The organism is Anaerococcus faecalis, assembly GCF_013371425.1.
GTDB classification, from domain to species: domain Bacteria; phylum Bacillota; class Clostridia; order Tissierellales; family Peptoniphilaceae; genus Anaerococcus; species Anaerococcus porci.
In genome coordinates, this window is sequence record NZ_JABVBA010000002.1 from 170,556 (window position 1) to 228,226 (window position 57,671).

A 57,671-nucleotide genomic window follows, 5' to 3' on the forward strand; every position below is an offset into this window, starting at 1 on the left:
AAAAACCAAGAATGTTGATAAGAAGATAATTCTTGAAGCATTAGAAAAGGCCTTGGTTAAGTCTTACCAAAAAAACTATGATAACAATGAGAATGTTGATGTAAATATAGATGAAGAAACTGGTGAGATTGAAGTATATTCTCTAAGAGATGTAGTTGAAGAAGTAAGTAACCCTTATGCAGAAATCACTTCGACAAAGGCTAAAGAGATTGACTCAAAGCTTAAAGTTGGAGATGTATGTAGGGTTAAAATTGCACCTAAAAATTTTGGAAGGGTTGCAGCACAAACAGCTAGAAATATTGTTATACAAAAAATTAGAGATGCCCAAAGAGATTCTGTTTACAGTGAATATCTAGATAGGGCCAATGATATTATAACAGGAATAGTTCAAAGACAAGATAAGTATAATGTATATATAAATCTTGATAAAATTGAAGGAATTATCCCTACAAAAGAGCAAGTTGATAGTGAAGTATATACACCTAATCAAAGAATCAAGGTTTTAATTAAGGATGTTAAAAATACAACAAAAGAACCTCAAATAATTCTCTCAAGAAGAGATAAAAACTTGGTTGAAAGATTATTTGAATTGGAAGTTCCGGAAATAACCAATGGTATAATTGAAATTTATGCCATAGATAGGGAAGCTGGTTCTCGTACAAAGATTGCTGTATATTCAAATGATCCTGAAATAGACTCTATTGGAGCATGTATAGGGTATAAGGGAAGTCGTGTAAATTCTATAGTAGAAGAATTACAAGGTGAGAAGATAGATATAATAAATTATGACAAGGATATAAAAGTTTATATAAAAAATGCCCTATCTCCAGCAGAAATTATAGATGTCCATATAAATGAGAAGAAAAAACAATCTTTAGTCATAGTAAGAGAAGATCAACTTTCATTAGCCATAGGTAAAGAAGGTCAAAATGCAAGACTTGCTGCAAGGCTTACAGGTTGGAAGATAGATATAAAAAGTGAAGCAGAATATAAGTCATTAAGCCAAGCAGAAATAGATGACATACTTGGCCTAAATGAAGAAGAAGTAGAAGAAAATGAGTCTGAAATAGTAGAAGATAGTAGTAAAAATCTTGACGATGAAACTGCTACAAAAGATATATTAGAAAATGATTCAAACTTAAAAGAATTAGAAGAGATTTCTAAAGATAATAAATTAGAAGATTTTGAAGTGTCTGATAAGGATGATCCAGATGATGATTTACTTAATATAGAAAAAGAAGATTTAGAATCCTTATCAGATGATCTAGATTCACTATTGGATGATTCAAACGATTATTTATAGATTTATTAAACTAATATGGTGAGATAATGAAACAAAGAAAAATACCACAAAGAAAATGCATAATTTGTGGAGAAAACAAAGATAAAAATGAACTTATAAGAATAGTTAAAAACAAAGAAGAAGGAATAATACTTGATCCTACTGGAAAGAAAAATGGTAGGGGTGCCTATATATGTAAGGATGAAAATTGTATAAATGAGGCAAAAAAGAAGAGAAAATTAGAAAAAGTTTTTAAAACTGAAATTAGTGATAATCTTTATGAGGAGATAATTGCTATGAAATAAAAGAGGTGATTATATGGCTAAGAAGCTTAGAATATATGAATTAGCAAAAAAATACGATGTAACTACTAAGAAAATGTTAAGTTTGTTAAATGATGAATTTGGACTTGATATAAAATCACACATGTCTATGTTATCAGGGGATGACTTAGCAATAGTTGAGGAATATTTTAAGGAAGAAGAAGATGAAGAGGAAGAAGTTATAGAAAATACAAAAGAAGAAAAAAAGAAAAAAGATAAGTCTCAAAACAAAGACAAGACATTTAATAAAAACAAAAAGAAAAAGAAAAATAAAAAGCAAAATAAAAGGTCAAAAAAGTCAACAAAAAGACAGGCAAAAGAAGACAATAATAATGATGATGGAATAATTCAAATACCAGAGTCAATATCAGTAAAGGCTTTTGCTGATAAAATAAATGAAAATGCTAACCAAGTAATAATGAAACTTATGGGACTTGGTGTAATGGCAGGTCTTAATGACCAAATAGAATTTGACCAAGCAGAACTTATTGCACTTGAATTTAACAAAGAAATCTCAAAAGAAGAAAAATTAGATGAAATTGAGATGCAAGAAAAAGATCTTGACTTTGAAGATAATGAAGAAGACTTAGTAACTCGTCCTCCAGTAGTTTCAGTAATGGGTCACGTAGACCATGGTAAAACATCAATCCTTGATGCTATAAGAAATACACAATTTGCATCAGGAGAAGCAGGTGGAATAACCCAACATATAGGTGCATCAACTGTAAATATCAATGATAAGGAAATTGTATTTTTAGATACACCAGGCCACGAAGCCTTTACTCAAATGAGAATGAGAGGGGCTCAATCAACAGATATAGCAATCCTTGTTGTAGCTGGTGATGATGGGGTAATGCCACAAACAATAGAGGCTATAAACCATGCTAAAGCTGCTGAAATTCCAATAATAGTTGCAATTAATAAAATGGATAAGGAAGAATCAGATTCTAATAGAGTAAAACAAGAGCTTACAGAATATGGTCTTATTTCAGAAGATTGGGGTGGAGATACTATTATGGTAGAAGTATCTGCAAAAACAGGTGATGGAATAAAAGACTTACTTGAGATGGTACTTCTTGTTGCTGAAATGAGAGAGCTTAAGGCAAATCCAAATAGGGATGCTGTAGGTATAATAATAGAAGCCCAACTTGATAAGGCAAGAGGAGCTATAGCAACAGTCCTTGTACAAAAAGGAACACTCCATGATAAAGACTACGTAGTAACAGGATCTTCATCAGGAAGAATAAGAGCTATGTTTAACTCAAAAGGAGAGACTATATCTGAAGCAGGTCCATCAACACCAGTTCAAATCTTAGGTTTATCTGATGTTGCTGAAGCAGGAGATAAGATATTTGCTGTAGAAGATGAAAAAACAGCAAGAGCCTATGCTGATCGTGCTAAAGAGCAAAAAAGAGAAGAAAGACTTATCCAAAAATCAAACACTAATCTTGAAGATATGTATGAAGGTATTGAAGAAGGTGAGCTAAAAGAACTTAATATCATAGTTAAAACAGATGTTAAGGGTACTGTAGACGCAGTAAGTTCTTCATTCGCTAAGCTATCAAATGAAGAAGTATTTGTAAATGTAATTGCAGGAGCAGTAGGTGGTATTACAGAGTCAGATGTCCTACTAGCTCAAGCTTCAAACGCTATAATCATAGGATTTAATGTACGTCCAACCCAAGGTGCTTTACAAATGGCTGAAGAAAATAATATTGAAATAAGAACATATTCAATAATCTATGAAGCTATAGAAGATGTAGAAAAGGCCCTTAAGGGTATGCTTGATCCTGAATTTGAAGAAAAAGTTCTGGGACGTGCCAAAGTTCAACAAACATTTAAAGTTCCAAATGCAGGAACCATAGCAGGTGTTCTAGTAACAAATGGTTCTATACCAAGAAGAGCAAAGATAAGATTATTAAGAGATAATGTAGTAATCTTTGACGGAAATATAGAATCTATGAAAAGATTCAAAGATGATGCAAAAGAGCTCAATAATGGCTATGAGGGTGGTATAGGTCTTGAAAAGTTCAATGACGTTAAAGAAGGCGATGAATTAGAAGCCTATGAAATGATAGAAAAAGAAAGAGATTTATAATGGATAAGAGAAGAAGTTTGAAAATATCTTCACAAATGCAAAAGGAATTATCAAAAATACTTGCAGAAGATATAAATGACCCTAGGCTATCAGAAAATGTCATAGTATCCATTACTGAAGTTGAAGTTACAAATGACCTTTCATTTGCTGATATTTATGTATCAGTATTAGGAGATGAGAGTAAAAAAGAATCAGTAATAGAGGCATTCGAAGATGCAAAAGGATTTATCAAAAGACTTATAGGTGAAAGAATGAGACTTAGGTCTATGCCTGAATTTAGGTTTAAATATGACAATTCTATAGAGCGTGGTGTCTATATGGATAAACTAATTGCAGAAACAATTGCAAAGGATGAGAAAAATGCCGGAAATAGAGAAGATTAGCAAAAGTCAACTTGATAAATTTAAAAAATTAATTGATGAGGCTAAGACTATTGCAATATCTGCCCATATAAATCCAGATGGGGATGCGCTAGGTGCATCCCTTTCTCTTAGGAAATCTTTAGAAAAATATGGGAAATTTGCTGAAGTTATACAAATCAGTGAAGTAGATAATTACCTAAAATTTTTTCCTGATTTAAGTCAATATAAAAAACCAAGCTTAGACGAATATGATTTATTTATAATAGTAGATTGTTCAGAATTTGATAGGATAGATAAGGCAATAGAAATATGCGAAAAATCAAAGAACACTATAGTAATTGACCATCATAAAGGTGGAAAGATAGATACAGACTTAAATATAATTTACTCAGATTCTCCAGCCACATGTGAGTTAGTTTATGAAATAATTAAAAGACTCAAACTTCCTATAGATAATGAAATAGCAACACTTCTCTATATAGGTCTGGTAACAGATACTGGAAGATTTTTATACTCAAATATAAGCGAATTAACTTTTCTTACAGCAGCTGAACTTATAAATGAAGGTGCAGACTATGAGTATGTTTATAAAAATCTCTATCAAAATAAGGAAATTTCTAAATTAAGATTTGAAAATCATATCCTTTCTAAAGTTGAATTCAACAAACCATATGCCCTAGTTGGGGTAAGTAAGAAAATGTGTGAAGACTTTTCGATGCAAATGGGAGATAGTGAATCAGTTGTAAATATGCTTAGAGATTTAAAAGGAATTGAAGTGGCCTGTCTTATAAAAGAGTATGATGATGGTGAATATAAGATTTCTTTAAGAAGCAAAGAATGGCTAGATGTATCCAAAATTGCAAGAGATAATAATGGAGGAGGACACATTAGAGCGGCTGGCTTTTCACTTTATGAAAAAAATATGGAAGATTCCTTAGATACTATGAGAAAAATCTTAAAAGAGGCCATAGATGACTAATGGAATTCTTTTAATAGATAAGGAAAGTGGGATATCATCTGCAAAGTGTGTCTATATGTTAAGAAAAAAATTATCTATAAAAAAAATAGGTCATGCAGGCACACTTGATCCCCTAGCAACAGGACTATTACCTCTTCTAATAGGTAAAGCGACAAGAGTTTCAAACTTTTTGATGGATGAAGTAAAAGTTTATGAGACTCTTGCCTTTTTTGGCGAAAAAACAGATAGCCAAGATAAAACTGGTAAAATAATTGCTAAATCATCTAATTTATTTAGCAAAAAAGACTTAGAAATGACAATTCAAGGCAAATTTATAGGAGATATTGAACAAATACCTCCCATGTATTCTGCCCTAAAATATAATGGTCGCAAATTATATGAGCTTGCACGAGAAGGAAAGAATGTAGAAAGGAAAAAAAGAAATATAAAAATCTATGATTTTGAAATCCTTTCATTTGACTTTCCTTTTGCAAGATTTAAGATTACTTGTTCAAAAGGCACTTATATAAGAACACTTGTAAATGATTTGGGAGAGGAATTAAAAACTTTTGCCAATGTACATGAGTTAAGACGAATAAAAGTGGGAGATTTTCACATAAAAGATTCTATAAAAAGCGAAAATTTAGAAAATATTCCTATGGTTAAGATAAAAGAAAAAATAATTCCAATAGATAAGGCCTTATTAAATATGGACAAAATAATTCTAGATAAATCAAATTTAAAAAAATCTATAAATGGTATGACAATAAAACTAGCCAATAAAAATGATATAGAAAATATCAGGGTATATGTGGAAGATGAATTTATAGGAATAGGAAAGATTTCAAATAATGCATTGAAACTAAAGAGGGTATTTTATGAAGGATAATATTAAAGTATTTGACCTAGACAATAATCAAATTGAACTTAGTCCTAAGGCTGTAAGTTTGGGAAATTTTGATGGAGTTCATAGAGGACACCAAAAACTTATGAAAGAAAATATAAAAATATCCAGAAATTTCGGACTTACTCCGTCTGTCCTATTGTTTAAAGAAAATACCAAGAATATATTAAATGGAGAAAAAGAATATCTGACAAGCCTTGACGACAAAATAGAAATATTAAATGATATGGGAATAGAATGTTTCTGTTTTTTAGAATTTTCAGAAGAATTTAAAAATTTAAGTCCCAGAGAATTTATCAAAGAAATCTTATATGAAAAACTAAATACCAAGTATGTCATAGTTGGGGATAATTATCGCTTTGGGAAAATGGCCAAAGGAAATATAAATACATTAAAATCATATGAAGAGGACTTTGGCTATAAGACAAAGGTGGTAGATTTTGAGCTTGATAATGGAAGAATTATAAACTCAACAGATATAAGAAAAATGGTAAAAGATGGGGAAATAAAAAAAGCAAACTTTGATTTGGGACATCCATTTAAGATAAAGGGAAAAGTTGTAAAGGGAGCCCAAAGAGGAAGATTATTGAATTTTCCTACAGCAAATCTTATGCTAAACTTCAACTATATAAAAGCTAAATCTGGAGTATACTTTACAAGAGTAAGAATAGATAAGGAAAGCTACTTTGCCCTAACAGATATAGGAACCAATCCAACCTTTGGTCCAAATGATATAAAAATTGAAACCTATATATTGGATTTTTCCAAAGATATATATGGTAAAAATATGACCGTAGAATTTCTAGAATACTTTAGGCCTGACTATAAATTTAAAAATGCAGAAGAGCTAATCGAACAAATGAAAAAAGATAAAACTAGAGGATACAATTTAATAGATAAATATAGAAAAGGGTAGTTTATAACTGCTCTTTTTTATTTAATTTAGAAACATTTTTAGTTTGACAATATATATAATGTATACATAATTAAGTTTGTGAAAGGAGAAAACTTATGAAAATTCTAAGAAAATAGCTGTGGCATCTTTATCATTTATATTGGTTTTACCTACATTTACTAGTTTAGCAAATAGTTCAAATGTAGCGGTAACTGGATCTAATACTATAAAATTAGATGAAAAAACCGAAAATGAAGAATTAAAATCAGATATAAATCATATAGAATACAAATCAGAAAAAAATTCAGACCATAAGATTAATAAGAAAGAAGAAAAATCTCAAGAAAATAAAAATGCTCAATCATCTCGTGAAATTGATGATATTTATCAAAAAGCAATAAAAGACTACACAAAATCTAACTTAATTCCTGTTGTTTTAAATATGCATAAAAGTTTTGTAGAAGATAGATCTGAGTATTATATATCAAAAGAATTTGACGATAAGCTAACCAAAAAAGCTAACAAATTGAAAAAATTAATTAAAGAAAATAATATTGATATAAATGATAAAGAATCATTAGTTATGGCTAGTGATGATATAATAAAGGTTGCTAGAGAACTAAATTATATGTTTAGAACTGGAAAAGAAGACTTTCCTTCAAAAATATTTCACGGCTTGAGCCTAAGTGGTAATGGTAAGAATAATAATTTAGATGGTAGCAAAAAAGACACAGGTAAAGAAGAAACAGGAAAAGAAAATTTAGGCTAGAAACCGGGAACAGAAGAACCAGGTGAGAAACCAGAAAATAAAACAAGCAAAGAAATAAAATCTATAAGAAAATTAAATAATAATGAAGTATCAAATCCAAAAACTGGTGTTTCTAGTCTTTCAAGTATTCTTGGACTAATTGCAACATCAAGTATTGTCTTATTTAAATCTAAGAGAAATAGATAAGTTTTAAAATAATCTATAAATAAAAATGCACTAAACTGAAAAACAGTAGGTGCATTTTTATTGTAGATAAAAACTAGAAAGAATTTATTCTAGTTTGTTATGAAATTATAATAGTATATACTCATGTAGATATTAGGATTAACCTATTGATTTTCCAGCTTTAGGACCAGAGTCTAGAGTATAGATTTTTTCTATATTTATTATTATAGTTGCAGCCTTTGGTTTTACACCAACAGTTTTTTCTGCAAGAGCTATATGTTCATCATCTGTATAAGATTCGGCTCTTCCTTCAAATCTATATCCATGATTATTGTCTCTATCAACATAACAGATAATAATTTTACCATTATCCTTGATATTAGCATGATGTCTACCACCAGTATTTTCACAGTAGATAAATTTGCCATCTTCAAGTATTCTCATGGTTCTTTTAGGTCCAATGTTAGGAAGTCCATTATTATCAACCGTTGCTATATAGGCAAGTTGTTTTGAGATTAATTCTTTCATATCATCAGTAAATTTCATTACATACTCCTTACTCGTTATTTGATAATTAAATTCATTATCAATTCTATTTTATAATAATTTCAAAAAAATTACTAGTATTTTTTTAAAAAAGTTGAATTTTTTAAGTTAAAAACATCTTTGCAAAATAAAATATATTTGGTATAATATCAAAGATACCTTAACTATGGATTAAGTTTCCTCGAACTGTTTCATGGTTTGGGCGTATTGAAATTTAGGAGGATAGATATATGTTAAACAAAGAAGAAAAAACACAAATAATAAAAGATTTCCAAAAAGATGAAAAAGACACAGGTTCACCAGAGGTACAAATTGCTATTCTTACAAAAAGAATCAAAGATCTTACAGAACACTTAAAGGCTAATAAGAAAGACCACTCTTCAAGAAGAGGACTTTTCAAAATGATTAGACGTAGAAAAGGTCTTTTAACATATCTTATGAATAATGATATTGATAGATATCGTCAAATCATTGAAAAACTTGGATTAAGAAAATAGTTAAATATGGCGGGATTTTCCCGCTTTTTTTGTAGTTAGGAGAAAATATGGAAAAAACTTATGAATATAAGTCACAATATGGATCAGATTTTTCTATAAAAATCGGAAAGCTTGCTGAGCAAACTAATGGAGAATGTATAATAAGACGTGGTGATACAATCCTCTTAGTTACTGCTGTTGCAAGTGATAAGCCAAGGGAGGGAATTGACTTTTTCCCATTAATTTGTGACTATCAAGAAAAACTTTATGCTGTAGGAAAGATACCAGGTGGATTTATTAAAAGAGAAGGCAAGGCTACTGATGATGCGGTTTTGATTTCTCGTCAAATGGATAGACCTCTTAGGCCACTATTTCCTGAAAACTTCTATAACGATGTACAAGTTATAGCAACACCATTTTCAGTTGATGAAGATAACGAACCAGATTGTATGACTACAATTGGTGCCTCAATTGCTTTGGGAATATCTGATATCCCATTCTTTGGGCCAGTTGCTGCAGTTAATGTTGGATATGTAGATGGTGAATTTGTTGTAAACCCAAATATGGATCAAAGAGAAAAAACTTCTTTAAATCTTACAGTAGCAGGTACCGCAGATGCTATCAACATGGTAGAAGCTGGAGCAAATGAACTTTCAGAAGAAGAAATGCTCGAAGCTATGATGATAGCTCACGAAGAAATAAAATCAATGTGTGCCTTTATCCAAACTATTATAGATGATATTGGTAAAGAAAAGATGGAAGTTGAAAAAGAAGTTGAAACTGAACTTCAAAGAAAAATTAAAGATAAATATACAGAAGAAATCAAAAACTCTATAAGAACAACTGATAAGGTTAAAAGAGAAGATGATATATTTAAAATAGAAGAAGCTTGCAAAGAAGACTTCTTAGAAGAATATCCAGAAAGTGAAGATGAGATTCACAAGACTGTAGATTCTATCATGAAAAAAGAAGTTAGAAGAATGATTTCTATTGATAAGATTAGGCCCGATGGACGCAAGATGACAGAAATCAGACCACTTTCTGCAGAAGTAGGTCTTCTACCTCGTGCCCATGGTTCAGGTTTATTTAAACGTGGACAAACTCAAGTATTATCAGTTCTTACTCTTGGTTCGCCTGGAGAAGAACAAGTTATTGACTCTATGAATAGACAAGAGGTAACAAAAAGATATATACACCAATATAATTTTCCACCATTTTGTGTAGGAGATATAAGACCTCTAAGAGGTCCAGGAAGACGTGAAATAGGTCATGGACGTTTAGCAGAAAGAGCTTTAATACCTGTCTTGCCGGATCAAAGTGATTTTCCTTATACTATTAGGGTTGTAAGTGAAGTGCTCTCATCAAATGGTTCATCATCACAAGCTTCAATTTGTGGTTCAACACTTGCCTTAATGGATGCAGGTGTACCAATTAAGAAACCTGTGGCAGGTATTGCTATGGGACTTATAAAAGAAGATGATTCTATATCAATTCTAACAGATATACAGGGATTGGAAGATCATCTAGGCGATATGGACTTTAAGGTAGCAGGGACTAAAGATGGTATAACAGCTCTTCAAATGGATATGAAGATTGCAGGAATCAATAGAGAAGTTTTAAAAGATGCTTTATATGATGCCAAACAAGCAAGATTTAAAATCCTTGATGTTATTACAGGAGCAATAGAAAAGCCAAGAGATGATCTTTCAAAGTATGCACCAAGAATTTTTTCCATAGACATAGATCCAGAAAAAGTTAGGGATGTAATTGGTTCTGGTGGAAAGACTATCAACAAAATAATTGATGCAACAGGAGTTAAGATAGAAACTGAAGATGATGGTCATATAACCGTTGCATCAAATGATGGTGATAGTGGAAAAAAAGCTATAGAGATGATTAAGTCAATAGTAACAAATCCTAAAGCAGGAGATATTTATGAAGGTGAGGTTAAAAGAATTATGAACTTCGGTGCCTTTGTAGAAATTGCTATAGGTAAAGAAGGACTTTTACACATATCTCAAATCGATACAAAGAGGACTGATAAGGTTGAAGATGTTTTATCAGTTGGAGATAAGATAAGAGTTAAGGTTACAGATATTGATAGACAAGGTAGGATTAATCTTTCAAGAAAGGCCCTACTAATAGAAGAAAAAGAAAAATCTAATAAAGAAGATTAATAAATATACTAACTACAAAGATATTAAAGGAAGGCCCTTTGTGGCCTTGTCTTAAATATTTGTAGAGAACTTGAAGCTGCCTAATGGCAGTTTATTTATTTTTCTTGTTGTTATATAATCTAAAGAGAGGTATATATGGCAAATACTAATAGCAATAGGAAAAGAAAAAAAACTAAATATAATAATGGTAAAAAAGAAAAGAATTTTAATAAGAAATCATTTTCAGTTTTTATGATGTTCTTATCTTTTGTTTGCTTCATTTTCCTACTTCTACCAAATACAGGAAGTTTAGGAGATTTTATTACATATAATAGTTTTATGGCCTTTGGACTTATTTCATACTTGGTTCCTATTTCAATATTTGTAAGTTTCTTATATGCTTTTTTGGACAAATATATTAAAAATATTAAGATGTTTTTAATATCCTATATTCTTATGCTTTTTACTGGTATAATTTTATCTTTAAAATATCTATCAAGCTCTTTGGATATTTCACTTAGAAATACAGAAAAAATGATAAAAACTAGTGGAGGTTTAATAGGTACAAGGATAGGTTATCACTTAGAAAGTTTTATAGGTGTAGTTGGAATAATCTTATTTTATTTAATTCTTTGGCTTATATTATTAAAAAATATTAGTGGACTATCTTATAAGGATTATTTTATCAAGATAAAAGATAAGATTATTATAATTATAAGTTTTACAAGTAATAAATTTAAGAAAGTATACAATAAAATCAAAACAATTATAAGAGAGAAAAAACTTCAGAAAATAAAAAATGTAAAATTTAAGCAAAATGTAAGAGATTTTGATAAAGATAAGCTTATAATTAATTCAAAAAAATCAAATAAAAAAGAAAATTCAGATGAGAATAAAAAAGACATAGAAAACAAAAAAAATGATGATTTTGACAAGGTTTTTGAAACCGCAAAGATAAATTCATATAAGTCGAAACAAGTTGATTTTTCGGATTTTGATGAAACTTATAAACAAGAATATAGCATAAATTATAAGTATCCTTCGATTGATCTTTTAGATGATAGGAATGATTCAAGTGAAGAAGATAGAGAAGATATAAAAGATAAGGCCCAAAGAATAGAGGAATGTCTTGATTCATTTGGTATAAAGAGTAAGATTGTTCAAATAAATATAGGACCTACTGTAACTTGTTTTGAATTAAAGCCACAAAGAGGGGTCAAAGTATCAAAGATATTAAATCTTTCTGATGACCTTTCCTTAGCTCTTGCAACAAGTGATATAAGAATAGAAGCGCCGATTCCTGGGAAAAGTCATGTTGGAATTGAAGTTCCAAACTCACAAAAAGAGGTTGTAGGCCTTAAGGAAATGATAGCAAGTGATGAGTTTATTAAAAATGATAGACAACTTCCATTTGTCTTGGGTAAATCTATATCAGGAAGACCAATGGTTTCTGCTATTGAAAAAATGCCTCATCTTTTAGTGTCAGGAGCAACAGGCTCTGGTAAGAGTGTTTGTATAAATACAATAATCATGTCAATTCTTTACAAGCATTCTCCAGACGAGGTAAAACTTTTACTTATAGATCCGAAGATAGTAGAGCTATCCATATATAACGGTATACCACACCTTATAATGCCAGTAATAACTGATCCTAAAAAGGCTTCATCATCTCTATTTTGGGCGATAAGGGAGATGGAGAGAAGATATAAATTATTTGAAGAAAATCATGTAAGAGATATATCATCATATAGAGCATATCAAGAAATGGATGAAAAAATCGAAAAACTTCCATATGTTGTGATAATAATAGATGAGTTATCTGACCTTATGATGACAGCGGCAGGTGAGGTTGAAGATTATATAACAAGACTTGCTCAAAAGTCTAGGGCATGTGGTATACATTTAATAATAGCTACACAAAGGCCTACTGTTGATGTAATAACAGGTACTATTAAGGCAAATATTCCATCAAGGATTGCCTTTGCTGTTACAAGTCAAATTGATTCAAGAACAATTCTTGATATGAGTGGAGCTGAAACTTTACTTGGTAAAGGAGATATGTTATTCTCCCCATCTGATGCAATGAAACCTATGAGAATTCAAGGTGCTTTTGTTTCAGATTCTGAGGTTTTAAGGGTGGTTAATTATATAAAAGAGTCCAGAGAAAATGAATATGATCAAAAGGCTATAGAAACAGTAGAGGAAAAGACCAAGGTAGTTGAAAATGAAGATGAAGATGAACTAATTGATGAAGCTATTGAGATAATTATTAGTGAAAATACTGCATCAGTTTCACTTTTACAAAGAAAGCTTAAGATAGGTTATGCTAGAGCTGGAAGAATAATTGACCAGCTTGAAAATAGAGGAGTTATAGGAGGCTATGAAGGAAGTAAACCTAGAAAAGTTTTGGTAGATGAATCTTATTTAAAAGGAGAATGATATGAATATAGCTAATAAAGTTACAACAGTAAGAATGTTTATGGTTCCAATATTTGTGGTATTATATTTAATTTTTGGTAAAATGTATAATATAGCTGCAATAATTTATGCTATAGCAGCTCTTACAGACGCTCTAGATGGACATCTTGCAAGAAGTAGAAATCTAGTTACGACATTTGGTAAGTTTATGGATCCACTTGTAGATAAAATTTTAACTATGGCAGGTTTTATTCTATTAACTTCATCAAATATAGTTCCTAACTGGGCAGTTATTTTAATTATATCAAGAGAGTTAATAATCACAGGGCTAAGAACACTTGCAGCAAGCAATAATATTACAATAGCAGCAAGTAAAGGTGGAAAGGTTAAAACTCTAAGTCAATGTATTTCTACTGTTTTACTTTTATTAAACAATAACACACTAAATTCTATTGGACTAGTAATATTTTATCTAGCTGTAATTCTTACAGTTTATTCAGGCATAGATTATTTAGTTAAAAATAAAAAAGTACTCAACTTAGATGATATGTAAAGGATGTGAAAAATATGGCTAACGATAAAGAGAAAGCTTTAAGTCAGGCATTTAAAAATATTGAGAAAAAATATGGTAAGGGTGCAATCATGAAAATGGGCGAAGCACCTAAGATTGATGTATCTGTAATACCAACTGGGGCAATAAACCTTGATATGGCTCTTGGGGTTGGAGGACTTCCAAGAGGAAGAGTTGTGGAAATATTTGGACCTGAATCATCAGGTAAGACAACTCTTACCCTTCATTGTATAGCAGAAGACCAAAAGCTAGGAAATACTTGCGCTTTTATAGACGCAGAGCATGCCCTAGATGCTGAATATGCAAAAAGATTAGGGGTTAATATAGACGAACTTATCCTATCTCAACCAGATACAGGAGAACAAGCTCTAGATATAACAGAATCTTTAGTAAGGTCTGCAGCAGTAGACTTAGTTGTAATAGATTCAGTTGCAGCCTTGGTTCCTAGGGCTGAAATTGAAGGAGAAATGGGAGATAGCCACATGGGTCTTCAAGCAAGACTTATGAGTCAGGCTTTAAGAAGACTTACTGGTGTCATTTCAAAATCTAACACAACTGTAATATTTATAAACCAACTTAGGGAAAAGATTGGTGTTATGTTTGGTAATCCAGAAACAACAACAGGTGGTAGAGCTCTTAAATTTTACTCATCAGTAAGACTTGATATAAGAAGAATAAAAACAATCCAACAAGGTGACCAAATGATTGGTAATAGAACCCGCGTTAAAGTTGTTAAAAATAAAGTGGCTCCTCCATTTAAGGTAGTAGAATTTGATATTATGTATGGAACTGGTATATCAAAATCTGGAGTTATTTTAGATGCTGCAGCAGATAAGGATATAGTAGAAAAGGCTGGTAGCTGGTATTCTTATAAGGGAGAGAAGCTTGGTCAAGGTAGGGAAAATGTTAAAGAACTACTAGAGAAAAATGAAGAGCTTTTATCTCAAATAGAACAAGAACTTAGAAATTCTATAAATCCTAGTAAAAAGGACAAAATAGAAGAAGATAAAAAAGAAGATACACAAGAAGAGCTAGACATAGAAGAATAAAAGAAAGCTGTTGCAATTAATATTTTGCGACAGCTTTTTTAGTCAAATAAGGAAAGTTGGGTATGGTTATTTTTTGAAAGATTTGACAAGGAAATACCAAGAAGCCTGAATTTTTCGTTTGAAATAAGTTTTTCTAACAAATCTTTAGAAATAGAAGCTATATCCTCTTTTTTATATATAGGAACTTCTTGAGTATGAGATCTGGTATGAGTTTTAAAATATTCTGTTTTAATTTTAAGATTTAAAGTATAAGCTTTAATATCCCTATCATTCATATCAGATTCAAGTATTTTAGCGATTTCATCTATATAAGAATGAAGAATTCTCAAATCCAGGGTATTTTCCTTGAAAGTGAACTCTCTTCCTATAGATTTTCTTTTAGATGATATTTCTACTTTCCTATTGTCTTCTCCTCTTATAACGTGGTATACATAAGAGCCTTGTTTTCCAAAAAGATTTTTTAAAAATTCTTCATCTAATGATAAAAGGTCTTCTATTTTGTGAATTCCTATATTTCTAAGCTTCTTAGTTGACTTTCTTCCAAGGCCATGAACTTTACTTATATCCAAATCTTTAAGTATATGAGGAATATCAGAGGAGTTAATTTCTTTAATGCCTAGGGGTTTATTCCAATCACTTGATATTTTAGCTAAAAATTTATTATAGGATATACCAATAGAAACACCTATTCCGGTTTTTTCCATTACCTCTTTTTGAATTCTTTTGGCTTTATTAATTCTGTTTTCTTTATCTTCAACTAAGAGATAAGCTTCATCTATAGAGACTTGTTCTTTTATTTTGGCATATTTTTCTATAATATCAAAAACCTCTATTGATTTTTCCTTATAATATTTTTTGTCGACACCAACTATTACTAGATTAGGGCAGAGTTTTTTGGCTATAAAAACTGGCATAGCAGAGTGAATACCATACTCTCTGGCCTTGTAATTTGCTGTAGTAATGATTGATTTATTAGAAAGTCCACCAACAGCCATAGGATGATTTTTAAGTTTGGGATATCTAAGTTCTTCACAAGAAGCATAGAAGGCATCGCAGTCTATATGTAATATATTATTCATTTTATCACCACAAACATTATACTCGTTTTTTAAACTTTTAAGATAAGTATTTCCTTTATGGACTAAAGCGGTATTTATTTGTTATAATTAAAAAAGGTGATATATATGAGAATTGATAAATTTTTAAAAAATTCTAGAATAATTAAGAGAAGACAAGTAGCAAAAGATGCATGTCTAAATGAAAGGGTTAAGCTAAATGGGGATTTGGCAAAACCGGGAAGTCTTGTAGAAGTGGGAGATATAATTGATATAAGCTTCGGTAAGAGCAATCTTAAAGTAAGGGTTCTTGAGATAATTGATGGTGCCAAAAAAAACAACGCAGAAGCTATGTATGAGGTTATAGATGAATAAGTATGAAAGATATATAAAAAATAGAAGAAAAAAAAATACACGCTTTTTACTTTTTGTAATATTAATATTTTTTATAGTATTTTTTATATCAAGGTCTTACAATCAAAGCCTACAAAGAAAATCAAGCGATTTAACTGAGCAGATAAAAACTACTGATAAGAATATAAAAAGTGTTAAAAATGACATAGAAAATATTAAAAAAGATTATGAGAATAGAAATACCGATGCCTTTAAAGAAAAAATAGCAAGAGAAAAATTAGGCATGGTAAAAAAGGATGAATATGTCTACAAAGACAATAATAAATAGGTTTTTGCAAACAATAAGAAGAGAAAATCTAATAAATAAAAATGATACTATAATAGTTGGAGCAAGTGGAGGACCTGATAGCCAGTTTTTAATCTATCTTTTAAATGAAATAAAAAAGGACTATGAACTTGAAATTATCCTTGCCCATCTGAATCATTTACATAGAAAAGATGCTTACAAGGACGAAGAGCTTGTAAAAAAAACAAGTGAAGATTTAGGGCTTAAATTTTATTCTGACCATAAGTCTATGGATGAATATGCTAAAGAAAAGTCACTTTCGTCTGAAGAAGCTGGAAGAGTTTTAAGGTATAAATTCTTTGAAAGAATTAGAAAAAAAGTAAGTGGAAATAAGATTGCCATAGCCCACAATATGGATGATCAAGCTGAAACTGTTCTTATGAGAATAATTAGAGGTACTGGTATTGAGGGACTTAGGGCAATGGATTATAAAAATGAATTCATAATAAGGCCTATAATGGATTTTTCAAAAAGTGAAATTGTAGGATATTTAAATGAAGAAAAAATCCCCTACCATATAGATTATACCAATCTTGAGATTGACTATACTAGAAATAAAATAAGACTTGATATAATCCCAGAGATAGAGAAAATAAATCCGAATTTTAAAAATTCTCTTATCTCACTTTCAAATCTTGCAAAAAGTGATGTAGATATATTAAGAGATATTGAAGATAAAAAGCTTAATGAAATAATAGTAAAAAAGGATAAAAATTTTATATCCTTTGATAAAAAGAGTTTTGAAAGCTTAGATAAAGGTCTAAGAAATAGAATTTTAAGAAGATCTATTTCACATATAAATGGAAATATTAATAATTTTTCCAAAAAAAATCTAGATGACTTTTCACAAATTACAAGACTAGATTTAGGAAAGAAAATTATTAAGAACGACTTAATAATTTATAAAAATTATAAAACTTATGATTTATATAAAAATACTTACTATAATAAAGAAGAAGGACTTATATTTTTAAATATAGGTGATATTAAAGAGTTCTCATCTTATAAAATAAGCTTACATTTAGTTAATAAAGAAGATTTTAAAAGCATAAATAAAAAAGGATCAGTTTTTTTTGATTATGAATTAGTGAATTTGCCTATTAAGATAAGAAGCCGAAGGTCTGGTGATAGCTTTAATTTTTATAATAACAAGAAAAAAAAGTTAAAGGATTTCTTTATAGATGAAAAAATAGATAAGAATATGAGGGATAAAATACCCTTAGTTTTTATAAATGATAAATTGGTTTGGATAGTTGGTCTTAGAAGGTCTGATGATTATAAAATCACTCATAAGACAAAGAAAATTTTGATGATATGTGCGGAGGAAGTATGAGAGAAGAATTAGAAGAAAAAATAGAAAAAGTCCTAATAGATGAAGAAAGTTTGACTAAGAGAATAAAACAACTTGCAAGTCAAATTAATGAGTATTATAAAGATAAGAATGAACTTGTAATTGTTGGGATTTTGAAAGGTTCAATTATGTTTATGGCTGAGCTTTCTAAAAATATCAATATTAATTGTACTTTAGAATTTATGGACGTTTCAAGCTATGGGGCATCTACAGAATCATCAGGAAATGTTAAGATTATGAAAGATCTTGATACAGATATTACTAATAAGGAAGTTTTATTGGTAGAAGATATTATAGACACAGGTAGGACTTTAGAAGCACTTAGGAGATCCCTTGAAAAAAGAGGGGCAAATTCAGTAAAAATTGTAGCACTTCTAGACAAGCCTGAAAGAAGACTTATAGAAATTAAAGCAGATTGGGTAGGATTTAAGATACCAAATGAATTTGTAGTAGGCTTCGGTCTTGACTATAATCAACTTTATAGAAATCTTCCTTTTATAGGGGTTTTAAAAAGAGAAGTTTACGAGTAAAGTAATAAGGAAAATATACTTATAAATTTGGCTTGTTTCATTAATGAAAAAAGCCTTATTTTTTAAGTTTAAATAAAAGGAAAGGAAATATCATATGAATAATCAATTTGATAAGTTTATTATAATAATTTATCTAGGACTTATAGCTTGGCTTATCTATAAGTTATATAAGTCAAAAAAATCGAAAAGAGAACTTGAGGGTGATGTAAGAGGATTTGGTAAAAGATCAAGTACAATGGAGTATATCCTATTTGCGTTATTAATCTTTACAGGTGTATTTAACTTGTATACAGGATTTAAGACAAAAAATCAAACAGCCCTAATTACAGCTACTGTAATGATAGTAATGGGTATAGTGTTTTTTCTAAATACAAAATCAAAACTTTATGTAGCAAAAAATGGTCTACTTTTAAATGATTCTTTTTATACCTACAAGGAACTTAAGAAATGGGGATTTGATAAGGAAAAAGGAGATCTTGTAATAATTACAAAAAAAGATCATCAAGAAGGAAGAGAACAAGCCCAAGTTAAAGTTGAAGATATAGAAGAGATAAATACACTTATTAGAAAATATAAGCTAGGTAAATAGCTTGAAAAATTACTTTAAGTGATGTATTATATTAGAGTTAATATAATAACGATATGAAAATTAGGAGAATGTATGCTACTTGTAGTAGATGTTGGAAATACAAATACTGTTATCGGTGTTTACAACAAAAATAAATTAAAAACAAGATTTAGAATAACAACGAATCTGATTGCAACAAGTGATGAGTTAGTGCAAACAATCTATAATATACTTGTAATACATAATATTGATAAGAATAATATAGAAGCTACTATTATTTCATCAGTTGCTCCAGATGTCCTTTATTCATGGCAATCAGCCAATAGAAAGTTTTTCGAAAGAGAGGCTATGATTGTAGGTATTGGAACAAAAACTGGCATTGATATAAAATATGATAATCCAAGGGAAGTTGGTACTGATAGAATAGTAGATGCTGTTGCTGCATATGAACTTTATGGTGGACCTACTATAGTTGTAGACTTAGGAACTGCATCAACTTTTGATGTAGTAAATCAAAAAGGCCAATATTTAGGTGGCTCAATTGCTCCAGGATTTAAGACAAGTCTTGATGCACTAATATCAAGAACAGCACAGCTTCCAAGAATAGAACTCCATGATCCAAAGACTGCCATTGCTAAAAATACAATAGAATCAATAAATTCAGGAATGGTTTATGGTTATATAGGTCTTATAGATGGAATTATAGGAGAGCTTATAAAAGAAGTAATTGAACTCGAAAATGTCAGTGAAGAAGATATTAAAATTGTATCAACGGGTGGTTATTCTGAGCTTCTAGCATCTGAAAGTAGGTATATTGAAATAATAGAAAATGATCTTACTTTAGAAGGCTTAAGATTAATATATGAGAGAACAATTAAAAAATAAACAGATTATGCTAGCTCCATTAGCTGGTGTATCAGATGTAGGATTTAGGTTAATCTGTGAAAAATATGGGGCAGACAAGACTTTCACTGAGATGGTTTCTTGTAATGCCCTTTATTATGATAATAAAAAAACAGATGATCTTCTTTTTATCTCTGAAAGGGAAAAAAATTGCAATGTTCAAGTATTTGGTAGAAAGCTTGATGTAATAGAAAAAGTTATAAAAGATAAAATTGAAATAATGGATAATATTTCTGAAATATCATTTAATATGGGTTGTCCTGTTGCAAAAATCACAAAAAATGGTGAAGGATGTCAACTTATGGCTGAACCAAAAAGAGTTGAAGAAATATGTAAAATACTGAGAAAATCTTCTAAGAAAAAACTAAATATAAAGTTTAGACTTGGTATAGATGAAAATAATAAAAACTATTTAGAAATTGGAAAAATTGCCCAAGATTGTGGAATAGACTATGTAATTTTACATGCAAGAACAAAAGAGCAATTTTATTCTGGGAAAGCTTCTTGGGAGGATATAAAAAAACTTAAAGAAAATTTATCCATACCAGTTATTGCAAATGGGGATATATTTTCTGTAGAAGACTTTATAAATATAATGGAGGAGACCTTGGCTGATGGGGTAATGCTTGCCAGAGGGGCTATGGGTAATCCATTCTTATTTAGAGAAATTAAAGAATATATAAAAAATGGCAATTATAAAAAACCAAGTCCCAAAGAGCTTATAGATCAAATTATAGAACAATATGAATTAGAGCTTTTATACAAAGATGAAAAGCTTGTAATAACTCAAATGAGAAAACATGTATCAGCTTATTTAAAAGGGCTTGAAAATTCTAGTAAAATACGTGATAAAATAAATAAATTAAAAAATATAGATGAAGTTATGGATGTACTTAACAATTATAAATCTATGTTGAAAGGATGATAAAATGTCAGAACAAAAAGAAGTAATACTATCAAAAGAATATTTACAAAAATTGCAAGATGAACTTGAATATTTAAAAACTAAAAGAAGACCAGAAATAGCTGAAAAAATTAAAGTAGCTAGATCTTTTGGTGACCTTTCAGAAAATGCTGATTATGATGAGGCAAAAAATGAACAAGGTGAAGTAGAATCAAGAATTGCAAAAGTTGAAGATATGATAAGACATGCTAAAACTTTTGAAGAAAACTTAAACTCAGAAGAGGTAAATGTTGGTAATGAAGTTTTAATCTATGATGAAGAATTTGATGAAGAGTTAACTTATAAGATTGTAGGTACTGCTGAATCTAACCCCTTAGAAGGATTGATATCAAACGAGTCGCCTGTAGGTGAAGCTTTATTAGGTAGAAAAAAGGGTGATAAAGTAGAAGTAAATACACCAAATGGTAAATGTTACTATGTAATAAAAGAAATAAGATAGGAGACTTTATGGCTAAGAATATGAATCAAGATCCTAATGAAATGCTTCAAATTAGAAGAGAAAAGCTTGAAAAACTCAAAGAAGATGGAAAAAATCCATATGAAATTGTAAACTTTAGAAATAGAACTTTATCAAAGAATATTAGAGATAACTTTGAAGAATTTGAAGGTAAAAACGTAAGAATTGCTGGAAGAATAATGGCAAGACGTGGTCATGGTAATATGAGCTTTATGGATATCCAAGATTCAAAAGGACAAATCCAAATAGTAAATAGGAAAAATATCATGGGAGATGACTTCAGAGAAACCAAAGCTTATGATATAGGGGATTTAGTAGGGGTAGAAGGTAAAGTATTTAAAACAAATCAAGGAGAAATTTCCATAGAATCAGAAAAAAGTGAACTTTTATCAAAATCACTTCAAATCCTACCAGAAAAATGGCATGGTCTTAAAGATCCTGATATTAGATATAGGCAAAGATATGTTGACCTAATAGTAAATCCAGAAGTTAAGGAAGTATTTATTCTAAGAAGTAAAATAATTTCAGAAATAAGAAAGTTCTTAGATAATAGGGGATATCTTGAAGTAGAAACTCCAATCTTAAATACTATAGCAGGTGGAGCTAGTGCACGACCATTTATTACTCACCACAATACCTTAGATATAGATATGTATTTAAGAATTGCAAATGAACTATACTTAAAAAGACTTATAGTAGGTGGCTTTGACAAGGTATATGAAATGGGTAGGATGTTTAGAAATGAAGGAATGGATACAACACATAACCCTGAATATACCTCAATTGAGTTATATGAAGCATATTCTGACTATGAAGATATGATGAAAATTACAGAAGAAATGATTTCTCAAGTTGCTCAAAATGTTCTAGGAACTACAAAAGTTCAATATGGAGAACATGAAATAGAACTTAAAGCTCCTTGGAAGAGAATTACAATGATTGATTCTATAAAAGATGCATGCGGAGTAGATTTTAATGAGATTAAATCATATGAAGATGCAGTTTCCATTGCCAAAGAGAAAAATGTAGAAGTAAAGGATACATGGGGAGAAATAGTAGCAGAATTCTTTGATGAATTTGTAGAAGACACTTTAATTCAACCTACATTTATATATGATTACCCAGTAGACATATCTCCTCTTGCTAAAAGAAAAAATGATGATGAAAATCTAACTTATAGATTTGAAGCATTTATATCAGGAGCAGAGATCGGAAATGCTTTCTCTGAGCTTAATGATGCAGATGATCAAAGGGGTAGATTTGAAAAGCAAGTTGAAAAAAGACAAAAAGGTGATAGCGAAGCCCAAATGATGGATTATGACTTTGTAAATGCACTTGAAGTGGGACTTCCTCCAACAGGTGGATTAGGTCTAGGAATTGATAGAATAATAATGTTACTTACAAATCAAAAATCTATAAGAGATGTTTTACTATTCCCAACAATGAAGCCAATAGGCTTAGAAAAGGTAGAAAATAGGGATTCATCAAAAGAAACTTACGACAAACTTACGACAGAAAAAATCGACTTTTCAAAAGTAAAAGTAGAGCCATTATTTGAAGATATGGTTGATTTTGATACATTCTCAAAATCTGATTTTAGAGTTGTAAAAGTTAAAAATTGTGAAGAAGTTCCAAAGTCAAAAAAACTTTTAAAATTCACATTAGATGATGGTTCAGGAAAAGAGAGAACTATTTTATCAGGTATCAAAGATTATTATGACGCAGATTATCTAATTGGAAAAACTTTGCTTGCAATTTGTAACCTTCCTGCTCGTAAGATGATGGGAATTAACTCGGAAGGTATGATTATATCTGCTATTTGTGAGAATGATGGAAAAGAAAATCTTAACTTAATAATGTTGGATGATAATATTCCAGCTGGAGCAAAATTATATTAAAAAACATGATAAAACTAAATAATATATTATAAATTGGGTTATTGCAGAATGAATTAATCGTTACGAATCATTACAAGCTCCTTCAAGACAATTTCACCTCCTTAAGAGGCAGGCTATTCTCATTGTCTATGAGTAACTTGTAGTGATAAAACGTTAGAAATTCATAACTTTGCAATAGCCCTTTTTTGTTCTAATAAAGGAATTCATACATGAATTTTAATTGGAGAAAAGTTTTGTTTTCGTATAGGTTTAGTAAATAGATTTATATGTAAGAATTAGTGGATTAATGAAAAGATGTATTATCTTTATTTATTACACAAATTAAATTATTGATATATTAACTAACAAAGATGAGATCTATGAGAAGTATATGAATTAAGGAAAAAAATTAATTATAACCTAGAGCAAGAAATATAAATATAGGTATTCTTTGGTTTGGCTTTTTGCTAGAATACACAAAAGTTAGCTGTAATTGATAGAGTCCGTATAATTGTGTAAAAAGAAAAAGGTCATTTGAAACTCAAACTAGTACAATGTTTTTAACCACAAAAACCAACTAGGAGGAACAAATGATCCAATTACATTTTACAATTAATCAAGAAGAAATACAAAATTTAATTAATGAATCTGTAGATAATAAAATTGCCAAATCTATCTTAACAAAAGTTTTTAACGAGCTTATGGAAAAAGAAAGAGATGAATATTTAGAAAATACAGCCTATCAAAGAGATCCTAGTAGAACTACTTATCGTAATGGATACTATGAACGTGACTATACAACCAAAATAGGAACATTAACTTTAAGAGTACCTAGGACAAGAGATGGTAAATTCTCAACAGAAGTCTTTGAAAGATATCAAAGAAATGAAAAAGCACTACTAGTAAAAGCAATAAAAGAAACATTCGTAAATGTAATATGGCAAAGATGCCAGGTACATTATTATGGACTAGACTGGTGTTATTAAGTTTGATAAAATAAAATTAGATTTTACTAAATATGTGCTAAATAATGAGATGATTTTAGACATTAATGAAAAAATGTTTGATAATATCAAAAAAATGACAGTATATGAAAGACACTTACTGATTTAAAACCTTAGGATTATAACGATTATATGATGGTATTTTCTATTTTAAATGGAAATAATATTTTGACCTTTGAAGGAGAGTGATTTACATATGAATTTAGCGGATCCCAAAGATATTACTGTTAAAATAGTTTTATTGATACCGATTATTTTAATATTATTTTCTTCATATATGATAGATAAGACAAATGGAAATATTATAGCAGGATTTAATACTATGGAAGAAGACAAGAAAGAAGAGCTAATAAGAAAAGGATATATATCTAAAGTCAAAAAAATGACTTTTACAATGAGTATACCTTTAGTTATTGCCTTTTTGTCTAGTTTTTTTGTTAAGAATATTAAGCTTTATAATGATATTCTTATGGGAGCATGGGGGTTGTTTGGAATAATTACGATTTTAGGAATTGTAGTTATAAATTATTCTATGAGAAGTTAATATTTTTTATAAATTGCTAATAAATAAGCCAAAATAACGTATTAACCGTAGATAGAGAAATTTTCTATTTACGGTTTTTATTTGATGAAAAATCTAATCAAGTAATATGATTTAGCAACATTTTACGAATATATGGAATTTCATATAGGAATTAAAACTACATTAGAAGCTTATAAGCAGAATTTTTATTTTAGGGATTTTAAAGAATTCCCTTTGTAGAATGAGTATGGTAAAAGACTTGAGTTACTTATTTATGTTCCATCTATTAAAATTTGAAAACATTATAGAATTTTAGTGGATGTGGTCATTTGAAATATATTAAAAGATAATTAATTATTATTTTAAATATAATTATATTTTCATTGTATTATATTACGATATATTTATTAATTAAGTATTAATTGACACATACTAATAATGATGTATAATAAAAAAGTAAATGATTTCAATTTTTCTAAAGAGGAGTATATATGAATAAAAAAATAAAATTAACAGCTTTGGCTGTTGCCTTGTCATTAGCTTTTACAGCTTGTTCTAATAATAACAATAATACAGCAGAAACAAAATCAAATGCAGTTACTTCTGCAAAAAGTGATGAAGCTTCAAATAAAAAAATAGCATCTAATGAAGATAAGAGCAACGAAAAAAGCACATCTAATGAAGAAGATTCCAAAGCTAGTAAATTTTCGAGTGAAGATATAGTTTTAAGAAGATCTTTATCAGCTCCACATGGGGAGGGCTCATTTGCTAGAACTGTGGTGGTTACTCAAGCAGATAAGATAATAACAGCATCTTTAGATGAATTCCAATATTTTGATGAAAAAGAATTTAAAGCACTTCCAAATCAAGATGGAGAAAAAGAGTTCAAAAAAGGGGCTAAAGAAGGTAAAATCTTAGGTTCTAAGGTAGAAAATAGCGATGCTTACTCTAAACTAATGGAAGAGAAAGCTGGTTCAACTGTTACTATTAAAGATAATTTCAAAGCAATTGAAAACTTTGTTTCAGGAAAAACCATCTCTGAAATAGAAGAAGTTATAAATAATGCTGAAGATGGAAAAGCTATAGATGCAGTAAGTGGAGCAACTCTAGTAGATACAAAAGCATATCTTAAGTCTATAGTTGATACAGCAAAAAATGATAAATTTGCTGTAAAAGCCGATACACAAAGTGTTGACAATTTAACACTTAAATCAGCATTTGGAGGTAGAAATACAGATAATTCAGTATCAGATGTATTTGTTTTATTACAAAATGATAAGATTGTAGCAACATCAATTGATGAATATCAATATTTTGGTGAAAAAGGTGTTCCAAATTCAGATAAAAAGTTTGGCGAAAACTATGCTGATAAGAAAAATCAATTGGCTTCTAAACTTGAAAACGATAGGGAATATTCAGCTCTTATGAAAGAACATGCTAAAGCTAAAAATGACATATCTGAAAATTTCAAGGCTATAGAAGAGTATACAAAAGGAAAAACAGCTGAAGAAATCAAAAAGATAGCAGATGAAAAAGGAAAAGCTATAGATGAAATTAGTGGCGCAACTCTTACAGATGCAGTTGGTTATCTAGATGTAATCTATGATGCAGCAAGTAAATAGAAATTAGGGGCTGTTGCAAAATTATGAATTTATAACGTTTCATCATTACAAGTTACTCATAGACAATTTGAGAATAGTCTTCCAGCTCATGGAGACAAATTGTCGTTAAGAGCTTGTAATGATTTTGGAACGATTAATTCATTCTGCAACTGCCTCTTTTTTTGTGATAATTTAACTTTTATATTAAATGGTAAAATATTATAAAAGGAGTTAATATGATAAAAAATATAATATTTGACCTTGATGGGACTATTTCAAAATCAGGAGAAGGTATTATTAAGGCTTTTGAATATAGTCTAGATAAGATGGATATAATTTATAAAGTCGATGATTTAAAAAAATATATAGGCCCACCACTTAGAGAGTCTTTCGTAAAAGAAGTAGGAGAAGCCAAGGCAGATGAAGCAGTAGATTATTATAGATATTATTATTTTGAAAAAGGAATGTATGAGACAAGTATGTATGAAGGAATTGAGCAGTTAATTAAATACCTATACAATAATTCTTATAGACTCTTCGTTGCTACGAGCAAGGGTAGGGAATCTAGCTTAAAAATACTTGATTATTTTGGAATAGGTAATTATTTTACTTATGTAGAAGGTTCTACAGAAAGTTTGAATACAAAAGTTAGGGTTCTTGAAAGTCTACTTAGAAAAAATAATTTAAAAAGAGATGAGTCTATAATGATAGGTGATAGGCTATATGATATAAATGCAAGCTTTAAACTTGGACTTAAATCTATAGGTGTAGAATATGGATATGGTAATATAGGTGAATTTAAAAGGGCATCTTATATAGTGAAGGAGCCTTTAGAAATTAAAGATATATTAGAAAAAATTAACTAAAAGCTTAAGCTTTTAGTTAAAAAATTCTTTATAAAGTTTTTGGATTGCAAGTTTTTCATTTTCTTTTTTGATAAAAACAAAAAGAGAGTTATTGCTTGCACCTTGTATTATTGCTTCTAATTTAATATTTTCTTCATCAAAAGTTTTTGATATTTTATATAGGGTTTGTGTCATGATATTCTTTAATCCCTCCCCAACAATTGCTATAGCTGAAAGATCGTCTATTATTTCAAATTCATCAAAATCAAAGTTTGTTTTAATAGTATTTATTATATTTTGCATCTGAAATTCACTAGTTATGTATTTCTTACGAATTAAAATAGATAAGGAATCTATGCCTGTAGGTATATGTTCTACTGGTATATGTTGATATTCAAATATATCAAGAAGCTTATTAATATATCCTACTTGCTTGTTCATAAGATATTCTGTAATATTAAAGGCAAGAAAATCACCAACATTTGATATACCTATAATTGGGTTTTCCTTAATATTATTTCTCTTAGTTTCTATAATGGTTCCACCATTATTAGGGTCGTTGGTATTTTTAACTTGTATTTTTATATTATTTTTCAAAAGAGGTGCTACTGCATCTTCTTGAAAAATCTCAAAGCCATTATAGGATAACTCCCTCATTTCCCTATATGTAATATTTGTTATAGGTTTAGGATTATCAATTAGATTTGGGTGGGCAGTATAGATGTATGACATATCTGTAAAGTTTTCATAAATATCACATTCTAGACCACGAGCAACGATTGAGCCGGTTATATCTGAGCCACCTCTTTGGAATGTTATAATTTTACCTTGAGGTGATATAGCATAAAAACCAGGAATTATAAAAAGTCTATCATCATCTTTAAATCTTTTTATATTATTATAAGTTTCTTCTAAGATTATAGGTTCATTTATTGTGTGTTCAACAAGTATTCCAGCCTCTTTTGGTGATAGATAAGAACATTTATATCCTAAGGAACTGATATATTTTGCAATTAGTCTTGCGTTAAAGTCTTCTCCGCATGATTTAATTGCATTTTCGAGATAAAAAGAATCATCTATTTCATCTAGGTATTTATTTAAGATAAGTCTAAAATCATCAAGTAGCTTTTCATCAAGTTTAAGATCTAAGACAATCTCTTCATATCTTTTTATAATATTTTCGAGTTGTTCTTTATATTTTGGATCTTTATTCCTGTACTTCTCATATAAATCTATTAATAGGTCTGTAACCTTAATATCATTACTATATCTTTTTCCAGGTGCAGATATTACAACAGCACAAATCTCTTTATCATTTAAAACAATATCACAAACTTTTTTAATTTGTGTAGAATTGGCCACTGAAGAGCCTCCAAATTTTGCGGTTTTTTTCATAATATTCCTTTCTAAATTTTAAATATTTAAATTTAATCATTATTATACATTAAAACATATTTGTTTAGCAAATCATATTTCAAATATGGCTATTTTTATATTTTCATATAAAATATATATTATAGGAGGAAATATGCTAGGAAAAGATTTTTACAAGAAGGAAACACTTAGTCTTGCTAAAGATTTAATTGGAAAGACTTTAGTAAGAAATATAGATAATATAAAAATGAAATCAAGAATTGTAGAAACAGAAGCTTATCTTGGGGTAAATGATAGGGCTTGTCACACCTTTAATGATAAGATGACCGAAAGAAATAAAATATTATATATGGATTGTGGAACTCTTTATATTTATCAAACCTATGGAATTCACTTTCTTCTAAATATATCCAGTTTTGGGGAAAAAGTTCCAGAAGGAGTTTTAATAAGAGCAGTAGAACCTTTGTCAAATATAGATCAATTTGCTATTAATAGGTTTAATAAAAAATACAATGAATTATCTAACTATCAAAAGAAAAATATCACTAATGGACCAGCAAAGCTTACCAAAGCTCTAAAAATAGATAAAGATTTAAATGGAAAAAATATTTTTTCAAGAAGTCTTTATATCGAAGATTCCAATTTTTCTTTTGAAATAGAGGTAGATAGGAGAGTTGGTATAGATTATGCAAAAGAGGCGAGAAATCTTCCGTATAGATTTTTTATAAAAAATAATCCCTATGTCTCTAAATTTAAACAAGATTAGGCCCATAATTATAAAATATTTTAGATAATAATAATAAAATATTTGACTTATAGGACTATTAGTGATAAATTATTACATAACAACTTAACAATGTAGTCAAGAGGTCGCGGTTATGATTAGTAAATCATTGAAAGGCATAACCGCCGAAATACCCCATGGTGTTGGTTGTATTCAAAATATGGATGCAACTGTCAATAAGGATGTGCCAATCCTTATTGGAGAACTTACTATATTGCGGCGAAAGGAAATCATGGGCCTTTTGCTCATGATTTTTTTAATGGGAGGATTTATGTTAGATAATAATTTTGAAAATAAGGATGGAATTTTGTATATAGGAGGAGTAAGTGTTGAAAAACTTAAAGATAAATATCAGACTCCCTTATATATATTCGATCAAAAAAGTTTAAAAAATAGGACAAAGGCTTTTGTAGATAATTTTAAATCTTTAAAGTTTGATACAGAGGTGGTTTATGCTACTAAGGCTTTCTCAAATCTTTATGTATTATCACTTTTAAATAATTACAATATTTTATTTGATTGTGTTTCAAAAGAAGAGATTTTTGTATGTCTTAAGGCAGGAGTTGACTCTAGTAGAATTCACTTTCATGGAAACAACAAAAGTAAGGATGAGTTAGAATATGCAATAGATAAGAATATAGGACTTATAATTATCGATTCAGTCGATGAGTATTATCTTTTAGATTCTATATTAAATGAGAAAAATAAAAAGATTGATGTTTTAATTAGAATTAATCCAGATGTTAAGACTGATACTCACAAGTTTATACAAACTTCTAATGCCGATTCTAAATTTGGTTTAAATATTAGAGATAAAAATACAAAAATCTTTATAAGTAAATCCTTAAAAAATAAAAACATGCATATACTTGGCTTTCATGCCCACATAGGAAGTCAAGTTAAAAATCTAGATTTTTTCAAAGAAGAAGCAAAAATTATGCTTAAATATATGAAAGAAATTGAAGAAGATAATTCATATAAGTTTAGTCATATTAATTTAGGTGGAGGTTTTGGAACAAAAGAAAGAATTGAAGATAGGGATTTAGATATTGAAGTATTTTTAAAAGATTATATAAAAACAATAGAAAACTTATTAGTTTATTATAAACTAGATATAAAAAATGTTGGCATTGAGCCTGGAAGAAGCTTGATTTCAAAATCAGGTTCTATGCTTTATACAATTGGCTCAACAAAGAAAACACTAGAAGGATTTCCATTGATTTTTGTAGATGGAGGCATGAGCGATAATATAAGACCTAGCCTTTATGATGCTAAGTATTCGTCTATTTTAGCTAATAAATTAAATAATGAGGCTAATATAATTTATAGAGTAGGTGGAAAGCTTTGTGAGTCAGGAGATATACTTATTGATGAGGTGAAACTTCCTAAGGTAGAAAGAGATGATTTACTTCTTATCCCATATTCTGGTGCCTATACTTATTCAATGGCATCAAATTATAATAAGCAAAGAAAGGCGGCGGTTGTATTTGTTGAGGATGGATGTGATTATTTAGCTGTAAGAAGAGAAAGTTTGGATGATTTAATTAGTAGAGACGAAATTTATAAAGGAGAAATTAATGAAAGAATTTAATGTAGCGGTAGTTGGAGCAACAGGTCTTGTTGGAAGAAAGATTTTAGAAATACTCGATGAAAGAAATTTTCCTATAAAAAATTTAAGAGCTCTTGCTAGTGAAAAAAGTGCAGGAAATAAAATTAAATTTAGGGGAGAAGATGTTACAGTTGAAAAGCTTGATGAAAATTCCTTTTCAAATAAAGACATTGATCTTGCCCTATTTTCTGCTGGTGGAGCTGTATCTGAAAAGTATATTCCAATTGCTATCAAAAATGGCGTTAAATGTGTTGATAACTCATCATTTTTTAGGATGCATAATGATGTAATCTTGGTTGTGCCAGAAATTAATAAGGATAAGATTACAAAGGATACTATGTTAATAGCAAATCCAAATTGTTCTACAATTCAATCAGTCTTGGCACTTAAACCAATATTTGATAATTTTAATATAAAAAGAATTGTCTATAATACATATCAAGCGGTATCTGGTGGAGGTGAAAGAGCCTTAGAAGATTTATACAATAAAACAAATTATAAGTGGAAATATAAGATTTTTAATAATGTTCTTCCACAAATTGATGACTTTACAGAAAATGGATATACAAAAGAAGAAATGAAAATGATAAATGAAACAAGAAAGATTCTTGGAGATGATAGTCTAAAAATCACTGCAACAACAGCAAGAGTTCCTGTTGAAAATTCACATGCTATTTCAATAAATATTGAGCTAGATAAGGATTTTGATCTTGATTACATAAAGAAAATTCTTGAAAATCAAGAAGGAGTAAAAGTTGTTGATGATATAGAAAATGAACTTTATCCTCTTCCAACTGAGGCCACAGGATACGATGATGTATTTGTAGGAAGAATTAGAAGAGACTATTCACTAGAATATGGATTAAATTTATGGTGTGTAGCTGATAATATTAGAAAGGGAGCAGCAACGAATGCAGTCGAAAATGCAGAACTTTTAATGGAGGTATAGATGTTATTTGAAGGTAGTGGTGTTGCAATTGTAACGCCCTTTAATGAAGACTTAAGTGTAGACTATGAAGCTTATAGAAATTTAATCAAGTTTCATTTAGAAAATCATACAGATGCAATAGTTGCTCTTGGTACTACTGCTGAAGCAGCTTGCCTTAGTGAATGTGAAAAAATGAAACTTATTGATATTAGTATAGATGAGATTAAGGGTAAGATTCCATTAATAGTAGGTACAGGCTCAAATAATACAAATGAAGCAATAAGATTTTCTAAAAAAGTATCAGAAATTGATGGGGTTGATGCACTATTACTAGTGACTCCTTACTATAACAAGTGTAGCCAAGAAGGTCTTTATAAACATTATAAAGAAATAGCTAATAATTCGATAAAGCCAATAATACTTTATAATGTGCCAGGAAGAACTAATGTAAATATTGAAGTAGAAACAGTAAAAAGGTTAAGTAAGATTGAAAATATTGTTGGAATTAAGGACGCTAAGGGAGATTTAGCTTATACAACTAATCTTAGAAAAGTACTTCCTAAAGATTTTGCTATATATTCTGGAAACGACGATGTAATTACACCTCTTATGAGTGTTGGGGGAAATGGAGTTATTTCTGTTCTTGCAAATATATATCCAAAAGAAGTTCATGATTTAGTTAAATATGCCTTAGATGGAAATTTTGAAAAATCAGCAAGTATTCAATTAAAATATTTTAATCTTATAAAAGCCTTATTTGTGGATGTAAATCCTATAGGGATTAAATTTGCAGGATCTGTATTAAAACTTTATAAAAATGAACTTAGACTTCCTCTTACAAAAGCAAGCGAGAAATGTGAAATTCTAATAAAAAATGCCTTGGAGGATTTAAATGATTAGAGTACTGGTATCAGGTGCAACAGGTGCAATGGGTGAGGTTCTAATTGATCTTATAAAAAAATCAGAAGATTTCAAAGTAAGCGCTGGTTTTTCTAAAGAAGATAAAGTGTGTGATGAATTTACTATTTATTCTGATATAAAAAAAATAAAAGAAAAATCTGATGTAATTATTGATTTTTCATCTAAGGATAGTCTTGATTCGATTTTATCCTTAGCCTTAGATAAAAATATTCCATTAGTAATTGCATCAACTGGATTTGATGATAAGGACCTAGAAAAGATAAAAAAAGCTAGCGAGAAAGTTCCTATTGTCCAATCTGGAAATTTTTCGCTAGGCGTAAATGTAATGGTATATGTATCAAAACTATTATCAAAACTTTTAGATGGTTTTGAGATTGAAATTATTGAAGCTCATCATAATAAAAAAAGGGATGCACCTAGTGGGACTGCAAACATGCTTTTTGATGCTGTAAATGAAGCAAGGGATAATAAACTTTCTAAGCTTTATGGAAGAGAAGGATTTTCTGATAGTAGAAATCCAAATGAAGTTGGCATCCATTCTTTAAGAGCTGGAAGTATAAATGGTGACCATGAAGTAGTTTTTGCAGGTCTTGATGAAGTAGTAAGTATATCTCATCACGCTCAAAGCAAAAAAATATTTGCCATAGGTGCTTTAAAGGCAGCAAAGTATATTTTAGATAAAGAAAATGGTTTAATAGATATAAAAGAAATTTTAAATATAGGAGAATAATATGATAAGAATAGGAATAGTTGGTTATGGAAATTTAGGGAAATCATGTGAAAGTCTCATAAAAAGATCAGATGATATGGAACTTTTTGGAATATTTACAAGGAGAGACTTAAAGGAAGATAAGTTTTATTTATTAGATGATATTAATGATTATAAGGATGATATAGATGTATTGATACTTTGTGGTTCATCTGATAAAGATATACTTATTCAAGCCCCTAAGTTGATTGAAAATTTTAATACTGTTGATAGCTTTGATACACATAAAAAAATCTATGATTACTATAAAAAGATGGATAAACTAGCAAAAGATAATAAAAAGACAGCATTAATATCAACAGGTTGGGATCCAGGTTTATTTTCTTTAATTAGAACCTATGCTGAGTCAGTACTTGAGGACGGAAATACCTATACTTTCTGGGGAAAGGGTATAAGTCAAGGACACTCTGCTGCAGTAAGATCAATAGATGGTATAGCTGATGCAAGTCAATATACTATTCCAAAGGAAGACTACATTGAAAAGGTAAAAAATGGTGAAAATTTAGAATTTAAAGCAGAAGATGCTCATGTAAGAGAGGTTTTTGCAGTAGCCAAAGAAGGATATGACCTAAAAGAATTAGAAAAAGAAATAAAGTCAATCCCTAATTACTTTGATAAGTATGAAACAAGTGTTCATTTTATAAGTCAAGATGAACTCAACAGAAATCACAAGGGAATGCCTCATGGAGGAAGAGTAATTAGAAGTGGTAAGTCGGCTAATAATAACCTATCAACCATTGAATTTAGACTTGATCTTGATAGTAATCCTGATTTTACAGCAGCAGTAGATTTAGCCTATGCTAGGGCTATTTATAGATTCAATAAAGAAGAAAAATATGGTGCTTATACAGTACTTGATATAGCACCAAAATACTTATCTAAAAAAGATTATGACAAACTTTTAAAAGAAAATATTTAAAAATTGGCCTTTTGGCCAATTTTTAATTAAAATATATCCAATTAATTGCTTTTTCTATGATTTCAAATTCAATATTATTAGATTTGAAAATTTCTCCATCAATATTTGCAAGAATATCCTCTTTTGCTTTTATAAGACCTTTTTTAACCTTTATTTCCTTAAGATACTTTGAATTTTCAAGTTTTCCATACTTATATCTGACTATAAGAGATGGAAGCAGCAATGTTGGTATTTTTTTAGCATAAACTAAATTTAAAACTCCATCATCAACTTTTGCAGATGGAGCTGGGTTAAAACCAGATCCATAAAATCCACCATTGCAAATAGCTGATAAAAGAAACTTATCATTGAATTTTAACATATTTCCCTTATCATCTTCTAATTTTAAATATAGGTCTTTATAAGAAATCTTGGGAATAGATTTTAAAACTCCAAGTAGATAGGCTTTTTTTCCAAGATTTGGATTTTTATCGAGAATCTTGTAAGCATTCTCTAAAACAATAGTGTCAAAACCTAATGAGAGAACATTTATGCATATTGAATTATTTACCTTAATTAAGTCAATCTTTTTATTTTTGAAATTTAATAGACTATTGATTGAAAAATTCTTGTAAGAGAAATTTTTAGAAAAATCATTAGCAGTTCCCATTGGTATGAGTCCTAAAGATGAATTATTTCTATCATATTTATAAATAATTTCAGCGATTTCATTTAAAGAACCATCTCCGCCTGCAACAATAATAGCTTTTTTAACATCCTTGTTAGATTTAATAAAATCATAAGTCGCATTTTTAGCGTGATTTTTATAGTTTGTTTCTATGATTTTAACATCGTTTTTTCTATTTTTATAAAGTTTTTTTAAATCATTTTTTCCTATATCAAATTCAGTTTTACCAGACTTTGATGATAGGATATATAATATTTTTTCCATAAGTCACCATCAAATATAAAACTATTATAACATGAGTAAAATGTTTTATAAAAAAATGTTATAATAAAATTTAAAGTATAGAAAGGAGATAAGATGAATTTTGTTGATTATCTTGAAATAGAATATATAAAGGATAAGGATGGGGAAATATTAACCAGAATACCTATAAAAAATTATTGTCTAAATATTAATAATATAGTTCATGGAGGGGTTATTATGACCCTAATTGATACGGCATGTGGTAAGAAAGCATCTGAAATTTTTGGTGAAGTAGAAATTGTAACAACTGAAGGCTATACAAATTTTTTAAGACCAGCCCATGATACGGCTTATTTATATGCAAAATGTAATGTTAGAAAGAAAGGTAGACATATTGTAAATATAGATTGTGATGTATTTGATGACAATTGCAAACTTATTTCTATAGGAAGATTTTCTTTTTTTAAGCCAAATTAATTACCATATTTTAACTTCTTATGATATAATAAAAAAAGTTCAATAGCACGCCGACACCTTGGCGTGTTAAAGCAAAGGAGTAAATATGAATAATGAAAGAAAATTCTCGTCTAGATTAGGTTTTATCCTAACGGCGGTAGGAAGTGCAGTTGGAATGGCGAATGTCTGGGGATTTCCTTATAAGTTTCAAGACGGAGGTCTAATCTTTCTCTTATTTTATTTGGTGTTTGTATCCATTTTTGCATATGTAGGTTTATCTAGTGAATTTGCAATAGGTAGAAGAGCTGAAACAGGAACTCTAGGTTCTTATGAGTATGCTTTAAACTCCAAGAAAAATAATGAAAAACATAGTTTTATAAGTAGAAATATTGGATTTATTCCTCTAATAGGTTCGCTATTTATAGCTATAGGTTATGCAGTAATTGTAACTTACGTATTAAAGGCCTTGGTAGATTCTTTAAGTGGTGAACTTCTAGTAAGAAATAGTAAAGATTGGTTTGAATCTTTTTCACAAAAAGATTATTCAGTTGTTTTTTATCATTTTATAATTATAGCAGTAACACTTTTTACTTGTTTAAAAGGAGCTCATACAATAGAGAAGTCCAATAAAATTATGATGCCAGCATTTTTTATTTTATTTGTAATTATAGCAATTTATATTCTTTCTTTACCTAATGCTTTAGAGGGATATAAGTATATGTTTAGGCTAGATTTAGATAAGTTAAATCTTAAAACTATGGTTAATGCCATGGGACAAGCTTTCTTTTCTCTTTCTGTAACAGGTAGTGGAATGATTGTTTGTGGTTCTTATCTAAATAGGGATGAGGATATAATATCTGCAACAAAGTCAACAGCTATATTTGATACTCTCGCAGCACTTTTATCATCGTGTGTAATTGTGCCTTCTGTATTGGTTTTTGGCCTAGATCAAGCTGGTGGACCAGGACTTTTATTTGAAGTATTACCAACTGTTTTACAAAATATAAAAGGTGGTCGTATATTTGCAATCATACTTTACACAGCTGTTATTTTTGCAGGTGTATCTTCCCTTCAAAATATGTTTGAAGTGATTGTAGAATCAATAATGCATAGATTTAAGAAAATAAGTAGAATCAAAGCCTTAACTATTATTGGTCTTATAACTTTTATAGTAGGAGTTAATATGGAAACAATAAATGAGTGGGGACCTTGGATGGATCTTGTTTCCATTTATATTATACCTATAGGTGCATCTATAGGAGCTATAACTTGGTTTTATTTTTGGAAAAAGGAAGAATTATTGGATGAAGTTAACCAAGGAGCAGATAAGAAAGTTTCTCTTAAATGGTATAGGCTTGGAAGATATGTATATGTACCAATAGCAATTATTTTATCAATTTTAGCCTTAGTATTTAAAGTAACATTTTAATGGAGAATTTTATGGAAAATAATGGAAAATTTACTAATAAATGGGGATTTATTATGGCTTGTGTTGGAAGCGCAGTAGGCCTTGCCAACGTGTGGGCTTTTCCTTATAAGCTTGGAATGAATGGAGGACTCTCCTTTTTAATTCCCTATCTATTTTTTGTATTTATATTTGGAAGAGTAGGACTTGCTGCTGAAAGTGCGGTGGGTAGGAAGTATAAGTCAGGCCCTATGGGTGTTTTTAAAAGTGTTTGGAAAAGTAGGGGTAATGAAAAATTAGGAAAAATTATTAGGTGGATTCCTTTAATTGGAGTTTTTCTTTTAGCAATAGGTTATACAGTTGTTATAACTTATGTACTAAAAGCTCTTATAGATTCAATAAATGGAAGTCTATTGAGTACTGATTCAAATGTGTGGTTTGAGTCAATATCTACTAAAGATTTTGTCTTATTAAAAGAACATCTTTTACTAGTAATTATAGTTTTTTTAACACTTGCATATGGAACTAAAGGTATAGAGAAAACTAACTCATTTATGATGCCTTTATTTTTTATTTTATTTATAATTTTAGCAGTAAGAATTGCTTTTTTAGATAAGGCGTTTGAAGGTTATAAGTTTATTTTTAGTATGGATGTAAGCAAGTTGTTTGATATAAAATTGTGGATTGCAGCTATGGGACAGGCATTTTTCTCCCTATCTCTTGTATCAACAGTTATGGTAGTTTATGGCTCCTACCTTCCTGAAAGTGAAGATATAGTTCATAATTCTACTATAACCGCTGTACTTGATACTATTGCAGCAATGCTTTCGTCATTTGTTATGCTTCCAGCAACATTTGCATTTGGATTTTCTCAGTCAGAAGGACCAAAGCTTATTTTTGTAGTTTTACCTAAAGTTTTACAAAATATATCTGGAGGAAGATTATTTGCGGTTATTCTTTATATAGCTATAGTATTCGCAGGAGTTCTATCTGTTCAGTCTATGATTGAAACTGTGGCAGAAGCTATTACATCTAAATTTAATAATTTAAATAGAAATTTAGTTTTAGTAGTATTAATGGCAATAGTATTAATGGCAGGATTATTTTTACACCCTATAGCTAAATGGGGAGTTTGGATGAATTTTGTTACAATCTATATACTCCCTATATCTGCTATAATGGGTGCAATATCATGGTTTTGGGTTATGAAAAAAGAAGATCTTTTAGATGAGATAAATAAGGGTACTAAGATAAAACATAAAAACGCTTGGTATTATCTTGGTAGATACTTGTATGTACCAATGGCCTTAATTTTATGCATTATAGCTATAAGATATCAAATATCATTTTAGGAAAATCAACAAAACTTTGTTATATTATAGATAAAAAAGGAAAATCATGTGAAATATACTAGAAAAATTATAAAAATCTTATTATTTTCTTTGATATTTTTTTCTTTATCATCATGTAAAGTAAAAAATGAAGAAAAAATCAATTCAAAAGAAGTCGTAAGTATTGTAAAGCTAATTGATGATATAAAAAACCCTGAAAAAACAAGTGATAAAGATTATAAGTCAAATATTTCAACCAAAATAGTAAATGATAAAGAAAATAAGAAGAATAATAATATAGAAAAAATAAGAATAAAAGCATTTGGAGATATAATGGCTCATATGTCACAAGTAAATCATGCTTTTTATTCAGCAGGTCAAACAGCTTATGACTTTTCTAGTCAATTTTCATATATTAAAGATTTTGTGAGTGATTCTGATATTTCAATAGGTAATTTTGAAACTTCAGTAAATCCTGACAAGGAAGCATCAGGATATCCTATGTTTACCACACCAGTAGATTATATTAAAGATATAAAAGATACTGGATTTGACATCTTAACTACTGCAAATAATCATTCCGCAGATTCAGGAGAAAAGGGAATATTCGACACTATATCTTATATGAATAAAAATGATATAGACCATGTTGGGACAAGAATTAAGAATGGAGATAAAATTTTATATAGGAATGTAGGAAATATAAAATTGGCAGTTCTTTCCTATACTTATGGTATAAATGGTCTTGAATCTATTATTACAGAAAATGAACCAGAAGATTTAATAAATTATTTAGATTCCGAATTAATTAAAAATGATATAGAAGATGCCAAGAAAAATAAGGCAGATTTAATAATTTGTTATCCACATTGGGGAAATGAATATGAATCTTACCCTAGTCAAGCTCAAGTAGAACTTGGAAGAAATATGATAGAATGGGGAGCAAATATTGTCATAGGAAACCATCCTCATGTAGTTCAACCAGCAGAATCATATAAAGCAAAAGATGGAAGAGAAGGATATATTGCATACTCATGTGGTAATTTTATTTCCATGCAATCATTAGAAGGCTTGGGAGATATTAGAACTGAACAAACTGTAGCCTTTGATATTAGAGTTGAAAAAAATATTGCTACTGGTGAAATTAGACTTGATAAGGTAGAATTTTATCCTATATGGGTAGGCCATGGATATGATGATTATGGCGCATATGCAAAAGTATATAATACAACTGATTTTCTTGAAGGCGGAAAATATTATGACCAAGTAGATGAAGTTCAAAGAGAAAGAATTAGGCAGGCTGACTCAATGGTCACAGATACGATTAATACTAAAGTGGACTAAAAGAAAGGCTCAACTGAGCCTTTTTTTATTATTTGATTTGTGATAAAATAATAATAGTATTTGCTGAGGAGTTAATATGGGTTTTATAACTAAAATAGATATATCAATATTAAATTTTATACAAAATACTCTAAAATCACCTTTATTAGATAACCTTATGACGAGTATAACAGCTCTTGGTAATATGGGTATATTTTGGATATTGTTGATATTAATATTTCTTACAACAAAAGAGTATAAAAATATAGGAAAAATAATGATTTTTTCCTTAATTGTAAATACTATAATAGTAAATTTAATATTAAAACCTTTGTTTGATAGGGCAAGACCTTTTGAGATAGTTGATGGAATAAAGCTTTTGATACTGAAGCCAACCGATCCATCCTTTCCATCTGGACATGCAGCAATTTCATTTTGTATGCTTACAGTAATACTCTTGTTTTCTAAATCAAAAACGATAAATATAATGGCAACAATACTTACGTTTTTAATAGCATTTTCTAGATTATATCTCTATGTTCACTATCCTTCAGATGTTATTGTAGGATCGATATTGGGAATAACTTGTGCAATATTAGGAATTAAATTTTACTATTCTAGAAATGCAAAAGAAATTAGAGTGAAGTTAAGAAAGCTTTATAAAGACATAAAAGATTTTAGAAAATTATAAAAAATTTGCAAGGAGTTTTAATTAATGATATAATATACAAGTATTATTAATGCTGGTGTGTCGGAATTGGCAGACGAGACAGACTCAAACTCTGTTGCTTTTCGGAGCGTGTGGGTTCAAGTCCCACCACCAGCACCATTGATTTTTTATTTTTCCATGTTTGCAGGCTTAGGCCTGCTTTTGTTTTAGAATGAAAATGATAAGAAAAAAAGTAAGGAAATTATGAAGGATATTATAATATTAATACCAGCCCTAAATCCACCTAAAGAAATTCTATTTAACTACATAAATGATTTAAGGAAAAAAGGATTTGAAAGAATTTTAATAGTGGATGATGGCTGTAGTAAAGATTATGAAAAATTTTTCGACGATTTAAAATGTAAGGGTATAGAAATATTTAAGCACTATAAAAATTTTGGGAAAGGAAGAGCATTAAAGAATTCTTTTAATTATATATTAAATAATTACAATGATTTTTCTTATGTCATAACAGCAGATTCAGATGGTCAACACAATGTATCTGATATTGAAAATATAGCTAATATTCTTAGACTATCAAAAGAAAATAAACTTTATTTAGGCTCTAGAAATTTTAATAAAGATAATGTTCCTTTTAAAAGTGCATTTGGAAATAAAATAACTAGCTTTGTTTATAAAATTATGTTTGGTGATAAAATTTATGATACTCAAACAGGTCTCAGAGCAATATCAAAAAAACATTTAGAAGATTTCTTAGATCTTGAAGGCGAGAGATTTGAATATGAGATAAATATGCTTATCTACTCTTCAAAAAATGATATAGAAATTGAAGAAATTCCTATAAAAACAGTATATTTTGACAACAATAGTGAAACCCATTTTAATCCAATAAAAGATTCTTTTAAGATTTATTTAGTGATGTTTAAGACATTTTTTAAATTTATCTTATCATCTATTTCATCTTGGATAGTAGATATAAGTTCATATACATTACTTGTAAAAATCTTAAAGAATATGTTTACAAGCTTTTCACCTATCATATGGATTTCAACGATAGTTGCTAGGATTATTTCTGGCTTATTTAATTATACAGTAAATAAAAACTTGGTTTTTAATGATGATGTCAATCATAAGAACGTATTTCTTAAATATATTTTTCTATGGTTAAGTCAATTAATATTATCTGCATTTTTAGTAGATAAGATATATTATATGATAAATTTAGATTCATCTATTATAAAGATAGGAGTAGATAGCCTTATATTCTTAGTATCATTTAAGATACAAGATAAGTATATTTTTAATTAAAGAATATAATAGTTTTATGTTTTTTATTTTGATAAGTTTAGAATCGGCAAAATAAAAATCTATACAGTATGATTTTATCAATAGGAGATATTATGTTAGTTATAAATTTGATTCTTATAAGTTTTTCTTTTTTAGGATTTTCTTTGTTTATTAAAGAACAAATTAAAATCTCTACATCATTTATACCATTTTTATATGTTTGTGTAATATCTAGTTTTGTATATATTTTAGCACTTTTTTCAATAATGAAGATAGGCATATATGTGTTTGATATAATACTTTCAATATACTTTATATTTATAATAGTCAAAAAAAAAGAAGCTTTACTAAAATTGAAGGATTATTGTTTTTTTTTAGTTTTACTCATAATCTTATTTTTAATACTTTTTAATAAAAAAATGCTTCATTACGATAATTTTAGTCATTGGGCTAGAATATCTAAATTTTTGATTGAAACAAATAGACTAAATAATGAAGGTGATAAATATATTTTATTTAATACTTACCCTCAAATGTCCGCTTATTTTATATATGCTATAATGAACTTTTTTTCATACTCAGAATTTGGTGCAATGTTTGTAAATGGATTTGCTATACTTAGTGGGTATTTTGTATTATTTAGTAAATTCAAGAAAAATTTAGTAAGTGTTTTTTTGTTTTTTATTTTAGCAATAACAGTATTATATTTTAATACACCAGTAAATAGTTTGTTAGTAGATACGCTTATATCGACAAGTGGTTTTGCAAGTATGATATATGTTTATGAGAATGATTTTATAAATAATAAGAGTAGTTCTTTAATGATTTTTCCAATAATACTTTATACAAGTCTTATTAAAAACTCTAGTGTTTATTTTACAATTCTTATAGTATTCTATTTAATATATAAATATATAAGAAAAGATTTAAAACTTGTAATTTTCTCTCTATTAAGCTTATGTATAAGTCAAAGATCTTGGTCATTTCATATTCATAAAACTTTTACTGAATTTGGCAAACATAGTCTAGATATAGAAAGTTATAAGACAAATTTTTCTCTTAAGACAAGTGAAGACATAAGATTAATAAGTGAGAGATTTATAAATGCAATTTTAGAGCAAAAAATTATATTTTTATTTTTTATAGTTTTAGTTATAGTATTTTTATTAAGTAATAGAAAAAATAGAGTTTTAAAAATAATTATAAGTTTAGCTACTATATATATTATTTATCAATTAGGCAATTATTATATGTATTTATATTCAATGCCTACGTTTGAGGCTATAAATCTAGCTTCATTTGATAGATATAGTAAAACAATTGACCTTTATTTAATATTATTAGCTATATATTTATTAATTAATAAGTCATTTAGAAACTTTTTAATTATATCTATTTCAATTATTTTACTTACACTTGTAACACTTATTAATTATAAGGATATGTATAATAACTCAGAAAATATATTTGTAAAAAATAAACTTGATCAGTTTTATAATAGTATGCCAGACCATAGCAAAAATATTTTAATAGTATTAAATGAAGATAAAATCGGATATTATAAATATATGATAGGATATATTTTTCAAAAAGATAATACGGATATAATCACAAAGAATAATATTTCGTCTATAAATAAAGATGATTATGATTATGTTATTGACTTAAGTAAGTAGTTTATTGGCTACTTACTTTTTTAATTTAGATTTTAAAATATGTTATACTAATATAAAGGAGAATTGTATGAGTAAAAAAGTAATGCTAATAGATGGATCTAGCTTGATATTTAGAGCTTTTTTTGCCCTCCCAAATCTTACAAACGCTGATGGTGTTATGACAAATGGTGTTTATGGATTTTTGACAATGTATTTTAAGGCTGTTGAAGAATACAAACCTGATTATATACTTGTAGCTTTTGATAAAAAGACTAAAACTTTTAGACACAAAGAATTTGAAGATTATAAGGCAAATAGGGATAAGGCTCCAAATGAACTAAATTATCAATTTGGTATTTTAAAAGATATACTAGATTCTTTAAATGTTAGATATTTGGATATAGATGGTTATGAAGCTGATGATATTGTTGGAACTTTTGCAAAAATTGCAAAAGATGATGGACTAGATACTGTAATAATTACTGGGGATAAGGATTATTTTCAACTTGTAAATGAAAAAGTTGTAGTTTATCTTACACGTAAGGGAATATCTCAAATGGAAGAGATTACAGAAAAAACTATTAAAGAAGAATATGGTCTATCTCCAAAACAGCTTATAGATGTTAAAGGACTTATGGGGGACAAAAGTGATAATATTCCGGGTGTTGATGGAATAGGTGAAAAAAGAGCTATTAAGTTCATTCAAGATTATGGTTCTATGGAAAGTCTCTATGAAAACTTAGATGAAATTTCAGGAAAGAAGACAAAGGAAAATTTAGAAAATTCTAAAGCTATTGCCTTTTTAAGTAAAAAGATAGGTACTATTGTAACTAATGCTCCAGTAGAAATTAAATTAGATGATATAAGGGTAAAAGAACCTGATTTAAATTCTTTAAAGGAAAAGTTTTCAAAATATAACTTTAATAAATTTTTAGAAAAATTTGAAGATAGTGAAGAAAAGATAAAAAAAAGTTTGGACTTTTCTTATGAATTTAGCAAAAATTATGAAATAATTGATGAAATTCAAAAAAGCCAAAACTTCTATTTTAAGACTATCTATGATGGAGAAAATTACATCCATTCAAAACCACTTTTTATTGCTATAAAATCAGATACTTCAAAAACTTATATATACGACTTGGATGATGATTTTGTTAAAAACTTCAAAGATATATTTGAAGATAAGCTAATAAATAAAGTGTCATTTGACATAAAAGAAGATATAGTTCTTCTTAATAAAATAGGTATTAATGTAGAATTACCATATGATGATGTAATGCTTATGCATTATCTTATTGATCCATCAAGGTCTTCTTATGATATTAAGGCTTTATCACAAGTATATCTTAAATATGAAGTTGAAAATAAAGAAGTATTGCTAGGTAAAGGTAAGAAGAAAAAGTTATTTATAGATTTGAATAAAGAAATACTTGGAAAGTATATGGCATCAACACTTAATGCCATAGAGGACTCCAAAGATATCTTAATCTCAAAGCTTACTGAACTTACAATGTTTGACCTATATAAGGATTGTGAAATAAAGCTTTCAAAAGTTTTATCAGAGATGGAAATTGTTGGCTTTGTTTGTAAAAAAGAAGAACTTGAAAAGATTAAAGAGGAAGTATCAGTTGAAATCAAATCGTTAGAAGATGATATTTATGAGCTTGCTGGATCTGAGTTTAATATAAATTCTACTAAACAATTGGGAAAAGTTTTATTTGAAGATTTAGATCTACCAATTATCAAAAAAACTAAGACTGGATTTTCTACAGATGCTAAAGTTTTAGAAAGGCTTAGAGATAAACATGAAATTATACCAAAAATAGAAAAATATAGGGAGTTATTTAAATTAAAATCAACCTATCTTGAATCTTTAGAAGAATGTATAGATGAAGATGGAAGAATAAGATCTACCTTTAAACAAAATGTTACAGCTACAGGAAGACTTTCTTCAACTGAACCTAATCTTCAAAACCTACCTATAAGAACTGATGAGGGTAGGAAAATAAGAAAGGCTTTTAAGGCAGATGAGGGAAAGATTTTAGTTGATGCTGATTATTCACAAATTGAATTAAGAGTTCTAGCCCACCTTTCAGATGATAAAAAGATGCAGGATGCCTTTTCTTATTCTGTAGATATTCATACAAAGACAGCATCAGAAGTATTTAATACGCCAATTAATGAGGTTACAAAACTTCAAAGAAGTGAGGCAAAAGCGGTAAACTTTGGGATAATTTATGGAATCAGTGATTATGGTTTAAGTCAAAACTTAAATATTCCAAGAAAAAGGGCCAAAGAATATATAGATAATTATCTAAATACTTATCCACAAATAAAAGAATATATGAAAAAAATTGTAGATAAGGCAAAAGAAGATGGCTTTGTAAAAACTATCTTTAATAGAAGAAGATATGTGCCTGAAATAAATTCTAAAAATTTCAATGTAAGAAGTTTTGGCCAAAGGGTTGCACTTAATACACCAATTCAAGGTTCTGCAGCAGATATTATAAAATATGCCATGATAAAAACCTATGAGAATTTAAAAAAATCAAAAATAGATGCAAAAATTATTTTACAAATTCACGATGAAATAATCCTTGAAGTAGGAAAAGAAGATGAGAATAAGGCTAAAGAAATTTTAGAAAAATCTATGCAAGATGCAGCAGATTTGAAAGTTCCACTTTTAGTTGATATAGATTCTGGAGATAGTATGTATGAATCCAAGTAGGATTGTAATTACAGGAACTATTGCTAGTGGTAAGTCATCCTTATCACAAATTTTAAGAGATATGGGGTATGAGGTTATTGATGCAGACTTAGTAAATAGAGAACTTTTAAAAGAAGGTGGTAAAAATTATATTGCTATAAAAAAAATAGATGCATTTAAAGGAGCTTTTTTAGATGGTAAGCTTGATAAAAAAGTTTTGGCTTCAATAATTTTTGATGATCCCCAAAAAAGAGAAATTTTAAATAAAATAAGTCATAAAAATATTATTAATCATATCAATCATATGATAGAAAATTATAAAGGTAATTTAATTTTTGTTGAAATTCCTTTGTTTTTTCAAATGAAAGAGAAATTTTCATGTGATTATATATGGCTTGTAAAAGCGAATAGAAATATACAGATTAAAAGGCTAATTAAAAGGGATAAGATAAGAAAAGACTACGCTATAAAAAAAATAGAAAGTCAAAATCAAAGTCTAATGGAAGAAAAATCAGACATTGTATTTGATAATAGTTCTGACTTATCTAATCTTAAAGAACAAGTGAATAGAGCCTTAAAAGATTTGGAGAAAGTATGAAGGTATTAAAAAGTATACTTAAAATATTTGGACTAATAATTATAAGTTTTTTGATGGTGGTTGTGATTAGTTTTTCACTAATAGCCTACCAAACATCTAGACAAAAAATAGCCTATCAAGAAGAAATATATAAATATTCAGAAAAATATAATGTAGATCCTTTGCTAGTATCATCTATTATAAAAGTAGAGAGTGATTTTGATATAAATGCTCATTCTAGTCAAGATGCAATGGGACTTATGCAACTTTTAGAAAATTCTGCAAAACACAGTGCAGAGATTTTAGGTGAAGATTATTTACCAGATAAACTTAAGGAAGTAGACTATAATTTAAATCTTGGAGTGGGATACTATAATTATTTATATAAATATTATAACAATAAGGATTTAGCTCTTGCTGCATATAATGGTGGAATAGGTAATGTTGATAAGTGGATTGAGGATGGAATAATAGATAGGTATGATCCAGAAATTAGTAATATTCCAATTGAAGAAACCAGACAATATGTTATAAAAATTAATGCAAACTATGATTTGATGCAAGTTTTCTATGAAGATGGGCTTCCAACGCAAGAAGATTTATCAAATAGGAAAAAATTAGCTATTAAAAACTATAAGAGTTTTTTAAAGAAAATAAAAACAGATTTGCTTTAATTATTGAATAATATCGTGAAATAAACTATAATGTGTTTATACATAAAAAATGAAAGGAGAGATTATGGCTCTAGAAAATTTGTCATTTGACAATGGAGTTAAGATTCCAGAGTTTAAGGAATTAAGCGAGAATACTAATCTAAAAATCGCTAAGATTCCTTTAAAGGTTACTATTCCTTTGACTCAACACATTGGAGCTCCAAGCAAATGTTTAGTTAAGAAAAACGACGAAGTCGAAATAGGACAGCTTATAGGTGAGGCTGTAGGTAATTTCTCAGCTAATATCCATTCATCAGTAAATGGTAAAGTAGACAGTATAATTGACATTCAAACAGCTAGCGGTAAAAATAGTAAGGCTGTAGTGATTAACACTGAAGGCTATGACCAAGAGATGAAGTTTGAAAAAGAAGAAATCCTTAATTTAACTAAAGAAAAAATAGTTAATAGGATGAAAGAAAATGGTCTTGTAGGTATGGGAGGAGCAGCATTTCCTGCACATATAAAATATTCACCAAATAAAGCAATTGATACTGTTATTATAAATGGTGCAGAATGTGAACCTTATGTTACATGTGATGATCTTCTTTTAAAAACAAAACCTGAGATAATAGTTGATGCACTTGAACTATTAGTCATGGCTGTTGATGCAAAAAGGGGAATTATTGCTATAGAAGATAATAAGCCAAATGCTATAGAAAAAATAAAAAAAGCATTAGCTGATAAGAACTCCTCAAAACTTGAGCTTGCAACTATGGTGACAAAATACCCTCAAGGTGATGAAAAAAGAATTATAAATGCAGTTTTACATAGAGAAGTCCCATCAGGTGGCTTGCCAATGGATGTTGGTGTTATTGTATCCAATGTGTCAAGTGCTAATGCAATTTATGAGGCAGTTTATTATAACAAACCTCTTATTGAAAGATACGTTACAGTAACAGGACATGGCATTAAAGAACCATCTAATTTCCTAGTTAGGATTGGTACTAGCTTTGAAGATATGATAAATGAAGCAGGTGGATTCAAGGAAGATTTTGGTAAGGTTATAAATGGTGGACCTATGATGGGTATTGCTCAACCAAATATTAAACAACCAGTAGAAAAAGCTTCAAATTGTATCTTAGTTTTAAATAAAGAAGAATCTAAAGCACCAATTACAAATCCATGCATTAGGTGTGGAAAGTGTGTAAGCGTATGTCCAGTGGGATTAATGCCTTTATTAATTCATAAATATTCACTTAAAGAAAAATTTGATAAGGCACAAAAGTTAAACATACTTGATTGTATAGAGTGTGGCTCATGTTCATATATTTGTCCTTCCAAAAGACCTTTAGTAGAGGCTATAAGATTTGGAAAAAGACAAATACGTCAAGCAGGAAAGTAGAGGAGAATTAAATGCAAGCGCAAAATAATTTAGTAGTATCATCCTCTCCTCATTTAAGAAGCGAGAGAACTGTTAGTAAAGAGATGCTCGATGTAATAATCGCCTTGGTTCCAACAGGTTTAGCGGGCGTTTATTTCTTTGGAATTAGAGCATTAATCTTAATTTTATGTTCAGTTATAAGCTGTGTGGTAGCAGAGTTTATTTCAAATAAGGTAATGAAAAGAGAGTCTACAATAAATGACTTGTCAGCAGTAGTTACAGGTTTACTTTTAGCTTATAACCTACCTGTTACAATGCCAATTTGGCAAACAGTTATAGGTGCGGTTTTTGCTATAGTTATATGTAAGCAATTTTTTGGTGGTATAGGACAAAATATTGTAAATCCAGCCCTAGGAGCTAGAGCATTTTTACTTGCTTCATGGTCAAGTTCAATGTCTTACTTTGTAGCACCGGGTGGAGTTTCAGCCGTATCAGCTGCAACAGCATTATCTGATAGGTCTAAACTATCACTTATAGATATGTTTATAGGAAATATGGGTGGATGTATTGGTGAAGTTTCAACACTTGCCATTTTGATTGGAGCCTTATATCTAGTTTTTAGAAAAGTTATTTCTTTAAGAATACCTTTAGTTTACATATTAACAACAGCAGTTTTATTGGTTATTTTTAACAAATCTTTTGATGGAATATTAGAACAACTATTGTCAGGTGGTTTGATGTTAGGTGCATTTTTCATGGCAACTGACTATACAACAAGTCCTGTTACAAAAAATGGCGAGATAATATTCGCAATAGGTTGTGGACTTATAACATCTGTTATTAGGGTGTTTGGTGGCTACCCAGAAGGTGTATCTTATTCAATACTTCTAATGAATTTACTAGTACCACTTATAGATAGTAAAACAATGCCAAAGGTATTTGGTCATGCTAATGATAAGGGGGAAAAAGATGAGTAAAGCATTAAAATTAGGAATCAAATTATTAATTATAACAGCTGTGTCAGCCTTGGTTCTAGCTTTTACAAACTCAATTACAGAGCCAATTATAAAAGAAGCAGATCAAGAAAAATTAAACGAATCATTAAAGGTGGCTTTCCCAGAGGCAAATAATTTTGAAGAAGTAAAAGGAAATTTTCCTGCTTCTATAGTAGGAGTATATAAGGCTGATGGAGACAAGGGTTATGTGTTCGATATCATTTCTAAGGGTGGATATGGTGGAGACATCGAGTTCATATTAGGTGTTGATAGTGACAATAAAATAACAGGATTTTCTCCATTGAAACATTCAGAATCTGCAGGATTTGGTCTTCAAATGGAAGAAGATTGGTTTAAAGAAGGTGTTAAGGGAGTAAGCATGGACAATAAGGTTGGTGCTTCACAATCTGGATCTGAAAATGAAATTGTAGGAATTTCAGGAGCAACACTATCTACAACTTCTATTGTAAATGGTATCAATACTGCAAGAGAAGTATTAGAAAGCATAAAGTAGGGGGATAGATATGGAAAGACAAACTGGAAAACCTATAGATGTTCAAAAAGAAAAAGAAAGAAGAAAAAAACATTCACCTAAGCTATTAAAAGTATTTAAAGATGGGATATTTTCAAATAACCCAGTTTTCGTACAAATGGTTGGTATGTGTTCTGTACTTGCTATATCTTCATCCTTATCAAATGCGATAGGAATGGGGGCTGCTGTAATATTTGTACTTACTTTGTCAAATCTTGTTATTTCACTTTTAAGAAATTTTATACCTGATGAAGTAAGAATACCAGCATTTATAGTTGTAATTGCAAGTTTCGTTACTATGGTACAAATGCTAATAAAAGCATATTTGCCAGCACTTGATGAATCACTAGGAATCTTTATTCCACTTATAGTTGTAAACTGTATAATTCTTGCAAGAGCTGAAGGCTTTGCTTCACAAAATGGACCACTAGCATCAATTGTTGACGGTCTTGGACAAGGCTTGGGTTATACTATAGCTATATCAATACTTGCAACGATTAGAGAATTGTTTGGTAATGGTACTCTATTGGATATTAGAATAATTCCAAAAGATTTTACAGTTGGATTTTTAGTACAACCTGCATCTTCATTTATTATATTAGGTATTATGTTTGCTGTAGCAAGTGCTATATCAAATAGTAAAAAGAAAAAAGCAAATAATTAGGAGGAAATTATGTCTAATTTATTTTCAATAATTATTGCATCAATATTTGTAAATAACTATGTATTAGGACAATTTTTAGGTATATGTCCTACCTTAGGTGTTACAAATAAAGTAGAGACTGCTAAAGGAATGGGAGCTGCTGTAATTTTTGTAGTTACACTTTCTTCTATTATTACTTGGGTTATTCAATATTACATATTAAATCCATTAAATATAGGATACTTGCAAACCGTAGTTTTCATACTAGTAATAGCTGCCTTGGTGCAAACTGTAGAAATGATAATGAAAAAGTCAATGCCAAATCTATATGAAGCCTTAGGTGTGTATTTACCACTTATTACAACAAATTGTATTGTTTTGGGTGTAGCAATAAAGAATATTAACGATTCATATAACTTGTTAGAGACAACAGTAAACTCAGTTGCTGCTGCAGTAGGATTTTTGATAGCTTTAGTAATATTAGCATCAATAAGAGAAAAGGTTGAAGACAATGATCTTCCTGAAGCTTTCAAAGGTGCTCCAATATCCTTGATTATTTTAGGACTAATGTCAATTGCCTTCATGGGATTTGCAGGATTAGCATAGAGGAGAAGTAAAATGATGAATATAATAATACCAACAATAGTATTAGCTGTTTTAGGTTTTATCTTAGCTATGTTATTGGGTGTAATAAGTACAAAATTTGAAGTAGAAACAGATCCTATTGTTGAAAGAGTAAGAGATGCACTACCTGGTGCAAACTGTGGTGCTTGTGGATATCCAGGCTGTGATGGATGTGCGAATGCTATAGCTAAAGGAGAAGCTCCAGTTTCAGCTTGTGTTATAGGCGGTCAACCTACAACAGATGCTGTTGCAGAGGCCATGGGTGTTGAACCAGCTGGTGCAGGCGAAAAAAAAGTAGCGGTAGTTAAATGCAATGGAACCTGTGATAATGCTAAAGACTTATTTGAATATCAAGGTTTAGAAGATTGTAGAGCTCAAGTTAGCTTATTTGGTGGAAAAAAAGCTTGTAATTATGGTTGTGTAGGATGTGGTTCATGTGTTAAGGCATGCGACTTTGATGCTATACATATGCAAAATGGTGTAAGCGTTGTTGACAGAGAAAAGTGTGTAGCATGTGGGGCTTGTGTAGATACTTGCCCAAAAAATATAATTGAGCTTGTACCATATTCACAAAAGGCAATTGTTATTTGCTCATCACATGACAAGGGAAAAGATGTAAGAGGAAATTGTAAGGTAGGTTGTATAGGTTGTTCAATATGTGCAAGAACTTATCCTGAAGGATTCTCAATGGAAAATTTCCTATCAAAAGAAACTATATCAAACGAACTTGATATTGAACTTCTAAAAGAAGCTGCTGAAAAATGTCCAGCTAAATGTATAGAAGTAAGGTAATAATTTTAATAAAACTATTTAAAGTTAATCAATCTCAAAGCATTAACAAAATCAATTATTTATTGGTATTGTTGATGCTTTTTTAATAGAAATAATTAAAATTATAAATTTTTATAAAAGTTTTAAAAAATATTAAATATTAATATGTATCTTTTAGATAGAATCAATTATTATTCCTTCAATATAAGGATTTTTTTCATATATGTTCTTTTAGCTAGATTATCTTATAATTTATATTTATAAATAGCTTATATAGGATGTCTAAATATTAAAATATAGGAAAAAGATGAGATTTAATCAGCTTTGTAATATTTTGGATTTTTTGATTTTAATTTGTATTTTTTTCTTTTAAGCTTTAAAAATTGACATTAACAAAGCTTAAATGATAAACTTTAAAAGAGGTATTTTATGAAAATTAAAAGAAGAGATTTGATTGTTATAGTGTCGCTTTTGCTATTGAGTATTTTGATGGCTTTTTTTGTGCAAAGATTTAAATCTAATGTAAATGGGGATTATTTATTAGTGGAGTTAAATGGAAAAGAATATGGAAAATATCCACTAGATAAGGATAAGACCTTTAAAATAGAAATAGGTAATGGTAAGTACAATGTTGTAGAAATAAAAGATGGTAAAGTAAATATGAAAGAAGCAAATTGTAGAGATCTTATTTGTACCCATATGCCAGCTATAAGTAAAAGTGGAGAAACAATAGTATGTCTGCCACATAGACTTATATTAGAAATTATAGAAGAAGATGATGAAAAAAGCAAAGATGATGGAATAGATAAGGTGGTAGGATGAAGGAATCAAATGTTAAAACTTATATAAATTTAAGCTTACTAACAGCCCTATCTCTTGCTATATCTTTAATAGAGTCTATGATACCTATGCCCGTACCAATACCTGGTGCAAAGCTCGGTTTTTCAAATATAGTTATATTTGTTTCAATATACATTTATGATTATAAGAAATCACTTTCTGTTAGTGCTTTAAAATCACTCTTACTTGTTTTAATAACAGGACAGGTAATGTCATTTTTCTATTCTTTTGTAGGGGCTATTTTTTCAACCACAGCAATGTATATAGGATTAAAAAAAATAGGAGATGATTTCTCATTAATTGGTATAAGTGAACTAGGAGCTTTCTTTCACAATTTTGGGCAAATAATAGTTGCAGCGGTATTTATGTCTAATTTAAAGATGTTTTATTATTTTCCTATACTAGTTTTTATAGGGATTTTTACAGGATTTTTTGTGGGATTAAGTACAGGTTTTATTATTGAACATTTAAAAAAAATAGGTGCAGTATAACATGAAAAAAATTATGGATATAGACAAATCTTTAAGACCAAGAGAAAGATTAAAAAATGAAGGATATGAAGTGTTAAGTGATGAAGAACTCTTAGCAATTTTAATTTCTACTGGTTCTCAAGGTAAAAATGCTATAGAACTTTCTAAGGATATTCTTGACAAGTTTTCTAGTGATGAACTTATTTCAATTACTGTAGAAGAACTTTGTGAAATTGAAGGTATAAAACTTGCTAAGGCAAGTAAGATTATAGCAGGTATTCAATTCGGTAGAAGACTATCAGAAAGAATACTAAATAAAGAAATAGTCAAAATTAAGTCATCTAATGATGTTTACAAGTTGATGAAAAATAAATTTTTAGACACAAAAAAAGAACATTTCTATGCTATATTATTAGATACTAAAAATGTTATTATATCAAAGGAGTTAATTTCTACTGGTGATTTAAATTCCTCCATAGTAAATCCTAGAGAGTGTTTTGTTGTGGCAGTAAGAAAGAGTGCTAAATCCGTAATTTTTGTTCACAATCACCCTAGTGGAAATTCAAATCCATCAAAAAGTGATATGCTAACAACTAATAGACTTATAGATGCAGGAAAAATATTAGATATTGAAGTACTAGACCACATAATAATAGGACTAGATGAATATTATAGTTTTAGAGAAGAAAATTTTATATAGGAGTAAGATTAGATGAATTTTAGAATAATAGCAAAGGACCTAGCAATCGACTTAGGTACTTCAAGTATTGAAGTTTATAAAAAAGGTGAGGGTGTGGTAATATGTGAACCATCACTATTAGTACTTGATCATCAAAATAAGGCTATAAAAGCTATAGGGGAGCCTGCTAAAGATATGATAGGTAAGACTCCGGATGATATTATTGTTCAAAAACCTATAGAAAAGGGAGTAATATCAGATTTTAACTTGACTGAAGCTATGCTAAATTACTTTTTTCAAAAAATAAATCCAGGTTTTTCAGTAATTCAACCAAGGGTAGTTGTTTGTGTCCCAAGTGGAATTACTGATATAGAGAAAAGGACAGTTGAAGATGCATCTTTACATGCTGGAAGTAGGGATGTAATTATGGTTGATGAATCACTGGCTGCTTTATTTGGTATAGGACTTAGTCCAGAAGATCCAAGAGGAGTTTTAGCTTTAAATTTAGGGGCAGGTACAAGTGAAGTTTGCCTTGTTAGTTTAAATGGAATTGTTGCCAGTAAAACTATGAATTTAGGTGGTGATTACATAGATAAAGAGATTGTTTCATTTCTAAGAAACAATAAAAAGATTGAGATTGGGATAAATACAGCAGAGAATATTAAAAAAGAAATTTTATCACTTAAAATAAGTGATAAAGAAAAGTCAATGAATGTAGAAGGTAGAGACTTAATAGACGCTAAGCCTAAGCGTATTAAATTAAGAAGTGAAGAGTTAGCTGAAATTATTCTTCCTTTTGCAGATAAGATAGTAGATATGATTTATCTTGTTTTAGAAAAAACACCGCCAGAACTTTCGGCTGATATAAAAAATGATGGTTTTATAATGACTGGTGGTTTATCTAATATAAAAGGACTTAAAGAATTTATAGAAAAGAAAATAGATCTTAAGGGACACGTTTCAGATAATCCAGAACTTGATGCTATAAAAGGAGCTGGAATTATACTTGAAGATCCTGATAGATTTTTTAAATATAAAAGTAGGTAGTTATGTCATATAGGAGAAAGAAGAAAAGTAATAAATCTTTTATAATTACAATAATTTTATTAATTGTATTAATATTTACATCAAATATGTCGGAAGGACTAGTTAAGGCTGGTAATAATCTAACTAATACAATTTTTCAACCAATAAATAAAGTTTCATATGCAATATCTTCAGAGATAATAAATGCTGTAGAAGATACATTTGGCTCCAAAAATACAAGATCTGAGTTAGAAAAGATGAAGGCAGAAAATAATAAATTATTAAAAGAAAATGCTAATTTGTCAGAGATAATTAATAGAGAAGATTATTTAAAAGCAGAAAGAAATGCAATAGAAAATAGTGACTATAATTATATAAAAGCACAAATTATTAATTCTGATGTTAACTCTATGCATGAATCATTCTTTATAGACAAGGGAAAAAATGATAGTATTAGGGTAAATGATGTTGTACTTCAAGCTATAGGAAACACTGATTATTCATCAGCAGTAATAGGTAAAATTGTTTCTGTAAATGATACTACAGCAGAAGTTGAAACCATCAAAAACTCATCTAATGACGTTTCTTTTATTAATTCAAGAAGTGGTGATTATGGAGTTATAGATGATTACAAGAATAAAACTATAAGTGGTTATATGCTTGAAGTAGATAGTGATGTAAAAGATTCTGACATTCTTTTGACTTCAGGAATAGGTGGAGTTTATCCAAAAGGGTTATACCTTGGAAAAATTTCTAATGTAAATATGTCCAATGATTCTTTAAGAAAAAACATTACAGTAGATTCTCCAGTAGATTTTTCTCACCTATATAGGGTTTTAATACTACAAAATAAAGGGGGGACAAAATGAATAAATTTAAAACATTAATTGTTGTCTTTGTGAGTTTTATCTTACAAATCACAGTTTTTTCTAAAGTTGATATATTTGGTGCAAATATTAATTTAATCATAGCTATGACAATAGCTTTATCATTAACATTGGGACCAAAGACTGGAGCATATTCAGGTTTAATTGTAGGATTATTGGAAGATTTGATGTTCGCAGATGTAATAGGTATAAGGGCACTTTCTTATTTTCTCATAGGAACATTTGTAGGAAATGATAGATTAAGGTTTAAGAGTGATAAAAATACTGGACTTTTGTTAAGTTTTGTATTCACCTTTATTAACTTTTTATTTGTAGGTCTTATAACTTATTTATTTAAAGGAGATTTACAAGTAATTAAAAACTACCTTTTTATACCAGTTATAATTGAAGCGATATTAAATACAGTGATTTATTTGATTTATCATTTAGTAGTAAACAAAATTATGTATATTCCAACATATAGAATATGAGGTGTAGGTTTTGAAAAAACAAAAAGAAAATAGGCTAACCTTGGTTCAAGTAATATTTGGCTTCTTATTTATTGCAATAGCTATAAAATTATTTTCTTTAATGGTAAGACAAGGAGACTATTACAGAGATTTATCTGACAATAGAAAGGTACAAGAAGTTGATGAGATAGCTAGTAGAGGAGATATCCTTGATAGAAATGGTAATGTTTTGGCTACAACTGTACCTTCTTTTGTAGTTCAACTTTATAAAGATCAATTAACAAACTTAAAAGATGAAGATAGGATAAAGGCTATTAATTCTTTGGTTAATATTTTAGAAGAAGCAGGAGTTAATTATCAAAACGAATTTGATATTAGATTAAATTCTTTCCAATATGAGAAAAAAGATGATTATTTCAATGAAGATAAGTCTCCAGAAGATAAGATTGTAGATATAATTGTTGATAATAATTTAATGAGAGAAATTGTAACTTCAAATTCAAATGAAAATGGAATACAATATGATACTATGAAAACAGCTTTGCTTGCTTTGAAAAAAAGAGGGATAGATATACCCTTATTAGTAAGTAATGATGAAAATGGTCTTAACTTAAAATATAAGGATAATGCTGAGAGTAAATTAAAGTCTATAGGACATAGTATTAATGATGATCCCGTTAGTGTAGTGGTTGAATCAATTGGAGATGATAAATCTGTAATTAAAAATATTTTAGAAAATAATCAAG

The 57,671-nt window shown here is 29.0% G+C and carries 58 protein-coding genes, 1 tRNA gene, 1 pseudogene and 1 riboswitch (2 of these 61 cut by a window edge); of the genes and pseudogenes, 56 read left to right on the plus strand and 4 right to left on the minus strand.

Annotated elements, in window-relative coordinates; all coding sequences use genetic code 11:
* From nusA to HV819_RS02990, 8 genes are all read left to right on the plus strand, one after another.
* On the plus strand, window positions 1-1,303 hold the 3' portion of the coding sequence (gene nusA / locus HV819_RS02955; RefSeq protein WP_176269458.1) for a transcription termination factor NusA. 38 nt of this gene lie to the left of the window's left edge; 1,303 of the gene's 1,341 nt are visible here — the last part of the coding sequence; the start codon falls outside the window, past its left edge; it ends in the stop codon at window positions 1,301-1,303.
* 26 nt (window positions 1,304-1,329) lie between these two features.
* Entirely contained in the window at window positions 1,330-1,587 is a 258-nt protein-coding gene (gene rnpM / locus HV819_RS02960) for an RNase P modulator RnpM (protein WP_176269459.1), read from the plus strand.
* A gap of 13 nt (window positions 1,588-1,600) precedes the next feature.
* Window positions 1,601-3,703 carry a translation initiation factor IF-2 gene (gene infB, locus HV819_RS02965; protein ID WP_176269460.1) on the plus strand — a complete coding sequence of 701 codons (2,103 nt, stop codon included), beginning with the start codon at window positions 1,601-1,603 and terminating at the stop codon, window positions 3,701-3,703.
* Window positions 3,703-4,086: a 30S ribosome-binding factor RbfA gene (gene rbfA / locus HV819_RS02970; protein WP_176269461.1), complete on the plus strand. Its 384-nt coding sequence runs from the start codon at window positions 3,703-3,705 to the stop codon at window positions 4,084-4,086. The genes infB and rbfA overlap by 1 nt, the downstream gene beginning before the upstream one ends.
* Window positions 4,064-5,044 carry a DHH family phosphoesterase gene (locus tag HV819_RS02975; protein WP_176269462.1) on the plus strand — a complete coding sequence of 327 codons (981 nt, stop codon included), beginning with the start codon at window positions 4,064-4,066 and terminating at the stop codon, window positions 5,042-5,044. The genes rbfA and HV819_RS02975 overlap by 23 nt, the downstream gene beginning before the upstream one ends.
* Window positions 5,037-5,912: a tRNA pseudouridine(55) synthase TruB gene (gene truB, locus HV819_RS02980; RefSeq protein ID WP_176269463.1), complete on the plus strand. Its 876-nt coding sequence runs from the start codon at window positions 5,037-5,039 to the stop codon at window positions 5,910-5,912. Before HV819_RS02975 ends, truB begins: the two co-directional genes overlap by 8 nt.
* Complete coding sequence (locus tag HV819_RS02985) at window positions 5,902-6,843, plus strand: bifunctional riboflavin kinase/FAD synthetase (protein WP_176269464.1); 942 nt, start codon at window positions 5,902-5,904, stop codon at window positions 6,841-6,843. Before truB ends, HV819_RS02985 begins: the two co-directional genes overlap by 11 nt.
* Window positions 6,844-6,961: 118 nt before the next feature.
* On the plus strand, window positions 6,962-7,591 hold the full coding sequence (locus HV819_RS02990) for a hypothetical protein (protein WP_176269465.1): 630 nt from the start codon (window positions 6,962-6,964) through the stop codon (window positions 7,589-7,591).
* A gap of 324 nt (window positions 7,592-7,915) precedes the next feature.
* On the opposite strand, the gene HV819_RS02995 is transcribed toward HV819_RS02990, so the two are convergent.
* Complete coding sequence (locus tag HV819_RS02995) at window positions 7,916-8,302, minus strand: pyridoxamine 5'-phosphate oxidase family protein (protein ID WP_176269466.1); 387 nt, start codon at window positions 8,300-8,302, stop codon at window positions 7,916-7,918.
* Between the two features lie 230 nt (window positions 8,303-8,532).
* Here HV819_RS02995 and rpsO point away from each other — a divergent pair, with 230 nt between their 5' ends.
* The 5 genes from rpsO (at window position 8,533) to recA (ending at window position 14,972) form a co-directional block, all read left to right on the plus strand.
* Window positions 8,533-8,799: a 30S ribosomal protein S15 gene (rpsO, locus tag HV819_RS03000; protein WP_154539169.1), complete on the plus strand. Its 267-nt coding sequence runs from the start codon at window positions 8,533-8,535 to the stop codon at window positions 8,797-8,799.
* Between the two features lie 47 nt (window positions 8,800-8,846).
* The gene (locus HV819_RS03005) at window positions 8,847-10,955 is read left to right on the plus strand and encodes a polyribonucleotide nucleotidyltransferase (protein ID WP_176269467.1); all 2,109 of its coding nucleotides are present in this window, start codon (window positions 8,847-8,849) and stop codon (window positions 10,953-10,955) included.
* 135 nt (window positions 10,956-11,090) lie between these two features.
* A complete protein-coding gene (locus tag HV819_RS03010; protein WP_176269468.1) occupies window positions 11,091-13,373 on the plus strand; it encodes an FtsK/SpoIIIE family DNA translocase in 2,283 nt (760 codons plus the stop codon).
* A 1-nt stretch (window position 13,374) separates the two neighbouring features.
* On the plus strand, window positions 13,375-13,905 hold the full coding sequence (gene pgsA, locus HV819_RS03015) for a CDP-diacylglycerol--glycerol-3-phosphate 3-phosphatidyltransferase (RefSeq protein WP_176269469.1): 531 nt from the start codon (window positions 13,375-13,377) through the stop codon (window positions 13,903-13,905).
* Window positions 13,906-13,919: 14 nt separating this feature from the next.
* A complete protein-coding gene (gene recA, locus HV819_RS03020) occupies window positions 13,920-14,972 on the plus strand; it encodes a recombinase RecA (RefSeq protein WP_154539161.1) in 1,053 nt (350 codons plus the stop codon).
* Window positions 14,973-15,010: 38 nt separating this feature from the next.
* On the opposite strand, the gene HV819_RS03025 is transcribed toward recA, so the two are convergent.
* Window positions 15,011-16,051 carry a DNA polymerase IV gene (locus HV819_RS03025; RefSeq protein ID WP_176269470.1) on the minus strand — a complete coding sequence of 347 codons (1,041 nt, stop codon included), beginning with the start codon at window positions 16,049-16,051 and terminating at the stop codon, window positions 15,011-15,013.
* A gap of 105 nt (window positions 16,052-16,156) precedes the next feature.
* Between HV819_RS03025 and HV819_RS03030 the strand changes: the two genes are divergently transcribed.
* From HV819_RS03030 to HV819_RS03090, 13 genes and pseudogenes are all read left to right on the plus strand, one after another.
* Window positions 16,157-16,402 carry an RNA-binding S4 domain-containing protein gene (locus HV819_RS03030; protein WP_154539157.1) on the plus strand — a complete coding sequence of 82 codons (246 nt, stop codon included), beginning with the start codon at window positions 16,157-16,159 and terminating at the stop codon, window positions 16,400-16,402.
* Window positions 16,395-16,709, plus strand: a complete 315-nt coding sequence (locus HV819_RS03035; RefSeq protein ID WP_176269471.1) for an FtsB family cell division protein — start codon at window positions 16,395-16,397, stop codon at window positions 16,707-16,709. The genes HV819_RS03030 and HV819_RS03035 overlap by 8 nt, the downstream gene beginning before the upstream one ends.
* Window positions 16,684-18,060, plus strand: coding sequence for a tRNA lysidine(34) synthetase TilS (gene tilS / locus HV819_RS03040; protein WP_176269472.1), 1,377 nt, complete (start codon window positions 16,684-16,686; stop codon window positions 18,058-18,060). The genes HV819_RS03035 and tilS overlap by 26 nt, the downstream gene beginning before the upstream one ends.
* Entirely contained in the window at window positions 18,057-18,608 is a 552-nt protein-coding gene (hpt, locus tag HV819_RS03045; protein WP_154539151.1) for a hypoxanthine phosphoribosyltransferase, read from the plus strand. The genes tilS and hpt overlap by 4 nt, the downstream gene beginning before the upstream one ends.
* Before the next feature lie 94 nt (window positions 18,609-18,702).
* Window positions 18,703-19,197, plus strand: coding sequence for a DUF986 family protein (locus HV819_RS03050; RefSeq protein WP_154539149.1), 495 nt, complete (start codon window positions 18,703-18,705; stop codon window positions 19,195-19,197).
* 72 nt (window positions 19,198-19,269) lie between these two features.
* On the plus strand, window positions 19,270-20,061 hold the full coding sequence (locus HV819_RS03055) for a type III pantothenate kinase (protein ID WP_154539147.1): 792 nt from the start codon (window positions 19,270-19,272) through the stop codon (window positions 20,059-20,061).
* Window positions 20,039-21,004, plus strand: a complete 966-nt coding sequence (dusB, locus tag HV819_RS03060) for a tRNA dihydrouridine synthase DusB (protein WP_154539145.1) — start codon at window positions 20,039-20,041, stop codon at window positions 21,002-21,004. Before HV819_RS03055 ends, dusB begins: the two co-directional genes overlap by 23 nt.
* Before the next feature lie 4 nt (window positions 21,005-21,008).
* Window positions 21,009-21,482, plus strand: coding sequence for a transcription elongation factor GreA (gene greA, locus HV819_RS03065; protein ID WP_154539143.1), 474 nt, complete (start codon window positions 21,009-21,011; stop codon window positions 21,480-21,482).
* An 8-nt stretch (window positions 21,483-21,490) separates the two neighbouring features.
* On the plus strand, window positions 21,491-23,398 hold the full coding sequence (lysS, locus tag HV819_RS03070) for a lysine--tRNA ligase (protein ID WP_176269473.1): 1,908 nt from the start codon (window positions 21,491-21,493) through the stop codon (window positions 23,396-23,398).
* A 569-nt stretch (window positions 23,399-23,967) separates the two neighbouring features.
* Window positions 23,968-24,294: pseudogene (locus tag HV819_RS03075) on the plus strand (transposase); the annotation flags it as partial.
* 283 nt (window positions 24,295-24,577) lie between these two features.
* The gene (locus HV819_RS03080; protein WP_176269475.1) at window positions 24,578-24,925 is read left to right on the plus strand and encodes a DUF3784 domain-containing protein; all 348 of its coding nucleotides are present in this window, start codon (window positions 24,578-24,580) and stop codon (window positions 24,923-24,925) included.
* Between the two features lie 470 nt (window positions 24,926-25,395).
* Window positions 25,396-26,526 (plus strand): peptidoglycan-binding protein, encoded by a 1,131-nt coding sequence (locus tag HV819_RS03085; RefSeq protein WP_176269476.1) that lies wholly within the window; start codon window positions 25,396-25,398, stop codon window positions 26,524-26,526.
* A gap of 215 nt (window positions 26,527-26,741) precedes the next feature.
* The gene (locus HV819_RS03090) at window positions 26,742-27,371 is read left to right on the plus strand and encodes an HAD-IA family hydrolase (protein ID WP_176269477.1); all 630 of its coding nucleotides are present in this window, start codon (window positions 26,742-26,744) and stop codon (window positions 27,369-27,371) included.
* 12 nt (window positions 27,372-27,383) lie between these two features.
* On the opposite strand, the gene HV819_RS03095 is transcribed toward HV819_RS03090, so the two are convergent.
* Window positions 27,384-28,745 (minus strand): aspartate kinase, encoded by a 1,362-nt coding sequence (locus HV819_RS03095; RefSeq protein ID WP_176269478.1) that lies wholly within the window; start codon window positions 28,743-28,745, stop codon window positions 27,384-27,386.
* Between the two features lie 133 nt (window positions 28,746-28,878).
* Between HV819_RS03095 and HV819_RS03100 the strand changes: the two genes are divergently transcribed.
* From HV819_RS03100 to HV819_RS03125, 6 genes are all read left to right on the plus strand, one after another.
* On the plus strand, window positions 28,879-29,490 hold the full coding sequence (locus HV819_RS03100; RefSeq protein ID WP_176269479.1) for a DNA-3-methyladenine glycosylase: 612 nt from the start codon (window positions 28,879-28,881) through the stop codon (window positions 29,488-29,490).
* 89 nt (window positions 29,491-29,579) lie between these two features.
* Window positions 29,580-29,724, plus strand: a riboswitch (Lysine riboswitch).
* A gap of 55 nt (window positions 29,725-29,779) precedes the next feature.
* Entirely contained in the window at window positions 29,780-31,099 is a 1,320-nt protein-coding gene (gene lysA / locus HV819_RS03105) for a diaminopimelate decarboxylase (protein ID WP_268879119.1), read from the plus strand.
* A complete protein-coding gene (locus HV819_RS03110; protein WP_176269481.1) occupies window positions 31,086-32,066 on the plus strand; it encodes an aspartate-semialdehyde dehydrogenase in 981 nt (326 codons plus the stop codon). Before lysA ends, HV819_RS03110 begins: the two co-directional genes overlap by 14 nt.
* Entirely contained in the window at window positions 32,067-32,945 is an 879-nt protein-coding gene (gene dapA, locus HV819_RS03115) for a 4-hydroxy-tetrahydrodipicolinate synthase (RefSeq protein WP_154539125.1), read from the plus strand.
* Entirely contained in the window at window positions 32,938-33,696 is a 759-nt protein-coding gene (dapB, locus tag HV819_RS03120; protein WP_176269482.1) for a 4-hydroxy-tetrahydrodipicolinate reductase, read from the plus strand. The genes dapA and dapB overlap by 8 nt, the downstream gene beginning before the upstream one ends.
* Window position 33,697: 1 nt before the next feature.
* The gene (locus HV819_RS03125) at window positions 33,698-34,654 is read left to right on the plus strand and encodes a diaminopimelate dehydrogenase (protein ID WP_176269483.1); all 957 of its coding nucleotides are present in this window, start codon (window positions 33,698-33,700) and stop codon (window positions 34,652-34,654) included.
* A 22-nt stretch (window positions 34,655-34,676) separates the two neighbouring features.
* On the opposite strand, the gene HV819_RS03130 is transcribed toward HV819_RS03125, so the two are convergent.
* Window positions 34,677-35,585 carry a diacylglycerol/lipid kinase family protein gene (locus tag HV819_RS03130; protein WP_176269484.1) on the minus strand — a complete coding sequence of 303 codons (909 nt, stop codon included), beginning with the start codon at window positions 35,583-35,585 and terminating at the stop codon, window positions 34,677-34,679.
* 93 nt (window positions 35,586-35,678) lie between these two features.
* Between HV819_RS03130 and HV819_RS03135 the strand changes: the two genes are divergently transcribed.
* The 24 genes from HV819_RS03135 to HV819_RS03250 form a co-directional block, all read left to right on the plus strand.
* Entirely contained in the window at window positions 35,679-36,041 is a 363-nt protein-coding gene (locus HV819_RS03135) for a PaaI family thioesterase (protein WP_176269485.1), read from the plus strand.
* A gap of 85 nt (window positions 36,042-36,126) precedes the next feature.
* Entirely contained in the window at window positions 36,127-37,449 is a 1,323-nt protein-coding gene (locus HV819_RS03140; protein WP_176269486.1) for a sodium-dependent transporter, read from the plus strand.
* An 11-nt stretch (window positions 37,450-37,460) separates the two neighbouring features.
* On the plus strand, window positions 37,461-38,777 hold the full coding sequence (locus HV819_RS03145; RefSeq protein ID WP_176269487.1) for a sodium-dependent transporter: 1,317 nt from the start codon (window positions 37,461-37,463) through the stop codon (window positions 38,775-38,777).
* A gap of 48 nt (window positions 38,778-38,825) precedes the next feature.
* Window positions 38,826-40,100 carry a CapA family protein gene (locus tag HV819_RS03150; RefSeq protein ID WP_176269488.1) on the plus strand — a complete coding sequence of 425 codons (1,275 nt, stop codon included), beginning with the start codon at window positions 38,826-38,828 and terminating at the stop codon, window positions 40,098-40,100.
* A 76-nt stretch (window positions 40,101-40,176) separates the two neighbouring features.
* Window positions 40,177-40,770, plus strand: a complete 594-nt coding sequence (locus tag HV819_RS03155; RefSeq protein ID WP_154539111.1) for a phosphatase PAP2 family protein — start codon at window positions 40,177-40,179, stop codon at window positions 40,768-40,770.
* A 51-nt stretch (window positions 40,771-40,821) separates the two neighbouring features.
* Window positions 40,822-40,908, plus strand: a tRNA-Leu gene (locus HV819_RS03160).
* Window positions 40,909-40,992: 84 nt separating this feature from the next.
* The gene (locus HV819_RS03165; RefSeq protein ID WP_176269489.1) at window positions 40,993-42,057 is read left to right on the plus strand and encodes a glycosyltransferase; all 1,065 of its coding nucleotides are present in this window, start codon (window positions 40,993-40,995) and stop codon (window positions 42,055-42,057) included.
* A gap of 92 nt (window positions 42,058-42,149) precedes the next feature.
* Window positions 42,150-43,712: a hypothetical protein gene (locus HV819_RS03170; protein ID WP_176269490.1), complete on the plus strand. Its 1,563-nt coding sequence runs from the start codon at window positions 42,150-42,152 to the stop codon at window positions 43,710-43,712.
* A gap of 67 nt (window positions 43,713-43,779) precedes the next feature.
* A complete protein-coding gene (gene polA, locus HV819_RS03175; protein ID WP_154539105.1) occupies window positions 43,780-46,419 on the plus strand; it encodes a DNA polymerase I in 2,640 nt (879 codons plus the stop codon).
* The gene (gene coaE, locus HV819_RS03180) at window positions 46,406-46,996 is read left to right on the plus strand and encodes a dephospho-CoA kinase (RefSeq protein ID WP_154539103.1); all 591 of its coding nucleotides are present in this window, start codon (window positions 46,406-46,408) and stop codon (window positions 46,994-46,996) included. Before polA ends, coaE begins: the two co-directional genes overlap by 14 nt.
* Window positions 46,993-47,649 (plus strand): lytic transglycosylase domain-containing protein, encoded by a 657-nt coding sequence (locus tag HV819_RS03185; RefSeq protein WP_154539101.1) that lies wholly within the window; start codon window positions 46,993-46,995, stop codon window positions 47,647-47,649. Before coaE ends, HV819_RS03185 begins: the two co-directional genes overlap by 4 nt.
* A 64-nt stretch (window positions 47,650-47,713) precedes the next feature.
* On the plus strand, window positions 47,714-49,030 hold the full coding sequence (gene rsxC / locus HV819_RS03190; protein ID WP_176269491.1) for an electron transport complex subunit RsxC: 1,317 nt from the start codon (window positions 47,714-47,716) through the stop codon (window positions 49,028-49,030).
* An 11-nt stretch (window positions 49,031-49,041) separates the two neighbouring features.
* The gene (locus HV819_RS03195) at window positions 49,042-49,986 is read left to right on the plus strand and encodes an RnfABCDGE type electron transport complex subunit D (RefSeq protein WP_176269492.1); all 945 of its coding nucleotides are present in this window, start codon (window positions 49,042-49,044) and stop codon (window positions 49,984-49,986) included.
* Window positions 49,979-50,518 (plus strand): FMN-binding protein, encoded by a 540-nt coding sequence (locus tag HV819_RS03200; protein ID WP_154539088.1) that lies wholly within the window; start codon window positions 49,979-49,981, stop codon window positions 50,516-50,518. Before HV819_RS03195 ends, HV819_RS03200 begins: the two co-directional genes overlap by 8 nt.
* Before the next feature lie 10 nt (window positions 50,519-50,528).
* Entirely contained in the window at window positions 50,529-51,200 is a 672-nt protein-coding gene (rsxE, locus tag HV819_RS03205) for an electron transport complex subunit RsxE (RefSeq protein WP_154539086.1), read from the plus strand.
* A 9-nt stretch (window positions 51,201-51,209) separates the two neighbouring features.
* The gene (locus tag HV819_RS03210; RefSeq protein WP_154539084.1) at window positions 51,210-51,785 is read left to right on the plus strand and encodes an electron transport complex protein RnfA; all 576 of its coding nucleotides are present in this window, start codon (window positions 51,210-51,212) and stop codon (window positions 51,783-51,785) included.
* 12 nt (window positions 51,786-51,797) lie between these two features.
* Complete coding sequence (locus HV819_RS03215; protein ID WP_154539082.1) at window positions 51,798-52,595, plus strand: RnfABCDGE type electron transport complex subunit B; 798 nt, start codon at window positions 51,798-51,800, stop codon at window positions 52,593-52,595.
* 408 nt (window positions 52,596-53,003) lie between these two features.
* On the plus strand, window positions 53,004-53,396 hold the full coding sequence (locus HV819_RS03220; protein WP_154539080.1) for a NusG domain II-containing protein: 393 nt from the start codon (window positions 53,004-53,006) through the stop codon (window positions 53,394-53,396).
* A complete protein-coding gene (locus HV819_RS03225) occupies window positions 53,393-53,905 on the plus strand; it encodes a Gx transporter family protein (RefSeq protein WP_176269493.1) in 513 nt (170 codons plus the stop codon). Before HV819_RS03220 ends, HV819_RS03225 begins: the two co-directional genes overlap by 4 nt.
* Window position 53,906: 1 nt before the next feature.
* On the plus strand, window positions 53,907-54,584 hold the full coding sequence (gene radC / locus HV819_RS03230; protein ID WP_154539076.1) for a RadC family protein: 678 nt from the start codon (window positions 53,907-53,909) through the stop codon (window positions 54,582-54,584).
* A gap of 12 nt (window positions 54,585-54,596) precedes the next feature.
* Entirely contained in the window at window positions 54,597-55,610 is a 1,014-nt protein-coding gene (mreB, locus tag HV819_RS03235; RefSeq protein WP_176269494.1) for a rod shape-determining protein, read from the plus strand.
* 2 nt (window positions 55,611-55,612) lie between these two features.
* The gene (mreC, locus tag HV819_RS03240) at window positions 55,613-56,458 is read left to right on the plus strand and encodes a rod shape-determining protein MreC (protein WP_154539072.1); all 846 of its coding nucleotides are present in this window, start codon (window positions 55,613-55,615) and stop codon (window positions 56,456-56,458) included.
* Window positions 56,455-56,946 carry a rod shape-determining protein MreD gene (gene mreD, locus HV819_RS03245; protein ID WP_154539070.1) on the plus strand — a complete coding sequence of 164 codons (492 nt, stop codon included), beginning with the start codon at window positions 56,455-56,457 and terminating at the stop codon, window positions 56,944-56,946. The genes mreC and mreD overlap by 4 nt, the downstream gene beginning before the upstream one ends.
* 10 nt (window positions 56,947-56,956) lie before the next feature.
* A protein-coding gene (locus HV819_RS03250; protein ID WP_154539068.1) for a penicillin-binding transpeptidase domain-containing protein crosses the window boundary here: on the plus strand, window positions 56,957-57,671 show its 5' portion. Its footprint extends 2,690 nt past the window's final position; only the first 715 of its 3,405 coding nucleotides appear in the window; its start codon is at window positions 56,957-56,959; its stop codon lies off the right edge, out of view.

Excerpts from the sequence above, each read along its gene's own strand:
- rnpM (WP_176269459.1), top strand. The coding sequence starts at position 1,330 with ATGAAACAAAGAAAAATACCACAAAGAAAATGCATAATTTGTGGAGAA.
- infB (WP_176269460.1), top strand. The coding sequence starts at position 1,601 with ATGGCTAAGAAGCTTAGAATATATGAATTAGCAAAAAAATACGATGTA.
- rbfA (WP_176269461.1), top strand. The coding sequence starts at position 3,703 with ATGGATAAGAGAAGAAGTTTGAAAATATCTTCACAAATGCAAAAGGAA.
- HV819_RS02975 (WP_176269462.1), top strand. The coding sequence starts at position 4,064 with ATGCCGGAAATAGAGAAGATTAGCAAAAGTCAACTTGATAAATTTAAA.
- truB (WP_176269463.1), top strand. The coding sequence starts at position 5,037 with ATGACTAATGGAATTCTTTTAATAGATAAGGAAAGTGGGATATCATCT.
- HV819_RS02985 (WP_176269464.1), top strand. The coding sequence starts at position 5,902 with ATGAAGGATAATATTAAAGTATTTGACCTAGACAATAATCAAATTGAA.
- HV819_RS02995 (WP_176269466.1), bottom strand. The coding sequence starts at position 8,302 with ATGAAATTTACTGATGATATGAAAGAATTAATCTCAAAACAACTTGCC.
- rpsO (WP_154539169.1), top strand. The coding sequence starts at position 8,533 with ATGTTAAACAAAGAAGAAAAAACACAAATAATAAAAGATTTCCAAAAA.
- HV819_RS03005 (WP_176269467.1), top strand. The coding sequence starts at position 8,847 with ATGGAAAAAACTTATGAATATAAGTCACAATATGGATCAGATTTTTCT.
- HV819_RS03010 (WP_176269468.1), top strand. The coding sequence starts at position 11,091 with ATGGCAAATACTAATAGCAATAGGAAAAGAAAAAAAACTAAATATAAT.
- pgsA (WP_176269469.1), top strand. The coding sequence starts at position 13,375 with ATGAATATAGCTAATAAAGTTACAACAGTAAGAATGTTTATGGTTCCA.
- recA (WP_154539161.1), top strand. The coding sequence starts at position 13,920 with ATGGCTAACGATAAAGAGAAAGCTTTAAGTCAGGCATTTAAAAATATT.
- HV819_RS03025 (WP_176269470.1), bottom strand. The coding sequence starts at position 16,051 with ATGAATAATATATTACATATAGACTGCGATGCCTTCTATGCTTCTTGT.
- HV819_RS03030 (WP_154539157.1), top strand. The coding sequence starts at position 16,157 with ATGAGAATTGATAAATTTTTAAAAAATTCTAGAATAATTAAGAGAAGA.
- HV819_RS03035 (WP_176269471.1), top strand. The coding sequence starts at position 16,395 with ATGAATAAGTATGAAAGATATATAAAAAATAGAAGAAAAAAAAATACA.
- tilS (WP_176269472.1), top strand. The coding sequence starts at position 16,684 with ATGTCTACAAAGACAATAATAAATAGGTTTTTGCAAACAATAAGAAGA.
- hpt (WP_154539151.1), top strand. The coding sequence starts at position 18,057 with ATGAGAGAAGAATTAGAAGAAAAAATAGAAAAAGTCCTAATAGATGAA.
- HV819_RS03050 (WP_154539149.1), top strand. The coding sequence starts at position 18,703 with ATGAATAATCAATTTGATAAGTTTATTATAATAATTTATCTAGGACTT.
- HV819_RS03055 (WP_154539147.1), top strand. The coding sequence starts at position 19,270 with ATGCTACTTGTAGTAGATGTTGGAAATACAAATACTGTTATCGGTGTT.
- dusB (WP_154539145.1), top strand. The coding sequence starts at position 20,039 with ATGAGAGAACAATTAAAAAATAAACAGATTATGCTAGCTCCATTAGCT.
- greA (WP_154539143.1), top strand. The coding sequence starts at position 21,009 with ATGTCAGAACAAAAAGAAGTAATACTATCAAAAGAATATTTACAAAAA.
- lysS (WP_176269473.1), top strand. The coding sequence starts at position 21,491 with ATGGCTAAGAATATGAATCAAGATCCTAATGAAATGCTTCAAATTAGA.
- HV819_RS03080 (WP_176269475.1), top strand. The coding sequence starts at position 24,578 with ATGAATTTAGCGGATCCCAAAGATATTACTGTTAAAATAGTTTTATTG.
- HV819_RS03085 (WP_176269476.1), top strand. The coding sequence starts at position 25,396 with ATGAATAAAAAAATAAAATTAACAGCTTTGGCTGTTGCCTTGTCATTA.
- HV819_RS03090 (WP_176269477.1), top strand. The coding sequence starts at position 26,742 with ATGATAAAAAATATAATATTTGACCTTGATGGGACTATTTCAAAATCA.
- HV819_RS03095 (WP_176269478.1), bottom strand. The coding sequence starts at position 28,745 with ATGAAAAAAACCGCAAAATTTGGAGGCTCTTCAGTGGCCAATTCTACA.
- HV819_RS03100 (WP_176269479.1), top strand. The coding sequence starts at position 28,879 with ATGCTAGGAAAAGATTTTTACAAGAAGGAAACACTTAGTCTTGCTAAA.
- lysA (WP_268879119.1), top strand. The coding sequence starts at position 29,780 with ATGTTAGATAATAATTTTGAAAATAAGGATGGAATTTTGTATATAGGA.
- HV819_RS03110 (WP_176269481.1), top strand. The coding sequence starts at position 31,086 with ATGAAAGAATTTAATGTAGCGGTAGTTGGAGCAACAGGTCTTGTTGGA.
- dapA (WP_154539125.1), top strand. The coding sequence starts at position 32,067 with ATGTTATTTGAAGGTAGTGGTGTTGCAATTGTAACGCCCTTTAATGAA.
- dapB (WP_176269482.1), top strand. The coding sequence starts at position 32,938 with ATGATTAGAGTACTGGTATCAGGTGCAACAGGTGCAATGGGTGAGGTT.
- HV819_RS03125 (WP_176269483.1), top strand. The coding sequence starts at position 33,698 with ATGATAAGAATAGGAATAGTTGGTTATGGAAATTTAGGGAAATCATGT.
- HV819_RS03130 (WP_176269484.1), bottom strand. The coding sequence starts at position 35,585 with ATGGAAAAAATATTATATATCCTATCATCAAAGTCTGGTAAAACTGAA.
- HV819_RS03135 (WP_176269485.1), top strand. The coding sequence starts at position 35,679 with ATGAATTTTGTTGATTATCTTGAAATAGAATATATAAAGGATAAGGAT.
- HV819_RS03140 (WP_176269486.1), top strand. The coding sequence starts at position 36,127 with ATGAATAATGAAAGAAAATTCTCGTCTAGATTAGGTTTTATCCTAACG.
- HV819_RS03145 (WP_176269487.1), top strand. The coding sequence starts at position 37,461 with ATGGAAAATAATGGAAAATTTACTAATAAATGGGGATTTATTATGGCT.
- HV819_RS03155 (WP_154539111.1), top strand. The coding sequence starts at position 40,177 with ATGGGTTTTATAACTAAAATAGATATATCAATATTAAATTTTATACAA.
- HV819_RS03165 (WP_176269489.1), top strand. The coding sequence starts at position 40,993 with ATGAAGGATATTATAATATTAATACCAGCCCTAAATCCACCTAAAGAA.
- HV819_RS03170 (WP_176269490.1), top strand. The coding sequence starts at position 42,150 with ATGTTAGTTATAAATTTGATTCTTATAAGTTTTTCTTTTTTAGGATTT.
- polA (WP_154539105.1), top strand. The coding sequence starts at position 43,780 with ATGAGTAAAAAAGTAATGCTAATAGATGGATCTAGCTTGATATTTAGA.
- coaE (WP_154539103.1), top strand. The coding sequence starts at position 46,406 with ATGAATCCAAGTAGGATTGTAATTACAGGAACTATTGCTAGTGGTAAG.
- HV819_RS03185 (WP_154539101.1), top strand. The coding sequence starts at position 46,993 with ATGAAGGTATTAAAAAGTATACTTAAAATATTTGGACTAATAATTATA.
- rsxC (WP_176269491.1), top strand. The coding sequence starts at position 47,714 with ATGGCTCTAGAAAATTTGTCATTTGACAATGGAGTTAAGATTCCAGAG.
- HV819_RS03195 (WP_176269492.1), top strand. The coding sequence starts at position 49,042 with ATGCAAGCGCAAAATAATTTAGTAGTATCATCCTCTCCTCATTTAAGA.
- HV819_RS03200 (WP_154539088.1), top strand. The coding sequence starts at position 49,979 with ATGAGTAAAGCATTAAAATTAGGAATCAAATTATTAATTATAACAGCT.
- rsxE (WP_154539086.1), top strand. The coding sequence starts at position 50,529 with ATGGAAAGACAAACTGGAAAACCTATAGATGTTCAAAAAGAAAAAGAA.
- HV819_RS03210 (WP_154539084.1), top strand. The coding sequence starts at position 51,210 with ATGTCTAATTTATTTTCAATAATTATTGCATCAATATTTGTAAATAAC.
- HV819_RS03215 (WP_154539082.1), top strand. The coding sequence starts at position 51,798 with ATGATGAATATAATAATACCAACAATAGTATTAGCTGTTTTAGGTTTT.
- HV819_RS03220 (WP_154539080.1), top strand. The coding sequence starts at position 53,004 with ATGAAAATTAAAAGAAGAGATTTGATTGTTATAGTGTCGCTTTTGCTA.
- HV819_RS03225 (WP_176269493.1), top strand. The coding sequence starts at position 53,393 with ATGAAGGAATCAAATGTTAAAACTTATATAAATTTAAGCTTACTAACA.
- radC (WP_154539076.1), top strand. The coding sequence starts at position 53,907 with ATGAAAAAAATTATGGATATAGACAAATCTTTAAGACCAAGAGAAAGA.
- mreB (WP_176269494.1), top strand. The coding sequence starts at position 54,597 with ATGAATTTTAGAATAATAGCAAAGGACCTAGCAATCGACTTAGGTACT.
- mreC (WP_154539072.1), top strand. The coding sequence starts at position 55,613 with ATGTCATATAGGAGAAAGAAGAAAAGTAATAAATCTTTTATAATTACA.
- mreD (WP_154539070.1), top strand. The coding sequence starts at position 56,455 with ATGAATAAATTTAAAACATTAATTGTTGTCTTTGTGAGTTTTATCTTA.